At 48.2% G+C, this 51027-nt stretch carries 37 protein-coding genes and 1 pseudogene; 31 read left to right on the top strand and 7 right to left on the bottom strand.

What is annotated here, in order from left to right:
* Window positions 1-691: 691 nt before the first annotated feature.
* The 25 genes from AACX68_RS07020 (at window position 692) to AACX68_RS06900 (ending at window position 22293) form a co-directional block, all read left to right on the top strand.
* Window positions 692-838, top strand: a complete 147-nt coding sequence (locus AACX68_RS07020; protein WP_228858629.1) for a hypothetical protein — start codon at window positions 692-694, stop codon at window positions 836-838.
* A gap of 125 nt (window positions 839-963) precedes the next feature.
* Window positions 964-1350: a hypothetical protein gene (locus tag AACX68_RS07015; protein WP_228858628.1), complete on the top strand. Its 387-nt coding sequence runs from the start codon at window positions 964-966 to the stop codon at window positions 1348-1350.
* Window positions 1351-1774: 424 nt separating this feature from the next.
* The gene (locus tag AACX68_RS07010; RefSeq protein ID WP_228858627.1) at window positions 1775-2143 is read left to right on the top strand and encodes an HNH endonuclease; all 369 of its coding nucleotides are present in this window, start codon (window positions 1775-1777) and stop codon (window positions 2141-2143) included.
* 249 nt (window positions 2144-2392) lie between these two features.
* Window positions 2393-2887: a phage terminase small subunit P27 family gene (locus AACX68_RS07005; RefSeq protein ID WP_228858626.1), complete on the top strand. Its 495-nt coding sequence runs from the start codon at window positions 2393-2395 to the stop codon at window positions 2885-2887.
* Entirely contained in the window at window positions 2884-4614 is a 1731-nt protein-coding gene (locus AACX68_RS07000) for a terminase large subunit (RefSeq protein ID WP_228858625.1), read from the top strand. The genes AACX68_RS07005 and AACX68_RS07000 overlap by 4 nt, the downstream gene beginning before the upstream one ends.
* Window positions 4611-4772 (top strand): hypothetical protein, encoded by a 162-nt coding sequence (locus AACX68_RS06995; RefSeq protein WP_228858624.1) that lies wholly within the window; start codon window positions 4611-4613, stop codon window positions 4770-4772. The genes AACX68_RS07000 and AACX68_RS06995 overlap by 4 nt, the downstream gene beginning before the upstream one ends.
* A complete protein-coding gene (locus tag AACX68_RS06990; RefSeq protein ID WP_228858623.1) occupies window positions 4762-5985 on the top strand; it encodes a phage portal protein in 1224 nt (407 codons plus the stop codon). The genes AACX68_RS06995 and AACX68_RS06990 overlap by 11 nt, the downstream gene beginning before the upstream one ends.
* Window positions 5978-6577, top strand: coding sequence for an HK97 family phage prohead protease (locus tag AACX68_RS06985; protein WP_228858631.1), 600 nt, complete (start codon window positions 5978-5980; stop codon window positions 6575-6577). Before AACX68_RS06990 ends, AACX68_RS06985 begins: the two co-directional genes overlap by 8 nt.
* Before the next feature lie 9 nt (window positions 6578-6586).
* Window positions 6587-7801 carry a phage major capsid protein gene (locus AACX68_RS06980; protein ID WP_228858622.1) on the top strand — a complete coding sequence of 405 codons (1215 nt, stop codon included), beginning with the start codon at window positions 6587-6589 and terminating at the stop codon, window positions 7799-7801.
* Between the two features lie 83 nt (window positions 7802-7884).
* Complete coding sequence (locus AACX68_RS06975) at window positions 7885-8187, top strand: head-tail connector protein (RefSeq protein WP_228858621.1); 303 nt, start codon at window positions 7885-7887, stop codon at window positions 8185-8187.
* A 9-nt stretch (window positions 8188-8196) separates the two neighbouring features.
* Window positions 8197-8523 (top strand): phage head closure protein, encoded by a 327-nt coding sequence (locus tag AACX68_RS06970; RefSeq protein ID WP_099126262.1) that lies wholly within the window; start codon window positions 8197-8199, stop codon window positions 8521-8523.
* 76 nt (window positions 8524-8599) lie between these two features.
* Window positions 8600-8896 (top strand): hypothetical protein, encoded by a 297-nt coding sequence (locus tag AACX68_RS06965; protein WP_228858620.1) that lies wholly within the window; start codon window positions 8600-8602, stop codon window positions 8894-8896.
* Window positions 8893-9297 (top strand): HK97-gp10 family putative phage morphogenesis protein, encoded by a 405-nt coding sequence (locus AACX68_RS06960; RefSeq protein ID WP_228858619.1) that lies wholly within the window; start codon window positions 8893-8895, stop codon window positions 9295-9297. Before AACX68_RS06965 ends, AACX68_RS06960 begins: the two co-directional genes overlap by 4 nt.
* An 18-nt stretch (window positions 9298-9315) precedes the next feature.
* Complete coding sequence (locus tag AACX68_RS06955) at window positions 9316-9780, top strand: phage tail protein (protein WP_228858618.1); 465 nt, start codon at window positions 9316-9318, stop codon at window positions 9778-9780.
* On the top strand, window positions 9777-10124 hold the full coding sequence (locus tag AACX68_RS06950) for a phage tail protein (RefSeq protein ID WP_099126220.1): 348 nt from the start codon (window positions 9777-9779) through the stop codon (window positions 10122-10124). Before AACX68_RS06955 ends, AACX68_RS06950 begins: the two co-directional genes overlap by 4 nt.
* A 227-nt stretch (window positions 10125-10351) precedes the next feature.
* Entirely contained in the window at window positions 10352-13684 is a 3333-nt protein-coding gene (locus AACX68_RS06945) for a phage tail tape measure protein (RefSeq protein ID WP_228858617.1), read from the top strand.
* Window positions 13681-14013, top strand: a complete 333-nt coding sequence (locus AACX68_RS06940) for a phage tail protein (RefSeq protein ID WP_099126213.1) — start codon at window positions 13681-13683, stop codon at window positions 14011-14013. The genes AACX68_RS06945 and AACX68_RS06940 overlap by 4 nt, the downstream gene beginning before the upstream one ends.
* A gap of 11 nt (window positions 14014-14024) precedes the next feature.
* The gene (locus AACX68_RS06935) at window positions 14025-14765 is read left to right on the top strand and encodes a phage minor tail protein L (RefSeq protein ID WP_228858616.1); all 741 of its coding nucleotides are present in this window, start codon (window positions 14025-14027) and stop codon (window positions 14763-14765) included.
* Window positions 14766-14859: 94 nt separating this feature from the next.
* Window positions 14860-15318, top strand: coding sequence for a hypothetical protein (locus AACX68_RS06930; protein ID WP_228858615.1), 459 nt, complete (start codon window positions 14860-14862; stop codon window positions 15316-15318).
* Between the two features lie 55 nt (window positions 15319-15373).
* Entirely contained in the window at window positions 15374-16078 is a 705-nt protein-coding gene (locus tag AACX68_RS06925) for a C40 family peptidase (RefSeq protein ID WP_228858614.1), read from the top strand.
* Complete coding sequence (locus AACX68_RS06920) at window positions 16078-16653, top strand: tail assembly protein (RefSeq protein WP_228858613.1); 576 nt, start codon at window positions 16078-16080, stop codon at window positions 16651-16653. The genes AACX68_RS06925 and AACX68_RS06920 overlap by 1 nt, the downstream gene beginning before the upstream one ends.
* A gap of 53 nt (window positions 16654-16706) precedes the next feature.
* Complete coding sequence (locus tag AACX68_RS06915; protein WP_228858612.1) at window positions 16707-19976, top strand: host specificity protein J; 3270 nt, start codon at window positions 16707-16709, stop codon at window positions 19974-19976.
* Between the two features lie 5 nt (window positions 19977-19981).
* A complete protein-coding gene (locus AACX68_RS06910) occupies window positions 19982-20341 on the top strand; it encodes a hypothetical protein (RefSeq protein ID WP_228858611.1) in 360 nt (119 codons plus the stop codon).
* A gap of 1 nt (window position 20342) precedes the next feature.
* Entirely contained in the window at window positions 20343-20963 is a 621-nt protein-coding gene (locus tag AACX68_RS06905; RefSeq protein WP_228858610.1) for a hypothetical protein, read from the top strand.
* Window positions 20964-20997: 34 nt separating this feature from the next.
* On the top strand, window positions 20998-22293 hold the full coding sequence (locus AACX68_RS06900) for a phage tail fiber protein (RefSeq protein WP_228858609.1): 1296 nt from the start codon (window positions 20998-21000) through the stop codon (window positions 22291-22293).
* Between the two features lie 55 nt (window positions 22294-22348).
* Here AACX68_RS06900 and AACX68_RS06895 read toward each other — a convergent pair whose 3' ends face one another.
* The 5 genes from AACX68_RS06895 to AACX68_RS06875 all read right to left on the bottom strand — a co-directional run bounded on the left by AACX68_RS06895 (window position 22349) and on the right by AACX68_RS06875 (window position 29924).
* On the bottom strand, window positions 22349-22792 hold the full coding sequence (locus AACX68_RS06895) for a hypothetical protein (RefSeq protein WP_228858608.1): 444 nt from the start codon (window positions 22790-22792) through the stop codon (window positions 22349-22351).
* A 32-nt stretch (window positions 22793-22824) separates the two neighbouring features.
* Complete coding sequence (locus AACX68_RS06890) at window positions 22825-23349, bottom strand: phage tail protein (protein ID WP_228858607.1); 525 nt, start codon at window positions 23347-23349, stop codon at window positions 22825-22827.
* Between the two features lie 938 nt (window positions 23350-24287).
* Window positions 24288-26432, bottom strand: coding sequence for a type I secretion system permease/ATPase (locus tag AACX68_RS06885; protein ID WP_228858606.1), 2145 nt, complete (start codon window positions 26430-26432; stop codon window positions 24288-24290).
* A 2-nt stretch (window positions 26433-26434) separates the two neighbouring features.
* The gene (locus AACX68_RS06880) at window positions 26435-27790 is read right to left on the bottom strand and encodes an HlyD family type I secretion periplasmic adaptor subunit (protein ID WP_228858605.1); all 1356 of its coding nucleotides are present in this window, start codon (window positions 27788-27790) and stop codon (window positions 26435-26437) included.
* Complete coding sequence (locus AACX68_RS06875) at window positions 27783-29924, bottom strand: peptidase domain-containing ABC transporter (RefSeq protein WP_304957235.1); 2142 nt, start codon at window positions 29922-29924, stop codon at window positions 27783-27785. Before AACX68_RS06875 ends, AACX68_RS06880 begins: the two co-directional genes overlap by 8 nt.
* 509 nt (window positions 29925-30433) lie before the next feature.
* Here AACX68_RS06875 and rtxH (AACX68_RS06870) point away from each other — a divergent pair.
* Genes rtxH (AACX68_RS06870) through rtxA form a run of 3 tightly spaced genes read left to right on the top strand, consistent with a single transcriptional unit; the run spans window position 30434 to window position 44151 of the window.
* Window positions 30434-30799: a protein RtxH gene (rtxH, locus tag AACX68_RS06870; protein WP_228858604.1), complete on the top strand. Its 366-nt coding sequence runs from the start codon at window positions 30434-30436 to the stop codon at window positions 30797-30799.
* A 24-nt stretch (window positions 30800-30823) separates the two neighbouring features.
* On the top strand, window positions 30824-31285 hold the full coding sequence (rtxC, locus tag AACX68_RS06865) for an RTX toxin-activating lysine-acyltransferase RtxC (protein ID WP_099109068.1): 462 nt from the start codon (window positions 30824-30826) through the stop codon (window positions 31283-31285).
* Window positions 31286-31311: 26 nt separating this feature from the next.
* A complete protein-coding gene (rtxA, locus tag AACX68_RS06860; protein WP_228858603.1) occupies window positions 31312-44151 on the top strand; it encodes an MARTX multifunctional-autoprocessing repeats-in-toxin holotoxin RtxA in 12840 nt (4279 codons plus the stop codon).
* 186 nt (window positions 44152-44337) lie between these two features.
* On the opposite strand, the gene AACX68_RS06855 is transcribed toward rtxA, so the two are convergent.
* Window positions 44338-45228, bottom strand: coding sequence for a hypothetical protein (locus AACX68_RS06855; RefSeq protein ID WP_228858602.1), 891 nt, complete (start codon window positions 45226-45228; stop codon window positions 44338-44340).
* Window positions 45229-45506: 278 nt separating this feature from the next.
* Window positions 45507-46937 (bottom strand): porin family protein, encoded by a 1431-nt coding sequence (locus AACX68_RS06850; RefSeq protein WP_228858601.1) that lies wholly within the window; start codon window positions 46935-46937, stop codon window positions 45507-45509.
* A 431-nt stretch (window positions 46938-47368) separates the two neighbouring features.
* Between AACX68_RS06850 and AACX68_RS06845 the strand changes: the two genes are divergently transcribed.
* The 3 genes and pseudogenes from AACX68_RS06845 to AACX68_RS06835 form a co-directional block, all read left to right on the top strand.
* Window positions 47369-47533 carry a hypothetical protein gene (locus AACX68_RS06845; RefSeq protein WP_228858600.1) on the top strand — a complete coding sequence of 55 codons (165 nt, stop codon included), beginning with the start codon at window positions 47369-47371 and terminating at the stop codon, window positions 47531-47533.
* A gap of 593 nt (window positions 47534-48126) precedes the next feature.
* Window positions 48127-48447 (top strand): protein RtxH, encoded by a 321-nt coding sequence (gene rtxH / locus AACX68_RS06840; RefSeq protein WP_099121728.1) that lies wholly within the window; start codon window positions 48127-48129, stop codon window positions 48445-48447.
* A 135-nt stretch (window positions 48448-48582) separates the two neighbouring features.
* Window positions 48583-51027 (top strand): annotated as a pseudogene (locus AACX68_RS06835) (MARTX multifunctional-autoprocessing repeats-in-toxin holotoxin RtxA); the annotation flags it as partial.

Below are 51027 nucleotides of genomic sequence, written 5' to 3'. Positions count from 1 at the left end.
GGGATTATGTGCTGGGTTCGTGCCGTGGCTCAACCAACTACATTCTGAATAGCTGCCTGAGAACAGATGATTCTGGGATTGCAAGAGTATGTTAGGACGCAGTGTGGGTGAGAGGACGGTGGGGATACTACCGTCCTATCGGAAGTTATTATAAAGATAGGCAAGTATTGTAATCATGGTAAAGTGCTATGCATGAAGTCATACAGTTAACCCAATCCTTACCATTCATATACTCGCAAATCGAAGCGTAGGTCTGCATTGATGCTAAAAGCGCAGTGCCTGCCACTAGGCAAAGAAGAAGATATTTTTTCATAGTTATTCTCCGCATCGTTTACAACGTTATCATCACAAAAACTGGTAAATCTAATAAACCCATCACACCGTAACAACAAGCGAATAATTCTTAACAATTGATTACCACTTGAAACTAAAGTCAATATTTCTTTACCCATTCCCTGAGTGGTTAAAGGAATACAGATAACTCATGCTGCCACTTCGTTCTCACCGCGTACCCTACGCATACGGACTGGCGGCATTTTTATTTTCACTGCGCACCGAAAGCGCATCTCAATTGCACCGAACCTAACCCTATCGAAATGAGCCTTCGAGGTTACCAGTTATGGCTGGCGAGCCTTCGGTGGGCTGGTGTCCTATTTCGGCGAAGGTTCATTTCATAGAGCAGGTAATACGCATGCGTAACATCATTCCATTTGAGTATGACGGTCATGAGGCATTAGTTTTACTCGCGCCGGGTTATCGCCGTCTGTCGGTATTAGCTATGACATGTCTCCTTTTCATCGAGCGTACTGACCGAATCAAAAATAACCCATGCCCCTGAGAATAACAGGTCATTATCAGCAACATCCGCTGTAGGCAGACAAAGTGATGTGACAGCCGGAGAGACGGCAAATTCTGAACAGGTAGTTAAATAGACTGAAAACGAATCACATAGCGGAGAACGCAATGAGCGCAGAACCTTACATCAATACAGGTAATTTATCAGAAGATGAAGTAGCGGCATGGTTAAGCAGATTAGCAAAAGGCCGTGGACATATCGATTTTATATGGGGGCATAAACTGGAGCAGAAAATGCTTCCTGCTATTGGTCATGCACAAGAAGCATTAAACATGATTGAAGCTAAATTATCTGCCCTGCAATCCGGTGAATTTCGTCAATCGGAAACTCTGACCAGTAATATTCAGAAAGATATCGATGTTTTGAAGCCACTTGCGGCCACGTTGCTATTGTATTTGACTCATGCAACTGAGTATCTTGATCAAGTTCAGCAATTATCTCAGCAGCGCGTCCAGAAAACTGATACTGATGAATCAGGTCATGAAAAAGAATAATGATGTGCTTTAGTTCATATTGCTCAACGTGAATAAGAGGAATATTGAATAGTTTATTCATCGCATGATAAAGCGCTTTCTTTTGAGTAAGAGGCTCATCAAGGGTGGCGTTATCTCTGCGATACATTTCAAGATAGACAGCTAAGCGATATAGCTGATTGAGTCTTCTTATCATTTTGAGCCGAGCGAACTCAGTCAGGTCATCCTTATCAGCGTAATGGGTTAAATGGATTTTTTCTTCAATAAGCAGTTTTAGCTTTTTCCAGCAACAATGACTCATATGAATTATCTCTTTGTTATTTGATGTGAAAATAATCAAGATACAATTTCCATTAATACTGTTTAAGTAATGATTTTATTTAAATGACTATTTATAGAGCGGAATCACAGGTTATCTGAATACTGATAATTTGGAGGATACATCATGCCACCCCGCATCCCCCGAGCTTGCCGTAAGCAGGGTTGTCCCAAGACGACAACAGATCGCAGCGGCTACTGTCCTGACCATCTGCATACCGGCTGGCAGGCTCACCAACGAGGCAAGAGCCGACATGCTCGCGGTTATGGCAGTTCATGGGACAAACTCAGAGCCACTATCAAGCAACGGGATAAGCACCTGTGTCAGTCCTGCCTACGACAGGGACGAGCGACGACAGGCACCACAGTAGACCACATTAAACCCAAGGCGCAGGGTGGGACGGATGCGTTATCAAATTTGCAATTGTTATGTGAAGCCTGCCATAGCCGTAAGACAGCAACCGAACGCCTGAGAGAGTCACTCGAAGACAGGTAACTCATCCTCACGTGTGAATATATCGGATGGCATTATCTCAATGGAACAATGGTCGGATAATTTAATTTTCAACTGAAACCATTACCGCTGTCATGGTCACATAGGGGAGGGGGAGGTGAAATCGCTACCCCTCTCGTGCCTTGAGGACCGCCGCCTAAGGGCTTTTTTTATACCCGCGAAAAATGAAATTTAAATCGGTGGTTTATAAGGACTATTTTCTCTGTTTTTTCACTTCAGGAGGTTCTGAGTATGGCTGGAACGGCGGGCAGATCAGGTCGTCGCCCGAAGCCGACGGCACGAAAAGAACTGGCCGGCAATCCGGGTAAGCGCAAATTGAACCGGGATGAACCGGCGTTTACCCCGTTGACAGGCGTATCACCGCCTGATTGGTTTGTTGAGCACGAGATGCCGTTGGCGGTGGTGATGTGGGAGTTGACCAGCAAAGAGCTGTGCGCACAAGGATTGCTGTGCGTCACCGATTTGACGGTACTGGAACGTTGGTGTGTCGCCTACCAGTTCTGGCGTCGGGCGGTGATCAATATTGCCCGGCAGGGGAACACGGTCATAGGGGCAACAGGTGGCCCCATCAAAAACCCCGAGCTGACCGCCAAAAGGGAGCAGCAGTCTGAAATGGATACGACCGGTTCCATGCTGGGATTAGACCCGAGCAGTCGTCAGCGTCTGATTGGGGCCGCCGGACAGGCTAAAACGGACAATCCGTTTATGAGGATAATTTCATCATGAGCCGCAAATCTTACCTGAATGTCAATGCCGCGAACCAGTACGCCCGGGATGTAGTCCGGGGCAAGATTGAGGCGGGTCGTTATGTTAAAGAGGCCTGTCAGCGCCATCTGGATGATTTAAGTCAGGAAAAGGTTAAGGCCTTTAAGTACCGGTTCGATAAGGATTTAGCGGAGCAGGCGGCGAAGTTTATTCAGTTATTGCCCCACACAAAAGGGGAATGGGCATTTAAACGGATGCCCATCACGCTGGAGTCGTGGCAGTTATTTATTGTCTGCTCGGCGTTTGGTTGGGTGCATAAGGGCAGTCGGTTACGCCGCTTTCGGGAAGTGTATACCGAAATCCCCCGTAAAAATGGTAAATCCGCCATTTCAGCCGGCGTCGCCCTCTATTGCTTTACCTGCGATGACGAGTTCGGCGCGGAAGTCTATTCCGGTGCGACGACGGAGAAACAGGCATGGGAAGTATTCCGGCCTGCCCGACTCATGTGTAAACGCACACCGATGCTGACGGAAGCATTCGGTATTGAAGTGAATGCCTCCAACCTGAACCGTCCGGCAGACGGAGCACGACTGGAGCCCCTGATTGGCAATCCCGGTGACGGGCAGTCTCCCAGTTGTGCGATTGTGGATGAATACCATGAACATGATACCGACGACCTCTACACCACTATGCTTACCGGGATGGGGGCACGGCGACAGCCGCTGATGTGGGCGATCACCACCGCAGGTTACAACATTGAAGGTCCTTGTTATGACAAGCGGCGCGAGGTGATTGAAATGCTGTCCGGCAATGTGCCTAATGATGAGCTGTTCGGCGTGATCTACACCGTGGATGAAGGGGATGACTGGACCTCCCCGGATGTGTTACGTAAGGCCAACCCCAATATGGGCGTGTCAGTCTATGCGGATTTCCTGCTGAGCCAGCAACAGCGCGCGATGAATAATCCCCGGCTTGCCAGTGTCTTTAAGACGAAGCACCTCAATATCTGGGTTTCTGCCCGTGAAGCGTATTTCAATATGGTGAGCTGGAAACAGTGCGAAGATACCACGTTGACATTGGAACAATTTGAGGGTCAACCCTGTTTTCTGGCCTTTGACCTCGCCCGCAAGCTGGATATGAACAGCATGGCGCGATTGTTTGTCCGTGACATCGACGGCAAGCGGCATTTTTACAGTATTGCCCCGCGTTTCTGGGTGCCGTATGACACGGTGTACAGCGTAGAGCAGAATGAGAACCGCCGCACTGCTGAGCGTTTTCAGAAGTGGGTGGGCATGGATCTGCTGACCGTCACAGAAGGGGCGGAAGTGGATTACCGCTATATTCTGGAAGAAGCGAAAACCGCCTGTCACCTGAACCCCGTCAGTGAAGCGCCGATTGACCCCTTCGGTGCGACGGGGCTGTCCCATGCACTGGCCGATGAAGGGATTAACCCGATCATTATTACCCAGAACTTCACCCAAATGAGTGACCCGATGAAGGAGCTGGAAGCCGCTATCCAGTCCGGGCGTTTTCACCACGATGGTAACCCGATTATGTCGTGGTGTATCGGTAATGTGGTGGGAAAAACGATGGGCGGGAACGATGACATTGTGCGTCCCATTAAGGAACAAAAGGACGGCAAAATCGATGGGGCGGTCGCGCTGATTATGGCGATGGGGCGGGCTATTTTACATGATGAACCTGATTTTCTGTCTAACCTCGACCCGGACGATCTCTTAATGCTATGAAAAATTTACTGATAGATATCACTGCCCTGACGGGGGTCGGGGCGGTGCTGACCGGCTGTTACCTGAAATACGGATTAGCGAATACCCTGATTATCGGCGGTAGCCTGTTGATCGGTTACGCGCTGGCGGTTGTCCGCAGGAGGCCCCATGTTACTTGATGCGCTGTTTCGCAGTGAACCGCTGGAAAATCCGCAAATACCGCTGACGGTGGAGTCGGCAGAGCATGATGGCCTGTTCCGTGCCGATGTCTATGTCAGCCCGGAAACCTCCATGAAACTGGCGGCGGTGTATGCCTGTATTTATGTGTTGTCCTCCTCGGTGGCGCAGATGCCGGTGCATGTGATGCGCAAGACCGGTAAATCGGTTGAGATGGCGCGGGAGCACCCGGTGTTTTATCTCCTGCATGACGAACCGAACGACTGGCAGACCAGTTACAAATGGCGTGAGCTGAAACAGCGCCACATCCTCGGCTGGGGCAATGGCTATACGTGGGTCAAACGTAACCGGAAGGGCGAAGTGACTACGATGGAAGCCTGTATGCCGTGGCAAACCACGCTGTTAAAGACCGGCGGACGCTACACCTACGGGGTCTATAACGAAGAGGGTAATTTTGCCATCAGTCCCGACGACATGATCCATATCCGGGCACTGGGGAATAACCAGAAAATGGGCTTAAGCCCCATCCTGCAACATGCGGAAACCATCGGCATGGGCATGAGCGGGCAGAAATACACCAGTGCTTTTTTTGGCGGTAATGCCCGTCCTGCCGGGATTGTCTCTGTGAAAGGGGAAATCAATGATAAGGGCTGGGAACGACTTAAACTGATGTGGCGTAAAGCGGCGGCGGCCCTGCGCAGTGAAGAAAACAAGACCATGCTGCTGCCGGCAGAGCTGGATTACAAAGCCCTGACCGTCTCGCCGGTGGATGCGCAGCTGATTGACATGATGAAGCTCAACCGCTCCATGATTGCCGGGCTGTTCAACGTACCTGCCCATATGATTAACGACCTTGAAAAAGCCACGTTTTCCAATATCAGCAATCAGGCCATTCAGTTTGTCCGGCATACCGTGATGCCGTGGGTGGTGAACTGGGAGCAGGAGCTGAACCGCCGGTTATTTACCCGGCAGGAGCGGATGGCCGGTTTTTATGTCCGCTTTAATCTGGCGGGATTACTGCGCGGCACCCCACAGGAGCGTGCCCAGTTCTACCATTTTGCCATCACTGATGGCTGGATGAGCCGCAACGAGGCGCGGGCCTTTGAAGATATGAACCCGGTTGACGGGCTGGATGACATGCTGGTCAGTGTCAATGCCGCCAATCCCATTGTTAACTCTCAACCGCCTGAACAGGAGGATCAAACCGATGTGTGAGCGAGAAATGCGCTGTTACCCCGGTGAAGTGCGCACGGAAACCCCGGAGAACCAGCCGACCCGCATTGTCGGTTACGGCTCGGTGTTTAACAGTCGCTCAGAACCCCTTTGGGGCTTTCGCGAAATCATCAAGCCCGGCGCCTTTGATGAAGTGCTCAACGATGATGTGCGTGGGTTATTTAATCATGACCCCAATTTTATTCTGGGGCGCAGTACGGCGGGCACTCTCACGTTGACCGTGGATGAACGTGGCCTGCAATACAGCATTCAGGCCCCCGATAATCAGACCATCCGGGATCTGGTGCTGGCTCCCTTGCAGCGGGGCGATATTACCCAGTCGTCCTTTGCTTTCCGGGTCGCCCGGGACGGTGAACATTGGTACGAAGACGACGAAGGGATTGTTATCCGGGAAATTCACCGTTTCTCCCGGCTCTACGATGTCAGTCCCGTGACTTACCCGGCGTATCAGGAGGCGGATTCCGCCGTACGCTCTTTGAATCAGTGGAAAGAGGCCCGGGACAGTGGCGCTTTCCGGCAGGCTATCAACCAAAAACAGGCGCGTGAGCGCATGCTGACTTTACTGAATATTTAGGACGGGATCATGAAATTGCATGAACTGAAACAACGCCGTAACACGATTGCGGCTGAAATGCGTACCCTGCATGACACCATCGGGGATAAAGCTTGGACTGACGAGCAGCGCACCGAATGGAACAAGGCAAAAACCGAACTGGACGGCATTGATGCGCACATTCAGCGCGAGGAATCCCTGCGCAGTCTGGATCAACAACTGGTGGACAACACCGAACCCGAGCAGCGTCAACAGCCCGAAGCCGAGCAACAGGCGCGTCGGGCGGCGGCCTTTGATAAGTTCCTGCGTCACGGGCTGGGGGAAATGACGACGGAAGAGCGTCAGGCGCTGCGTGAGTTGCGGGCACAGGGGACGACCCCGGACGAGAAAGGCGGCTACACCGTGCCAACGCAGATGTTAAACAAAGTGGTGGAGTCCATGAAAGCCTATGGCGGGATTGCCAGTGTGGCGCAAATTCTCAGCACCTCCACCGGGCAGACCATTGAGTGGTCAACGGCGGATGGCACGGCAGAAGAAGGCGAACTGCTGGGTGAAAACACCGCCGCCAAAGAAGAAGACACTGAGTTCGGTACCGCGTCTCTCGGGGCGAAAAAGCTGTCGTCCAAAATCATCCGTGTTTCCAACGAGCTGTTGCAGGACTCCGGTATCGATATGGAAGCCTATCTGGCAAAACGGATTGCGGAGCGTATCGGTCGGGGTGAGGCCAAGTATCTGGTGAGGGGCACCGGCACGGGCAGTCCCCAGCAACCCAAAGGACTGGCAGCCTCGGTCACCGGCATGGTGGAAGCGGCGGCTAAATTCAGCTGGAAAGACATGAACGCCCTGAAACACGCGATTGACCCGGCCTACCGTAATGCGGGTACCTTCCGCTGGGCCTTCAATGACAGCACGCTGAAAATCATCACCGAGATGGAAGACGGTCAGAACCGCCCGCTGTGGTTGCCGGAAATTGCCGGTGTCGTCCCTTCGACAATATTAGGTGTGCCGTATGTTATCGATCAGGCGATTGCCGATATGGGACCGGGCAGCAAGTTTATCTACTGCGGTGACTTCAATCGCTTTATTGTGCGCCGTGTGGCCTACATGACCCTGAAACGGCTGGTAGAACGCTATGCCGATTATGATCAGACGGCGTTCCTCGCCTTCCACCGCTTTGACTGCATTCTGGAAGACACCGCCGCGATTAAGGCACTGGTGAGCAAAGGCAGCGCGCCGGCGGCTTAACCGGTCAGGCAAACCATCCCGCCGCCTTGTGCGGTTTTTTTATGCCTGCGATCCGGTGCGGTCGCGGGCTGACAGGAGGTGCTGTGTCTTTTCCCACACTGGAAATTCTTCGGCAGCAATGCCGTCTTGATGAGGAGAACACCGCCGAAGATGATCTACTGAAAACCTATTCCCGTGCTGCTATTAACCGAGTGGAAAGCTACCTGAACCGCCGACTGTATGAAGAAAACGTACCTGCTGACGACCCAGACGGGCTGCTGGTCACCGAAGACGTGACGCTGGCGATCATGCTGACCGTCGGCTACTGGTACGAAAACCGCGAGGCGCAAGCCTTACCCACCGGCTTTAAGGCTTTATTGGAGCCGTACCGTTTTATTCCGCTGTAGGAGCACACCATGAGAGCAGGCGCACTGCGACACCGTATCAAGCTGTTCCGCCCGGTCATTGAGCGGGATGCACTGGGGGCCGAAACCCTGATCCCCCACTATGTGACCACGGTCTGGGCGAAAGCCAAAGCGTTATCGAACCGCAAAACCCGCACCGCTGACCAGCAGCAGGTAATTGAAATACAGGAATTTACCGTCAGACCGCGCAAGGATATTGATATCGACTGGCTGATTGAGCATCAGGGACGGCGGTTTACCGTACGTGCGGTCGATAACAACCGGCCTGACCGCACGATTATCAGCACCGAAGCCGAGGTTCGCCATGATCGAGCTTGATATTCACGCCGATTTAGAACGCCTCACTCAATTACCGGCTTATCCGCTGCTCTTGCCGTCCTCGGTTTCAGAGGGGGTGACCTACCAGCGCATCAGCGATCCGGCCTTTGATACCGGGTTAGCGCCAGCGCCATTGATTGAGGGGCGTTTTCAAATCAGCATCATCACCCAAAATTACACGCAGGCGCTGCAATTGGAGGTTACGCTACGTACGGCATGGGAAGCGATACAACATGGCGTTATCGGTCGTACTCCGGTGCAGTCAGTCACCCGCGGAGCGCTGTTGCAGGAGATGGCGGAAGAAACCAACAACCGCAAGCGCTACCGTATTACCCGTGACTTTATCATTGCTTATACGGAGGCTGACCGATGATTAAGGCTAACGTATCCGGTCTGGCGGAATTAGGGCGTAAATTACAGGAACTGGAGGTCGCGCTCCAGACAAAGATTCTGCGTCAGGCGGGTAAAGCCGCAATGGAAATTGTGCAGGAAGATATGCAGGCTCACGCTGGGTATGACCCGAAGAGTCAAGGGCCGCACCTGCGGGACAATATCAAAATTCGTTCCACTCAATCCACGAAATACCCGGGCGGGGTGATGATCACCGTTGGCCCGACGAAAGCACACCGGATGAAAGCCTTAGCGCAGGAAATGGGCACGATTAAGCAGGTCCCCAATCCCTTTATTCGTCCGGCCTTAGATTACAACAAAACCGCCGTGATGAAGGTGCTGGCGCAGGAAATCCGCGCGGCCTTATCCGGTTACAGTAAATAACCCTGATTGGAGTGAATCATGGCAGAGAGAAAATCCTCACCCGAGTATGCCGTGCTGCCTAAAGGCGCAATAGTGAAGTTTGGCAAGCCCGGTGACAGCGTCGCCCAGATGAAGCCGCTGGAAAACTGTAAGGCACTGGGCGCCACCGGGTTAACCGGCAGCTTTATTGACTGTACGACCCTGATGGATACCAATAAGCAGTTTATTTCCGATATGCCGGAAGGCCCGGAGAAATCACTGGGCTTTATTGATAATCCCGAAGATGCGGATTTTGCCGCTTTTCTGAATGCGGCCCAGAATCATGAGACCGTGCAGCTTTACATTGCCCTGCCGAACAAGCGCACCGCGACGATGGTATTAGCCCTGTCCGGCTGGGAGATGAACGACATTAACGCCCCGGCCAGTGAAGTCATTCAAATCACCGTCAAGGGCAAACAGAATAACCTCGTCTGGGGTACCACCAAAACAGGAGTCACACCATGAAAGCCCTGAAAGCCGCATTACTGACCCCGCGCCCGCATATCAAAGCGGTCGAACTCTTTGGTACCCAAGTGAATCTGCGCCGGATGACGTCGGCTGAGTTACTGACGCTGGAAGAACAGGCGGAAAAACTGAGTCAGGCCGGGGACGGGCGCGAGGCTTCCCGCCTCAATATTCAGATGTTGCTCGATTGTCTGGTTGACGATAAAGGACAGGCGATTGCCGCCAGTGAGTTACCCAGTGCTGAGGCGCTGATGGCGGTGCACGATAACGCCACGATCATTGAAGCCATCCAGATTGTGAAGCGTCATGCTATCGGCACACTGGAGGAGGCCGAAAAAAACTAATCCATTCGCCGACGCTGCACTTTGCCTTTACCCTGGCAGAACAGCTCGGCGAAATAGACCCCTATCGCATCCTGTCGCTACCGGCCTCGACACTTAATGAGTGGCAGGCTTATTACCGACTGAAAAACCGTAAACATTCCGACACGCCGCCGCCTGCCCCTGTTTCCGCCGCTTCTGATACGGTGCAGGCGCAGTGCGAGGATGTCATGAGATTATTAGGTTAACGTATGGCGAATTTATCTAACCTGACGGTCGGCTTACTGGTGAATGCCACCTCATTTAAATCCCAAATTGCCGATGCGTACCGGTATGCCGGGCGGGAATCAGAGCGCTTTGCTGATAAAGCCGCCAGTGACGGGAAAAAGGTCACCAAGACGTACAGTTCGTTAGCGAACCAGATCAAGTCCGTCTCCGGGCAGCTGGCGTTACTGGCGGGCACCGGATTCTCACTGGGCACCATTATTTCCCACACGCGCAAATACGGGCAGGCATTGTCTGATCTGTCTGCCATTACCGGCGCGACCGGCGCACAGCTCAAGAAACTGGACGAAGACGCTCAGCGACTGGGAAGAACAACAGAATTCGGGGCCACCGGTGTTGCGCAGGCCCTGAAACTGATGGCTTCGGCAAAACCGGAGTTACTGAAAAATACCCAGGCACTGACGCAGGCGACAGAGAAAGCCATCACGCTAGCGCAAGCCTCCGGCATTGAGTTACCGGAAGCGACCAAAGCCTTAGCGCTGTCCCTGAATCAGTTCGGTGCGTCAGCGGCGCAGGCTGATCGCTATATCAACGTACTGGCGGCCGGTGCCAAATACGGCGCATCCGAAATCAATGAAACCGCCTTAGCCATCAAGAACGGCGGTACGATGGCCTCACAAGCCGGGATGTCGTTTGAAGAGCTGAATGCCGCGATTCAGGTGTTAGCCAAAGGCGGGATTAAGGGGGCGGAAGCCGGAGTCGCTATCCGTAACGTGGTGCTGGCGCTGGAGAAATCCACCGATAAGAACCTGAAACCGTCGGTCGTGGGCCTGAGTGCCGCGCTGGAGTACCTGAAAAACAAACAGCTATCGACGGCGCAGGCGGCGAAATTGTTCGGGCGGGCTAACCTCAGTGCTGCCTCACAGTTGGTCACCGGACGCCGTGAGCTGGACGAACTCAAACAGTCGCTGACCGGCACGCAGGTGGCCTATGATCAGGCGGCTACCCGGGCGAATAATTTGAGTGCGGATCTGGATGTATTGGGGCGTGCTTTTGAGGGGCTGGCGATTAAAGTCGGCAGCAGTGCTGACGGGCCGTTGCGCTCCGGGGTGCAGAATGTGACCGGCGTCGTGAACAGTCTGTCTGAGAACTTCAATACTGTTGCTATGGTTGCATTACATACACTTATTCCTGTGATGGCGACCAAACTGACTGCTGGATTACGTGAGAACGTCAGTGCATGGCGAGCGACCGAAAAAGCCATGCGGGATACCACCAAGCAGAAGGCTGAAACCGCCCGGCGCACTATTGAGCAGGCGAACGCAACCATTCAACTGACTCAGCGTCAGGGTGAACATATTGAAAGAATGCGAGTAGTGAATGCCCAGCATGGTCTGCTCGTTAACTACTCCAAAGAAGCTAACGCCCTGTACCGGAAGGAAACGGAAGCATTCCGACAAAAAGAACGGGCTACTCGACAACTGGAGGCCGCCAACCGCCGATTGTCTCTCTCATACCGCTCCCTTGCTGTATCAGCAGGCTTGGCGCATGGTGCTTTTTCGTTATTAGGTGGCCCATTCGGCGTGGCAATGCTTGCAGGTTCAGCTATCTATTATTTTCACCAAAGAGCGCAGGAAGCCAGAGAAAGCGCCACCAATCTAACGGACGCGGTACTCGAAACAAAAAATGCCCTGATGCAGCTCTCAAAGGTTGAATTGTCTTCTAAAATTCTGAACTACAGGGATGCACTGGATAAACAAAAGGAAGAAACCGACAAGATATGGCTTGATTTGCAAGGCAAGAAAAACCTTGTCTCTGGGGTTGGATTGGGCGGCTTATGGGCAGATAAAAAGAAAGCACAAGAAGGTGTTGTACACGCAGAGGCGGAATACGAAAAAGCGCGCAAAAAAACGGAATTTCATAAGAAACAACTTGAAGAATCTCAGGCTGCCTTAAAAGCACTTGAGGCGGGCGAAAAGCCCATTCTATCTAAACCCAAACCCGAAGGGGGGAATAACAATCCGTGGACAGGCGGGGACGGCGGTGAAGGTGGCGGCAAAAAGAAGAAAGGCAGCACACAGATCCTGAATCAGTATCAACAATTACGCTTTGATATTGAACGGGCACATACCACCAGTTTAGGCCGCATCCTGCTTAGCGAGCAGGAGACACAAAGAAAACTGGATGAAGTCGCTAAATCCGGTTTAGTCTCGCAAAATGAAATTGAGCGCCTGAAAGCCCTCAATGCAGCAAACCACCAGAAACAGCGACAGGAACTGGCAGAACGCTACGCTCCGGCAAAAGCCCTTATCCGGCAGGAAAGGGACGCGAGCAAAGAGCTGAAAGCCCTGTATGCTGAACGGTTGTTGACTGAACAGGAATATTTTTTAGCCAGAAAAACCCTCCAACAAACCTCAGTGAAAGAGCAGCTGGCAGAACAGGCCAGACAACTTGCTGCGCCCCGACTTGATATGGCCGGTGAGGTTGATCCCGTGACCCAGCTGAAAAATCAACTGACAGAACAAACCGCCCTTTATGAAGCGTATTATCGTAATAATCGCATCAGTAAAGAGCGTTATGAGCAATTGACTACGGCAGCAGGCACGCGTTCGAGAGATGCCCAGCTTGCCGCCGCCAAAGAGCTGTACGGTGCGCAGGGGAATTTTCAGCGGATGCAGATCAATCTGTTAGATGTGGTTGAACAACGGACAAGTAACGCCCTGACCGGGATGCTGACCGGCAGTAAGTCGTTCTCTGAATCAATGCGGGAGCTGTCAGCCTCATTAGCCCAATCGATTATTCAGGACTTGGTACGTATTGCGATGCAGGCACTGATCACCAAAGCCATCTCAGGCTTCTTCGGCGGGGGCGGTATGGCGAATATGGGGACTAATGCCTTAGCTTCCGCCGGGGGCAATATGGGTTCGATTGGTTCCGGTACTACAATCACCCCCGATATCTGGAAAAGCCCCATCATGAATGCGAAAGGCGGGATTTACCAGTCAACCAATCTGAGTCAGTACAGTGGGCAGATTGTCAGTAGTCCGACTTTGTTTGCGTTTGCGAAAGGTGGCGGCGTGATGGGGGAAGCCGGTCCCGAAGCGATCTTACCGTTAAAGCGCGGCTCCGATGGTCGGTTGGGTGTGGAAGCCAGCGGTGGTACCAGTAACCAGACTACCAACCATGTCAACATTGTTATCAATTCCGATGGCAATCACGAAGTGAAAACAACCAGCGGCTTTGAATCCGCCGGGCAGGATATTGCGAAGTTTATCGACCAGCGATTTAAGACACTGCTGCATAAGAGTCTCGGTCAGGGCGGTGAACTCAGTGTGGCGATTAAAGGGGGTAGGCGATGATAAAGACGTTTGATTTTCCCGCCCGGGTCGGTGCGGCAGGGGAATTTGAACCGGTGGTGCGATCTGTTCAGTTCGGTGATGGATACAAACAAACCACCGGTGACGGCATCAATGCGCAGCGGGAAAGCTGGCCGCTGTCGTTTGTGGGTCCCTTGTCGGATATCCAGCCGATTATGGCTTTCTTACGTGAGCATCAGGGTTGGCGCGCCTTTAAGTGGCGTAACCCATTATCTGAGTTAGGGCTGTATCAGGCGGGGAAATTCAATATACAGGCACATGGGGCTTACTTCACGCTGTCCGTGATCTTCACCCGTACTTACCATCCGTAGAGAACACCATTATGACGATAAACACGACACTCCAGCAGCTTGAACCGGGGAGTAAAGTCTTATTGTTTGCCCTTGATGGGTCCGCGTTTGGTGGGCCTGAGCTGTACTTTCATAACCACCCGATAGCGTACACAGAGGCGGAGCTGGACAGTTCAGACAATTTACCTGCTAAATCTATCTGGTGGCAGGGCGTAGAATATAAGCCGTGGCCGGTTGAGGTTAAGGGGCTGGAAATTCAGAGTGATGGCAGTACCGCTTCTCCCGCGTTAAGGGTCGCCAATCTGGATGGCACCATCAGCGCCCTGTGTCTGGCTTACCATAATATGGCGCAGGCACGTATGACTATTCGCATGACCTTCACTCATTATCTGGATGCGCGCAACTTCCCCGAGGGTAACCCGGAGGCTGACCCGACACAGGAAAAAGTAGACGTTTTCTACATTGACAGTAAAACCCATGAAGATAATACCGAGGTGCATTTTGCTCTGTCTTCTCCGGCAGATCTACAAGGGATTCAGATCCCCACCCGTCAAATCCATAGCCTGTGTACATGGTGTATGCGTGGGTTGTATCGCAAATCCCCCTGTAACTACACAGGTAATCGTTATTTTGATGAAGAGGGCAACCCAACGGACGATCCGTCAAAGGATGTGTGCTCAGGGTTATTATCAACGGGATGCGAGCCGCGCCATGGAATAGGTAATCAACTTCCCTTTGGTGGTTTCCCCGGTTCAGCCTTACTGAGAAGGTGAAAATTTTTATTCGTTAAATAAAATCTGATTAATTTCTCATTGCTCTGTATTATCTATTGGTATTATGACTCAAATTAACAGCAGAGGATGAAATATGAAAAAGATATTTTTGTGCTTTATTTTGTGTCTTTCAGGATTTTTATTGACAGGCTGTATATCTGGGCCGGTTGGTGGTAATTCATATGCGCTTCCTGAAAAGCATCAAGAGCGGCCTTTAATATCGACAATCGATTTTAGCAAAGCTGATTACGGCTCTGTACCTAGTAATTATAAGAAATTAGTCAAAGACCAGTTTGAGGCAGCATTAAAAGATCCTGACTCAGCAAAATATTCTAATTGGACACAACCAAGACAAGAAGTAATATTCGAAAATAAATCTCCTGTATTTGGCTATTCATTATGTGTAAATGTGAATGCTAAAAATTCATACGGAGGATATACGGGTAGCCAATTACATTGGATATTTATAAAAAATAACCAAGTAAAAAGAATCCAAAATACAACTCGATTTCCATATAGGATGATTTTTATTGGTCATGAAATTACATGTTAAATTTATAAAATGAAAACTTAGCCCCTTTTGGGGCTTTTTTCGTTATGGAGCCGCTATGCGCCCTCATATTATCCAATCCATCCTAGCACACGCGCAGGCCGACTACCCGAATGAATGTTGCGGACTGGTCATTCAGAACAGCCGCAAGCAACAGTACATTCCCTGCCGTAATACTGCCTCAGTCCCAACAGAACAATTCAGCCTTCACCCGGAGGATTACGCCGCCGCCGAAGATGCCGGAACCATAGTGGCGATTGTGCACAGTCACCCGGATGCGACCACCCAGCCCAGTCAGTTAGACATTGCCCAGTGTGATCTGTCACAACTTCCGTGGGTGATCGTCTCATGGCCGGAAGGGGATATCCGTACGCTGATGCCCATGGAGGGGGTTAAGCCTTTGCTGGAGCGTCCGTTTGTCCACGGCATCTGGGACTGTTACGCCATTGTGCGTGACTGGTATCGACTGGAGCGCAACATTGAATTACCCGATTTTCCCCGGACGGATGGGTGGTGGAACCGGGGCGAAAATCTCTATATGCAGCACTACGCCTCGGCGGGGTTTGTTGAGTGCAACGGTGAACTCCAGACCGGTGATGTGATCATCATGCAGGTGCAGGCTCGTGAACCCAATCATGCCGGGGTGTATCTCGGTGATGGCCTGATGCTGCACCATATGTATGGGCAACTCAGCAACCGCGTCTCTTACAGTGGCTACTGGCAGGAACGCACGGTGAAAATCGTCAGATATCAGGGGGAGTGATGGAAACGATACGCACAATACGCTTATACGGCGCACTCGGGACGCAGTTCGGACGAGAATATCAACTGGCAGTCTCTTCACCGCAGGAAGCGATCCGGGCACTCTCTGTGCTGATTGAGGGTTTTGAAAAATACCTGTTAACCGCCAGAGAGCGCGGATTCACCTTTGCGGTGTTTATCGGCAAGCGCAATATCAGCCAGGATGAACTGGCCTTTTCCGGGGAAGGGGACATTCGGATTGTGCCGGTGATTATTGGCAGTAAAAAAGCCGGGGTATTCCAGACGATACTCGGCGCAGTTATGGTCGTGGCGGGGGCGTTCTTGTGGTACACGCCCTATGGTGTGCCGATGGTGATGTCCGGTGTCGGTATGATGCTGGGCGGGGTGGTGCAGATGCTCTCCCCGATGCCGGGCGGACTGGCGCGACGGGAAGACCCCGACAATAAACCCTCGTATGCGTTTGGTGGGCCGGTCAACTCCATCGCGCAGGGTAACCCCGTGCCGATCGGGTACGGCAAGCGTCGCATCGGGGGTGCCATTATCTCCGCCGGAATTTACGCCGAAGATCAGCAATAAATCTTCACAATGTTCAGTCAGGTCGCTCAGGCGGCTTTTTTTACGGGTGAAATATGGCACAGCATCAGATTCAGGGCAGCAAAGGCGGCAGTGACAGCCCCCGCACCCCGGTCGAATCGCCGGATTCGTTACAGTCGACTTCGTATGCCAAAATCTTACTGGCGCTGGGGGAAGGCGAGTTCGCCGGCGGATTGGATGGCACCCATATCTTTCTGGATAACACGCCCATTATCGGGCCGGACGGCAAGCCCAACTTTGAGGGGGTGAAGTGGGAATTTCGCCACGGGACCCCGCATCAGGACTATATCAAAGGGGTGCCAGCGGTTGAAAATGAGTTAACAGTGGGCACGGAGTTAGCTGAATCATGGGTGAGATCGGTCACCAATACCCAGTTATCAGCTGTGCGCATCCGCTTGTCATGGCCCCAGTTGCAGACGCAGAAAGAAAACGGGGATACCGTCGGTTACCGCATTGATTATGTGATTGAAGTCGCGACAGATGGCGGTGCTTATCAGGAGATATTGAAAACAGCGGCTGACGGCAAGACGACCACCAAATATGAACGTTCACACCGGGTGGATTTACCCAAAGCGCACTCCGGCTGGCAGGTGCGTGTTCGTCGTCTTACACCCAAGCAGAACAGTAACCGAATTGCCGATGCGATGATGGTTGAAGCCATTACCGAGGTGATTGACGCCAAGCTGAGTTACCCCGAAACGGCTTTATTGTTTGTTCAGTTTGATGCCAAACAGTTTCGTAATATTCCGCAGGTTTCCTGTGAGCCGAAAATGCGCGTGATCCGTGTGCCGGATAATTATAACCCGGAAGCCCGTAGTTACTCCGGTGTCTGGTCAGGGCAGTTTAAATGGGCATGGACGGATAACCCGGCATGGGTGCTGTACGATCTGATGATCAATGACCGGTTCAGTATTGGTATGCGGGTGAAAACCGAAAACTTAAGTCTCGCCAAATGGGATTTATACCGGATTGCCCAGTATTGTGATCAGTCCGTGCCGGACGGTAAAGGCGGTACTGAGCCGCGTCATACCTGCAATGTGTATATCCAGTCACAGGAAGAGGCATGGACGGTATTACGGGATATCGCCGGTATCTTCCGGGGGATGACCTACTGGGCCAACAATAACATGAACGTACTGGCGGATATGCCACGGGATGTGGATTATCTCTACACTCGGGCCAACGTGCGTGACGGTAAGTTTGTCTACAGCAGTGCCAGTGAGAAGACCCATTATTCTACCGCGATGGTCAGCTGGTCAGATCCGCAGAACGGTTATCAGGATGCCGTAGAGCCGGTCTTCGACCACCGGCTAATTCGCCGTTTTCAGGTCAGGCAGGCCGATGTGACCGCGATTGGCTGTACCCGTCAGAGTGAGGCGATTCGGCGCGGTAAATGGATATTGCATACCAACGAGTATGACCGGATGGTCAGTTTTACCGTGGGGCTGGATGGCAAAATTCCGTTGCCCGGTTATGTTATCGGGGTGGCGGATGAGATGCTGGCAGGCCGTGTTTTGGGCGGTCGCCTCCACAATGCAGACGGACGTAATATCACCTTAGATAGAGTATCGTCGGCGAAAGTGGGGGAACGGCTGATCCTGAACCTCCCTTCGGGCAAGGCAGAAGGCCGCACCATTCAGGCGGTCAACGGCACCGTGATCACCGTCACGACGGCTTACTCTGAAACGCCGATTGCCGAATCCGTCTGGGCCATTGATGCCACCGATTTAGCCATTCAGTTGTTTCGGGTCACCGGCATTAAAGAAGGGGATGACAGTGTTTCCTTTGAAATTACCGCCATTGAGCATAACCCGGATAAATACGCCCACATTGATACCGGCATTCGCATTGACGAACGTCCCATTTCCCTTATTCCGCCGGGGGTACAGTCGCCGCCGAAAAATGTCGTTATCAGCAGTGATTCGGTGGTCCATCAGGGCATCGCCATTACCACATTACGGGTGACGTGGGACGCTGCCGAAAGTGCCATTGCCTATGAAGCCGAATGGCGACGGGATAATGGTAACTGGATAGCCGCACCAAGAACCTCAACACAGGGTTTTGAGGTGCCGAACATCTATGCCGGGCGCTATCAGGCACGGGTACGAGCCATTAATGCCGCGGAAATCTCCAGTCTGTGGGCCAATGCACCGGAAACTCACCTGAAAGGCAAAGCCGGGGAGCCGCCTACGCCGCTGGGTTTTAAAGCCACGCCGATTGTATTCGGTATCCAGTTAGACTGGGGCTTTGCACCTCATACCGAAGATACGCTGAAAACCGAAATCCAGTACAGCCCGACGAGTGACGGCGAAGGGTTAATGTTACTGGCGGATATTCCCTACCCGCAAAAGACCTATGTGATGCAGGGATTAGCTGCCGGGGTCGCGTTCTATTTCCGTGCCCGATTGGTGGACAAATCCGGTAATCAGTCCCCGTGGACCGACTTCTTGCGCGGGGAATCCTCCACAGATGCGAGCTGGATTACTGACGCCGTCGGTGATCAGCTTATGACGGCGGAGGCCGGAAAGCGGTTACAGGCACAACTGGATTATCAGGCTGAAGCGGACCTGATTAATGGGGTCGCTATTCAACAGAATAGTTTTGAGCTGATGGCAAGGGATGGAGAAAACAAGGCCGAAATCCGGCGACTGGACCGGGTGTTTGCTGATCGTGAAGTTGCCTGGGCGCAATCCATTAAAGAAGTGAAATCCAGCGTCGGAGAGAATCGCTCTTCCATTCAGGAAAACCAGAAATCCATCAATAAATTAGACTTGTCATTTGCAGAGAGCGAACAGCGTGTTCAGGCGCAGCTAAAAGATCAGCAGGCGATCATCAGCACCAAAATGCAAGCCGAGTTTAATCAGCCCGGCAATGGTTACGCTATTCATAGCGTGAATATCACTCTTAAGCACAATGGGGTGAAATATAACGCCGGGGGTATGGTGATTAGTGGCGAGATTAAAAACGGTCAACTGGAATCCTATATTGGGTTTTCTGCGAATAACTTTGCGTTTTATAACCCCGCTAACGGGAAAATGGAGCCGTTTATGGTCGCCAAAAATGGTCAGTTATTTGTACAGGATGCCTTTATCGATATGGCGAATATTCGCAAGCTGGTTGTCGGGGATGAAATTAAATCCGCTAACTTCGATCCCCGCAACAGAACCGGATTCAGGCTGGATATGCGCACGGGAGAAATGACCAGTTACGGTCAGGGTTCGGGCGGTTACTGGGTCGAAACTAACAACCTGAAGCAATTGTTTGACAGTCGCGGACGGTTACGTATCCGAATGGGGTTTTGGTAATGGGCATGGGATTAGAGATTTATGACGAGCAGGGGCGGGTGATTATCACCACGAATAACATTATTCCGCGTTTTCTGGGGACGCATATGATCCCGCTGAACAAAACCGGTAGCCTGTATTTACCGGGCCTGAGCGAGGGCGGCAATGTCACTGCCCGGTTCTTTCTGCGTATGCGCAGCTCCGGAGGCTCCGGGATTCAGATTGCCCAGCTCAGCAATGAGTTCACCACGTTCAGCGTCTCTGGCAGCACTTTTAGCTATCACGTTGACTATGACACCTATCGCTGGGAAAACATGGGGCGCGGGGGCGGACAATCCAGTCCGTGGGCGGAAATGCAAAACGTTGTCACGATTTGGGCGATTTAAGATGCTGGGATTAGAGTTTTATACCGATAACGGTCTGGTGCAACTGTCCGATAAAACACCGTCACTGGGCTTTCTCAGAAAGGCCGGAGCGGATGAAAGCAATATCGGCTGGGATGAGCGCTACTATAACTATGCGGAAGTGTACGGGGCGGGTGGGAAGTATTTCTTTGCGCCTATCTCACAACTGTCTGTCTGGGGTAACAGCGGGCTGGAGGTCTACAGTGAACGCGGCGAGCTGATGTTCTCGTCGGCCATGAAATTGCTGTCCTTTGTGCGGTCTTTTTATGTCGATGTCTCCAGTAACCAACACCGACCGTTTGTGCATGCGGGGGAGGCCGGGCGGCGTTATGGATATATGCTGATAAAATCCCAGTCTCGTCAGCATTATAAAAATGTCCGTTTCTCGCCGGGGGCTGATAATCCGCCTTTTTATGATGATGAATGGGATTATGATGTGTATGTCGAGTCATTCAAGCCCCGGTATGGCAATGGCCGGATTGAACTCGCTTATACCTATGACTATCTGCGTCATGAGGCCAGCCTGAGTAACCCCGGCACATGGCGCGGCCCACCGCCCTTAATGGACGGCTTTATCGTCGATTTAACCATGATAGAAGGTTAACCCTCTCCGTTTTATTCATGTCAGGAACCCAACCATGATGTACACACAAGGCACACTATCCACGGTGTCCGGCTCGGCGATTGTCCGTGGCACGGGCACCAAATTTAAAGACAACCTGAACGGCATTGCGCCGGGGCAGGTGATACTCATCCAGTCCGGCAGCAGTAATTTACTGCATATGATACAGGCGGTGAATTCGGATACTGAGCTGGTGCTGGCCGATAAAGCTAAAACCACGCTGAATAACGTCACTTACCAGATCCAGACCACCGTGCCCAATTCCATCTCCGATGGTGTCCGGCATATGTGCGCCATTAATAGCAATATCATCCAGTTTCTCCAGAATATGGATCAGTGGATGACCAAGAACGGGACGGTTAATGTGACACTGCCGAATGGGCAGACGGTTTCACTGCAATCGATAAAGGCAATGAATGAAGCGATTGCCGGGAAGCTGGATAAAAGTCAGAACGGGGCGGATATTCCGGATAAAGCGGCGTTTGTGGGCAATTTAGGTTTAGCAGGAGCTGTTGACCGAGCGATAAATTCGTTGGATACACGGACTGGCGGAGGAATTAATGGTGATGTAACGGTAAGACATTTGATCGCATCAGCCTTGATATTAGGGGGTGGCAGCCTTAACCCTGGTACAATGGATAATGCAGGATTTGAGGGTAACAATATAGAAATCCGCTCATGGTATGGCATTGGTTTTAGAACGACAGCAGGAGATCAGAGCACTAACATTTTTTTCAATACCCGCACAGGAGATATCGCCGCCAGAGGAACAATTCGAGCCGGTAATGGTATTGTGCTCTCTCTGGGGCAAAATTGCCATCAAGATGGTAGCGGCTATATCAGACCCAGTTCCCCCATCATCGAAATCTTCCCGTCTGGCAAATTCACCACCAACGACGAATCCGAAGGCGCAACCGTCTCCAAACCCGGCCTTGGCCATTATCAGGTGACTGGCGTGCTCGGCTATAACGCGGATGGAGCATGGGGTGTGCACGGAGGTATTTCCTCGCCGAAGAACAACAACGGGCTGGAGCTTATCTACATTGATGATAAGGTGAACAAGGACGGCAGCATCACAATTGAAACCTTCCACCGTCAGCATAGCCACTTACCGGAACGCTTTCAGAATAAGCGGATAAAAGCCATTGTTAACGGAGAAAAGGTGTACTATCAGGACGGTGAACCGTGCGATATCCCCGAAGGTTGTCGCTTGGATATCCGTGTCCAGATGCCGGAGAATTCGGTGTGGAATGTGAAGCAGAAGGCGGCAGAGGTTGCGACTGATAGTGAGCAGGCTGAACCGGTGGAGTAAAGAAGTGATTAACCCGCAGAAAATTGCGGGTTAGGTGTTAATCACAATTCAATGACTAAGGTGAATATTCAATTTCTAAAACTTTCCATTCTTTAGTGGTTCTGTGTTGGCAAAAAGCGAAAAGTTTCCCATGACGCATATAAAGAGTGAGAGTTTCAAAATCATCTTGTAGATAACTCTCTTCAAATAACGGTTTTGTTTTCCCATCATATGTTAATTCTACCAGCTTAATGACGTTATCCTGAGAACTGGTACAGCAGAGAACTTTCTTACCATCATCATCCAGCACAGTAATAAAGTCATAATAATGTGACCAGCTACTATGTTCAGTTTGTTCGCCTAGTCTCCCATCTGGCAATACTTCTTGAATATAATGCCAATTATCTTGGGTTTTAGTTTGCCCGAACATATAGTGTTTATCGTAAACTGTATAGGCCACGACACCAATGTAAAAATTATTTTCTGTGCCGTTCTGGATTTCATTAACCGAGATACTCATATTATACCTCTATTGTTTTTGTTAACTCAGAATTAAGCGGCTCTGACGATGTAATTGAAGGCTACATTACGGGGACGACTAACACCAATGTGGGCGCTATCTGTGATCCATTTCCAAGTTTTCCCTGTATCCACGGCCTGTGCACGCACTTCTACGTCGTTACTATTAGGGGGATCCCATTTTAGCGCAGAACGTTCATCGAGTGAGAAATTAACTACAGTGTCAGTCTTATCATTAACATCTTGCACCAAATAAGAGCCTTCCTGCCACGACAAAACCTGCCGGGGAGTATCCACTCCTCGTTCATCATCCCAGCCCCGAATAAATTCACCTCTTAAGTCAGGTAATTTGCCAGATGGGTAGGCAAGGGCAAGTTTTGGATATTTTACTGTATCAAATGAATCACCATTGCATTTAAGCCAACCATCCGGCGGAATTTCTGACGGCCAAGGAATAGGAACACCAATAGGTATTACGGTATAACCAAAATCTTCATAAGATTGCTGCGCTAATGCAGTATCTTTTAATTCTGATACATCTGGCTTTTTATCTTGCATATTCATTCCCTCATCTAATCAACAATACACATTGCTAAATAACATGAAGGCGGTGGGAGACTTCTCCGCCGGTGAACATCAATAAAAGGGTTCATCAATACGGGAGAGTACGGCTTGACTAATATTTGATAGGGAGCATGTTTTGTTGGCAGGATGACATAAAATGACAGGCGGGGAATTAATAGAATTTGTCAGAGATCTGATAAGACTTGGTAGGCTGAACGCGGGATTTTTATAATTTGTAACCTATTGATTTATTTAATTTCTGTCACCATGCAGGAAATAAGCAAAATCAATCACTTATCTAAATAGGATAATTCTTCTCTTTTAACCCATTGATTTAATTAAATTCCGTCCCTGAGCCGGAAATAAGTAAAATCAACAAGTTACATAAAGGTGAGAAATCTCACCTTTAACTCTTCTGCGTGAAATTTAGGAGGCTCCGATTTGGGAGGCTCCTCTTGTCAATCAAGGGGAGTATACGAAAATTTTCGGACACCTACGGCAACTCATTGATTCCTCCATTCATCCTCACTTTGGCTCAATCCTTCCGTTTCAAAAGGAGGTGTGAAATTCCTATATAAAATTCACACCTTGATGATGACCAATTGATATCATGAAATATAATTACCATTAGTGGAAGCTGAGTATATAATGGAAATTATCCCTCGCGTAAGATGATAGATGCCTACCCTTTGTTATTACATCCCTTTCCTCACTTTGAAATCACCCTCATCAGTGTAAAAACAATTTTTATGTACAACATCATGTACTGCTTTTGTTTGTACATGGCTGTGTACATGCATTGATTTTTTAAGTTTAAATAAAGGTTAATTTGTTGTTTTTAATTAACTAATTTAAAAATGAGTTTATTTCGTTATGAAATTAATTTTAAGATGAAACAATCCACATCTTCAATGAATTTCCTGCCGTAATAATCACTCAGTTTGTTGATACCAGAGTTGAGCATAAAGCCCATTTTGTTGTAACAGGTCGGCATGTGAACCGGATTCAATAATTTTGCCCTGATCTAAGACGAATATTTTATCTGCATGACGAAGCGTATTCAGCCGGTGGGCAATACTGATAATAGTCCTGTTCTGGCGGATCTCATCCATATTACTCATAATGGCGGCTTCGGATTCATAATCCAGCGCAGAGGTTGCTTCATCCAGGATCAGGATCTTGGGATCATTCAGTAATGCCCTTGCCAGAGCGATACGTTGCCGCTGGCCGCCGGACAGATTACCGCCTTTTTCCCCGACCGGATGCGCGAATTTATGGGGAAACTGATTGATGAAATCGATGGCTCCAGCCAGAGCCGCAGCGCGATACAGTTCTTCATCGGTGGCATTGGGTTTACACAGGCGGATATTGTCGGCAATGCTGCCGGAAAACAGGATGCTTTCCTGTAAAACTACGCTCATGTTACGTCGCAGCGATACCGGATCTGCAATAGCCAAATCCATACCATCCACCAGAACCTGACCATGTTGTGGTATATAGAGGCGCTGTAATAAACGGGTCAGAGTACTTTTCCCTGAACCTGATGGCCCGGTAATACCGATAAATTCCCCCGCACTGATTGATAGCGACAGGTTCGCCAGTACTTCAGGGGTATCCTCATGATAGCGGAAACGAATATTTTTAAATTCAATTTGTCCGGCCAGTTCAGGGGAAGAAACCAATCCTTGTTTACTGTTTTCCATCGGTTCATCAAGAATATCGCCGACACGTCTCAGGGCAATCAGTGTATGCTGAAAATCCTGCCATACCTGTGCCAGACGCAGGATTGGCTGAGTGACATGCCCGGCCAGCATATTAAAGGCAATGAGCTCTCCGGGAGAGAGTTCTCCTGCCAGCACGCTTTTGACACCCCACCATAGTAGTAATGCAGCGACAATTTTCTGGATAAGTGCGATCCCTTGCCCGGCCGCAAGCCCGCTTTTCTGGGCGGAAAAACGCTGAATTAACTGTCGGCTGAGTACGGCCTGCCACTGGTGCAGAAAGCGCTTTTCTGTTGCTGTGGTTTTGATGGTTTCGATACCGGTAACCGCTTCAGTCAGGAAACTGGTTGCCTGAGCATCTGCTTCATATTCGGCTTCCACTTTATGCCGGATAATCGGGCCGACAGTTACCCAGAGCAGGAAATAGAGAACCAGTGATCCGGTGACAATCCATGTCAGCAGGCTGGAGTAATGAAACATGACGCCAAGAAACAGCACAATGAAGATCAGGTCGAGCAATAACATTAGGGTAGAACCGGTCAGAAACTGGCGGATCTGAGCCATTTCTCTGACGCGGGCGATAATTTGCCCTGTCTGACGCTGTTTGAAATAGGGCAGGGGCAGCCCTACCAGATGACGGTAAAGCCGACCGGAAAGCTCCGCATTGATCTGGCTTGCCATATGCCCGAATACGGTATTACGCATAAACCCGTACAAAGGCTCCGCAATGGCGAGTGCCAGCATCGCCAGACCGAGAACATGCAGGCTGGAAAGGCTGCGTCCGACTAATACCTTATCAATGATATTTTCAAACAGTAAAGGTGCTGCCAGTGCAAAAAGCTGCAATACAATAGCCAGCAGGAAAATATCTTTTAACTGTTTTTTCTGCCTGAAAATGGAAGGATAAAACCAGCTTAGGCCAAATTTGACGTGTTTTTTAGTCAGGCTTTTTTCGGCAACCAGCAGGATTTTATATTGATCGCGCAGAGCATGTACTTTTTGTTCTCCTGTAATGGGATTGAGTACGGTGAAGTGGTCTGCATTAATACTCAACAATACCCACCAGCACTGCTCCAGCTCAATCAATGCAGGCAGTGGCAGAGTCGATGCAGTTTCTGCTGACAGAGAATCAAACTTACTGTGCAGCCCGATGGCATCCACCGCTTCCCGTAGCTGCCAGTCCGTCAGTTCCAGCGAATCCAGCCCCAGCGCATGATGCAATTGCCCGGCATCGGCAACTTTATGAAATTGTTTTCCCAGCCAGACGGCACACTCAATAGCATGATTATTGACGTGATTTTCCGCATCGATGCCGTCTGTACCTGAAAAACGTTTATCGGAAAAAATATTGACCATGATTATTTTTCCCTCAGCGCTTCAGACTGATATTCGCGAATCGGGCTGAGCAGATAATCAATCACTCGTCGCTGGTCGGTTTTGATATCCGCAACAATTGACATCCCTGCTGTAAGTTCAACCGGTTTGCCGTCAACCATAATATTGTTCTGATTGAGACTGATTTGCGCCGGAAATACCAGCCCCAGCCGTTCATCTACCGTGGAATCGCGGGAAACACTTAACAATCTGCCTTCGATGGTGCCATAGCGGGTATAAGGGAAAGCATCGACTTTTACGGTTACCTGCTGCCCCGGACGGATGAAACCAACGTCTTTATTCAGGATCTGGACTTCTGCCAGCTGTATATGGTCGTCAGGAACAATCACCATCAGATTTTGTGCCGGTTGCAGCACTGCCCCCAGCGTATGGACGCTCAACTGCTGGACGGTGCCTGTTACCGGAGAGCGAACGACTGAAAGCTCTTCCCGTTCTTTCATTTTTGACAGCTCCTGTTTCAGTACAGATAGCTGCATATCCGCCTGCTTGATTTTTTCAAACCATTCGCGATCTTTTTGCGTTTTCAGACTCTTCAGTCGTTCTTCCAGACTTTTGTTCTGCGTCATCAGGACGCCGAGTTCTGCCCTTTGCTGCGTCAGCAGGCGTTCCGTCTCCAGAAACTCTTTTTCTTGCTCCAGATATTCCACCCGGCTGATAACCTGCTGCTGGCTTAATGTTTTTCTGGCTTGTAAGCGTTGGGTGATATTCTGGCGCAGGTTGCTCAGCGCCTGAATATCATTCTCTTTGGCTTTCTGTGAAGAGAGATTGACATTCATTTCAGCATAAATATTGGTTACAACCGCATCGAATTCCTGCTTTTCATGCTGGTAATGTGTCAGAATTTTTTTCTGGCTGATGGCGGATTGTTGCTGAAAAAGTTCGGATGATTCAGGGTCGTGATTATCTAACAATGCCTGATAACGGATCTTTTCTTCGGTTAAATACTCACGCTGTTCAAGCATACGGGTAATGTCCTGATTGACACCAAGTGTATTCAGTGTCAGCAGTTCTGCCCCTTTTTCAACGTGTTGCCCGTTGGTGACATGAATAATCGCCAGACGGCTCTGCTCATAGGCCTGAATCACCTGTGAACGACCAGAGACGATCAGGCGTCCGGTTGCTGTGGCTTGTACATCCAGTTTTCCCATATAAGCCCACAGCAGAAGTACCAGTACACTGATACTGAGCGCGATTGCGGTATAGCGGGCAAACGGCGAAGGCGGACGTTGAGACAATGCCAGATGCGTGGGTAAAAAATCGTAATGTTGAGAAGGAGAACGCAGGCGTTTCAGCCCTTTACGCAAAATGGCCTTAAACATGGGAAGAACCCTCCTGTTCCTGTTTTAATTCCTGTTGCAACTGCCAGAGTTTTTGGTAATGCCCGCCATGCTGTAAAAGCTGTTCATGGCTGCCCTGTTCGATGATCTGGCCGTGATGCAGCACAATAATCCGGTCGCACTGACGTACAGTGGAGAGTCGGTGTGCGATAGTAATGACGGTTCTTCCCTGAGCAATACCCGCCATATTGGTCTGAATAATGGCCTGTGATTCATCATCCAGCGCGCTGGTGGCTTCATCGAGGATCAAAATTCGCGGATCGGAGAGCAGGGTTCTGGCAATCGCTAGACGTTGCCGCTGCCCGCCTGACAGTGACTGACCACCTTCTGCGATAACCGTGTCATACCCTAACGGCAGTTTAAGAATAAAATCGTGTGCGCCTGCCAGCCTTGCAGATTCAATAACGTCAGACAGCGGTGCGTCAGGCCGTGATTGGGCAATATTTTCCTTGACGGTTTTATTGAACAGGAAATTTTCCTGTAACACGATCCCGGCCTGTTGCCTTAATGATTCCGTATCCAGTTGTTGTAACGGAATACCGTCCAGCCTGATTGTTCCATGCTCCGGGGTATACAGGCGCAGTAACAGACGGGCAAGGGTACTTTTCCCGGAGCCGGATGTGCCAACAACGCCAAGAGTTTCTCCTGCCCTGATATCCAGTGTGAAATGGTTAATGGTCGGAGGAATATCAGGCTGATAACGGAAAACGACATCAGAGAAGGAAATCGCACCGGTTAGTGCCACCTGTTTCTTCTCTGCCTGTTTTTCTACAGATTGCTTTGCGACAGATTGTTGCTCTGTTGGTAAATTCAGCATATCTGCCAGCTTATCGACGGCAATCCGGGTACGGATAAATTGCCCCCAGAGCTGAACCAGTTTGGCTAACGGCTGTTGGGTATGATTAACCATCATATTAAAGGCAATCAACTGACCAATAGTCATATGCAGGGAGAGTACTTCGGATGCGCCAAGCCAGATAATAACGGCACTGGTGACTTTCTGTAACAGCATGACCAGATGACTGGAACGGTTATCCCATTGCTGAACCTCATAACTGGTACTGACCATATTTTCAGTCTGGCTGTCCCAGCGGCGGGTGAAACGTGGCTCTGCTGCGAGGCTTTTCAGCGTTTCAGCCCCTGCGACAGTTTCCGTCAGAAATGACGTATTGAGCGCCGCATGAGTGAACTGTTTTTCTACCGATTTTTCGAGTTTCGGTGTAACCCACCATGCCAGCAGGGCATAGAAGGGGATGGTAATCAGAAAAATCATGGTTAATGTGCCGGAAATCAGGCTCATAACATAGATGAAAACAAACATAAACAGGACATCAATGCATAATGTAAACATCGATCCTGTTAAAAACTCCCGGATGGTTTCCAGTTCCCGTACCCGCGTGACAATCGCGCCCACCTGACGGGTTTTGAAAAACAGCAAAGGCAGGCCAAACAGATGTTGAACCAGTTTCAGCCCCAGTTTGATATCAATCCGGTTGGCAGTATGGGAATACTGATATTCCCGCAGCCCTCTCAGGACAACTTCCGTTATTCCGGCGAATACCAGACCAAATACCAGTACGTCCAGTGTGGATAGTGCCTGATGTACCAGCACTTTATCCATCACAACCTGAATGAATAAGGGGGAGATCAGGGCTAAGATCTGCAAAACGAAAGAAAATAGCAGTATTTCAGCCAGATTTTTCTTCTGCCTGACAAATTCAGGAATGAACCAGTGGATATTAAATTGGCTACTGTTTTGTTTTATTTTAAGCCAATGACCGTTCCATAAATTGATAAAATCTTCCTTATCCAATATTTCCGGTTTTTCCTGATGGGGCTTTTGTATTAGCACCCGATGTTCATCGCATTTTGCTAAAATAAAAGGATTTCCATTATTGTCAAACAGAATTGTCGGCAAAGATAATGTGTTAATTTTCTTCTTTATCGAGCGTTTATTTTTAATGGATACGTTGTGTTCTTTCTTTAATTTATTTAAAGCAGCAAGGTAATCATCATTATTATTTATGTTTTTATCAGATATAACCGAGGGCTTGCCATTAGATATCATTATTATTAATTTAATTAATGATAATGTTGTTTTTTCTATTTCATTCATGCATGGAAGTCTATTTGTAACGAAAGTCAAAACTCAAATTAAAGAAACAACCAGAAAAAGAGTGTGGTATTTCTCGATGAAATATTTTTAATAAATCTAATAACAATTATTATCTGCTATGATTGGGGATATTAGTGTGGGTTATTGGGACAAAATGCGGTGTCTAAACAGACATTTTAATATTTATATGTTGATTTTAAAGGGCAAATAGATATATTTTCGCTCAAAGTGGTCGGTAATTTATTTGTTTTTTCTCTCTTATTTTGTCTGCCATTACTGATTATGTTGAATTTTATGCATGTTTTAAATCTTCATTCTGATTATTCACTCATGTTGTAATGGTGTTTTTGATACGCTTTAACCAACTGATTTTTTGTAATCAATTTACGGCAAAAACGGAATTTAATAATAAATGAAATTCTGCGGAGTATAGCATTCATTTATCATTTAATTATTTCAATTTAATATACCTTTAACATTGGGTTAATATTTATTTAATGGATAGTGATATGTCTGAAAAATTTGTTCAAACAATTTCAAGCGTTAATTACAATAAAGGCGTGTTCTCTCTTTATTTTGTTGGTCAGGATCCTAAGCGAATGGCAAATGGTGTACTGGCTGAAAACGATCAGGAACTGGAGTTAAAACAAGTTATCCATATGCCGGCATCCGGTTTTATGTATATGGTTTCTATGGTGAAAGGTATGCTCGAAGATCCGCGTATGGAAGCCGAAATCAATAAGCTGATTGCAGCCGGTTTTTTGCCGATGCCGGAAATAAATGAAATCCCCGCGACGGCTGACGCTGACAATACAGTTGCAGACGCCGAACAACCGGAAAAACGTGCGGCACGGAACACTAAAAAATCAAAATAAAATCAGCCGGATAGTTGCTTTATTATGATGATCACACATCAACCGGCAACCCTGAATCAGACTGAAATACAGGCCATCATTGGCGGGGTAATGTTACTTTGCCAACATTCCCCCCTGCATCGCCGTTATTTAGTTGCCGAATGGCAACAACGTATCTTACCGTCATTTCAGCTCAATCAGTTTTGCTATTACGAAGATGAACACCAGCGCCCAGTTGCTTTTTGTAATTGGGCTTTTTTGTCTGACAGCAGCCGCGCTGCAATTCTTTCCGGTGAAAGGGAGATATTGCATGAAGACTGGCGCTCTGGTCAGCATATCTTTTTTCCAGAAATGATTGCCCCATTCGGGCATGCACATGATATCGCCCGGGATTTGCGCCGCCGTGTATTTGCGGCCTGGAAAGGCCAGAGAGCCTGTACTGTCCGGGGTATTCTGGATGTTAAAAATGACCGCTGTATCCGCCGGATACAGTGGTTTACTGTTTAATTTTTTGCCCAACACCAGGAATATTTATGGGGAAATCATCTAACCGAAGTACGGAATACTTCTTTACCGGTAGATATGAGGATGATAATGACGGTAACACAATACACGCGATAGGCGTTGGTGGCGTCATTAATGCTTATGGTGGTAATGACTATATTGTCGTTGGGTCAATCGGCGCCACAGTCAATACAACATGGGGGCATGATACGGTTGTCGGTGGTGCCGGTTATCTGAACATCAATGATACCAGTGGCTCTCTGACGGTCAAAGGTGGCTCAGGGTATACCTCCATCAATAAAACACATAACGGCACGATAGAATTTGCCGGTGCTGCTGGTGGGCTGAACATCAATCACACCGGTAATGACGGTGCTATCAATTACGCGGGAGTTTCCGGTTATAACGGGATCACCCGTAAAGGCGTAAAAGGTGATATCAGCTTTAAGGGAGCCGGTGGTTATAACAGTCTGTATTCCGATGTAGAACAGGGGAATATCCACTTTGCCGGAGCGGGCGCATATAACCGGATTATCCGTAAAGGCGCTGACAGTGACTTGAGCGGCGAAGGCATAGAGTACGCTGATGCCAAAGAGATTATCCTGAAAAGTGCGACCATGAATGGGTCATGGATTGGCAGCGATAATCAGGTGTCAGGCATTAAGTCAGCACGGGAGCCGAACACTTACCTGTTTGCCTTTGCTGACAGTACTTACACTAAAATTCATAAAATCCAGCTTCGCAATGATCCTGCAACCGGAAAACTGACCTACCACTCTACCGCCTGGTATAAAGAGGGTCATCACCTTCAGGGGCTTGAAAAACAGGATATCTCTGCGCAGAACGGTTTTGTGGATGTGGGGATTGACGGAGCCTATACCCTGTCAAATCTGGTTGTTGAACACCAGCAATCCACCACGATTCAGGCAGTAGAACAAAAACTGACAGAAAACGAATGGGTGAAGTATGGCAGTGGCGTGCGTATTAAGGCTGCCGATGTCATTTTATCCGATGCCAGAATGGGCGGCTATGCGGTATATCAGGATGGCACCAAAGTTGATGTCAGAGCGGTTAAATCCCATCGCCAGCCAAACACCTATGTGTATGCCAAAAAGCTGGGTGTTTACACCAAAATTGTTGTAGTCGAGTTAAGAAACGATCCTGAAACCGGAATACTGCAATACATTGCCCGCCCCTGGTATAAGGAAGGCGATCATACGGTTAATCTGGCAGATAAAATCATCTCAGAAAGTTACGGTTATACCCCGATGGGAACCGGTGGTTACTCACTGAGTGATCTCCATTACAGCGCCAGAATAGTAAAGACAACGACTGAACGCGTTGCCAGCACACACGAATACAGTGACCAGTCACTGTTTCCGGTGACTGAACGTCGTGAAACTTCAGGTGATGTCCGTTTTGAAGGCGCTGGTGGCGGTAACGTTATCAAATCCAATGTTACAAAGGGTAACGTCTATTTCAAGGGTGCAGGTATTGCCAATGTTATTGAACATACATCTGCATTCGGTGATACGGAATTTAACGGTGCCGGTGGTGCAAACGTCATCATCAAAAAAGGCAAGGAAGGCAACCTGAAATTCAACGGTGCCGGAATTGCCAACGTGCTTCTTCATCAAGGGAAGCGCGGGGATATGGAAGTCAATGCCGGCGGTGCAGCTAACGTACTGGTTCGTGTCGGTGACGGGCGTTATCTTGCCCATCTTCTGGCTGTCGGTAACATCTCCATCCACAAAGGAAATGGTAACAGCCGCGTCTCAATGGGCGGTGGTTTCAATACTCACACTCAGATTGGTCATGGTGATGCGGTCTGGTCGGGTGTTGGCGGTGCCAACGTTCTGACTCAGATGGGGCAGGGAAAAGTATCTGCCATTCTGGCCGGAGGCGCCAATATTCTGACCAAGATTGGCGAAGGCTCTCTTGAATCCGGCATGCTGGGTGGCGCTAATATTATTACCCATATCAGCAATCGCTCAGAGGCGACAAAATCTAATAATACGAAAGTCATTGCACTGGGCGGGGCGAACGTTCTGACCAAAAAAGGCAAGGGTGATCTGCTGTCTGTGATGGGCGGCGGGGCTAACGTCCTGACTCATATCGGAGATGGAAACACTTCCGGCATTCTGTTGGGTGGGGCGAATATCCTGACCAAAGTGGGTAACGGAGATACCACCGGCATCATGCTGGGGCTGGGCAATGTCCTGACTCATGTCGGTGACGGGCAAACTCTGGGCGTGATGGCGGGGGCAGGAAATATCTTCACCAAAGTTGGTGATGGCGAAACTATCGCCGCTATGCTTGCTTTCGGCAATATTTTTACCCATGTCGGTGAGGGCAATGCGTATGCACTGATGGCGGGCGGCGGCAACATCTTCACTAAAGTGGGGAATGGTAATGCGCTGGCGCTGATGCTGTCATTCGGCAACGTATTCACCCATATCGGTGATGGTATGAGTGTTGCCCTGATGATCGCCAAAGGTAACATTGCGACTAAAGCCGGTAACGGTGATGCACTTGCTGCCATGATCGGCAAAGGGAATATCTTTACGCAAATCGGTCATGGTTCCACTTTTGCAGCCATGATTGGCGGAGCCAACATTCTGACAAAAGTCGGTAATGATTTGACTGCGGCATTAATGATAGGCAAGGCGAACATTTATACCCATGTCGGAGAAGGCACCAGCATCGGCTTGTTTGCCGGTACGGCCAACATTATGACCAAAGTCGGTGATGGTACAACACTGGCAGCGATGTTTGGCAAGGCCAATATCATGACTCACGTCGGCGATGGTATGACGGGTGTACTGGCGCTGGGTAAAGCCAATATCGTGACCAAAGTCGGTAATGACTTTATGGGCGTTGTAGCGTCCTCAGAGGCCAACGTAGTAACCCATATCGGGGAAGGCACAACCGCCGCCCTGCTGAACGGTAAAGGAAATATTCTGACCAAAGTCGGTGACGGAACCGCTGTTGGTCTGCTGGTTTCCAGAATCGGTAACATCATGACTCACATTGGTGATGGCGACACGATCGGGTTTGCCAAAGGCGAAGCCAACATCATCACGAAAGTGGGAGATGGCACAGGCGTGAATGCGGTCTGGGGTAAAGCCAATATTCTGACGCATTATGGTGACGGAGATCGCTACAACTTCGCCAAAGGGGAAGCGAACGTCATCACTAAAGTGGGTGATGGTCAGGAAATTACCGTTGTTCAGGGGCAGGCCAATATTATTACCCATATCGGCAATGGTGACGATTACACCGGTTCGTGGGGCAAAGCGAATGTCATTACTAAAGTCGGTGATGGACGCAATGTTGTGCTGGCTAAAGGTGATGCCAATATCGTGACTCAGGTCGGTGAAGGGGACAGCTTCAACGCATTATGGAGTCAGGGTAACGTTGTCACCAAAGTGGGTGATGGTATTCAGGCAACCGTCGCCAAAGGTAAAGGCAATATCACCACGACCGTGGGTGATGGTTTGAGTGTCACCGCTGTTCATGGTGATCTGAATGTTAATACCAAAGTGGGTGATGGTGTCTCTGTCAACGTGGCATGGGGCAAATATAACGTTAACACCCGCGTGGGTGATGGCCTGAATATCTCTGTCATGAAAGGCACAGGTAATGCCAATATCCGTGTGGGTGACGGTCTGAACATCAACGCTTCTTACGCACGGAATAACGTCGCTGTTCAGGTTGGTAATGGTGACTTTTATAGTCTGGCTGTGGCAACCAGTAATACCCAGAGTAACAAACTGGGCGCACTGTTTGATAACGTTAAACAGACATTGCTTGGCTCAGCAGGCAGTCAGGGCATCAGCTATCTGGTTAACGGTGATGAGGCCAACACATCAGGAACCCACAAAGGGCGCGGAGCTATTGATCTGCCGGAAGTTTCCTCACTGGATGGCTTTAAACTGACAGAAGTGAATGAAGTTACTTCTGACCTGCACAACAGTCTGCAAGGCGCGGTGTCGGAGGTGAATACACCGGATACTGAGGCAATGCAGCGTAGTCTCAGCCGTGAAAAACGTCAGTCTGATAATCTGATCGTGAATGGTGATTTTGAGCAAGGTTCTGCGGGCTGGCATTCCACGAACGGAATTGAAGCTCACACTTCCGCTGCATCTTATGGTTTAAGCAAAGAGGGGCATGGTGAGCGGGTCAGTGAACTTGATGTAGATATCAACACCCGTATTTATCAGGATATCGACGGACTGGCTGAAGGAGAACCTATCAGCGTCAGTTTTGATTACGCCATGCGTGCCGGTCTGTCTGACGATAATGGAATAGATGTACTCTGGAACGGGGAACTGGTTTTTTCCACTTGGGCAGATGATACCGGTAAAGCGGAATGGAAAAATAAAACGTTAACTCTCACTGCACAGGCAGGCAGTAACCGGCTCGAATTTGTCGGTACTGGTGTGAGTGATGGCCTAGGCTTTGTGCTGGATAATGTCGTTGCCCGCTCTGAATGGTCAGACAAAGATATTGCTGATTATGTGGAACAGGATCAGGCAGCCACAAATGCCTTGCAGGACAAGGAGAAAGCAGAAGCTGATCGCCAGCGGCTGGCACAGGAAAAAGAGAAGCAACTGGCAGCTATTTCGGGCACTCAGGCACAACTGGAAAATACCGATCTGACAGCGCTGAATGCCAATGGTCAGTCGCAGCGTGAAGCCATCAGGAATGAAGCCCAGTCGATCACACAAGAGTTGATAGCAAAAACCAAAGGGCTGGAAGCGCTGAATGATTACTCTACGCATCATGGGCAATCCGGGCAGCAGTGGCGTGATCAGTATGCAGACGGTTTATTAGGCAACATCCAGACTCAGCTCGATAGTGCAAAAGAGACGGCACAACAGCAGCTTGAACATTCTCAGCAGACCTCAGCGGAGCGTCTGGGAGAAGTGAAAGACGCCGTTGCCAAATCTGAATCAGGTGCTAACCAGGGAGAGCAGGATCGTCAGCACTCCATGCAGAAGATTGAAGATGCCCGTGCTGATATTGAATTTAGGGAGCAGGAGGCTATTGCTCATCAGCAGCAGGCTGAGAAGGCAGGCCGTGAAGGAAAATCCGCTGTCCAGAAGGCGGAACAACGTGGTCAGCATGCCGTATCTGCGGCAGAGATAAAAACGGCGCAGGTGCAGTCAGATGCCAAAGCGGCAAAACTTGATAGCAACAAACTACCGAACCGTGAGAAAGCGGCGGGAAGCGGGTTGTCAGGACAGATTCCCGTCGATGCCGATACCAAAAAGCAGGCCGGGAAAACGCATTCCCCTATCGATGCTGAATCTGCTGTTCAGACAGAAAACGAATTTGCTCCGGAACTGCAATTTCTGGAAGAAGATCTGGACGAGCTGGATAATGCAAAAGCAGCATTGGATCGTTTGCAGATTAATGCGGGTATACGAGCCAGAAAGCAGCATATAACCCCGGATTCCGATAAGACAAAAATAGCGCAGCCGTCTGTCGGTAATACGTCTGTCGGTAAGCCATCATCCACTGTCAGTACGGATGAAACACCAGCCGCGCCTGTCAGAAGAGAGCTATCTGTTTCCGGTCTGGATCTCAGTGGGCTGAATGCACTGGGCGCAGGCAAAAGCCAGCCAGAACATACTGATACGCCAGAAAATTCCGGTGCAGCACTCAGGGCACAGAAAGTCGCTAATATTTATCAGTGGCTGGATAGCGATAATAACCTCGCAACTGAAAATTATATTCCGGTGCCGGGTTTCGAGCGTGTGGATGCGGATATTCCCGATGCGCTCAGACAAAAAATGGTGACTTTTGTTGAAGGCTACCTGAATGGCACGGAGAACAGCATTCCAAAAGAACAGAGAACCTCGCTGGCAAAACTGTTCGTTGATGCCACCATTGATTATAACTGGGATAAGCGGGTCGAATTTGTCTCAAGGCTGGAACATTATGGTTATAGTTTTGAGCCTGTGCATGGCGATAAAAGCATAGTCTCATTCTGGTCAGGCAGAAATTTCAAACAGTACCGTAATATTCTCGATGCTGCCCAGACGGATGGCAAAAAGATTGTTTACGATATTGATATAAAAGGCAATTCATTTGCCATCGAACTCAACAAAACGCTGATGCGCTGGGGAGGAATATTCCTTGACCCGGATGTTGCTGAGCAGAATGCGCTGAAATCAGTCATTGACGCCTCGGCACGGAGTAATACCGGTTTCTGGAGTTCCCTGTACGCAACCGGCTCACGTGATGATGTTTATGTCATCGCAGAAGGCGGCCTGCGTCTGGGTAACTATTTCTGGAATGTTGAACTGCCGGTATTGCGCCAGTTGCAGCGTGAAGGGCTGGTAGGAGAAATTCGTCTGCTGGACAAAGCAGCCAAAGAATATCAGGGCGTATTACCGGAAAATATCGGACGCAGGCTGACGGACGTCGGTGTTTCTGTCAAAGCACGTTTTGATTCACTCAGCTTTGAAGAACAGGAAAGGCTGCTGGCTCAGAATCCTACGGGTTATAAGCCGGATACTCTGATTGATCTGGATATCAAAACCAGTGCCATCGACACATTGCTGAATCAGGCACTGCCATTCTACGGGTTGCGTACTGAGCGTAATCTGCTGGTGCGTGAATCTGATGATTACGATGGTTTTGAAATCCGCCCGTGGCCGGGCAGGAACAGTGATGGCTCTGAAATCACCAGCTTCAAAAATATTATTGTGGAAGATACAGATAATACCGAACAGATCAAAGCGATCGAACGTTTTATTCTTGCCAACTATGACAACTACCAACAACTGCCTGATACGCTGTATCTGGTAGAAGACCGCATTGTCTCCCATGATAACGGTCGTACCCGTATTCTGGCTGAAAAAACAGACGGTAGCTGGAGCTATAAACCAAAAACTGAGCTGATGTCTGCTGATGAGTTGCAGGCAGCGGCATACGTTAAAGGTAAGATCCGGGGAGACAGTTATCAGCACGTGCTGGATGCACTCGCAGATTATGAGAACGAGCTGAAAAACAGCAGGGATTATGATCTGGAATCCATTGAAAAACTTTCTGGTCTGCGCCAGCAGGTGGAAGGCTATCTTCTGGGGCACCCTGATTCAGAACGTACTCCGGCACTGAAAAACCTGCTATCACAAATTCAGGTGCGCCTGAATGAAACACTGGCGATTGCCGAATCCGCTGTAGAAAGCACCGCGAAAGGCAGTTTCAGTGCTCTGTACAACAAACTGAGCAATGCCAGCCTGAAAGAATCCAAGCATCTTTATATTGATGAGCAGGGGAATTTCGTTACCCGTGGAAAATCCAATATTCAGACTGTGGTGAAAACGGAATGGGCAGAAAAAGCAGTTGAACAGGTTAAAACCTCGGTTGCTAAAGAGTATGGTCAGTCAGTCGCGGAAGCGGTTTTCTCCAGCCTGCATCCCCGTGATTTAGCGAAAGATGGTAAAGGGCTTGATGTCTCCGGCCTGAAAAAAATCCACAAGGCAATTGAACAGCAATTGTCTCCGGTCAGTGCCACACTGTTTATCTGGAAACCCAGCGATCACAGCCGATTGGGGCATGCAGCCCTGCAAATCGGGCACGGGCGTATGGAAATCACGGCTGAAAATGCCGCCGAGTTCAATGAAAAACACTATGTCAGCTGGTGGCCGAAAGGCGGAAAATCAACCAGTGTCCGCCGTATTTTTGATGTTTCCACCGCAGAGCACCCGGATGTAAAACTGCGCTGGCGTGATCTCAGCCAACCGGCAGGACAAAATGACGCGCTGGAGCTGGATGTTGCTTCCGAAGAGAAAGACAATTTCGGCCTGCACGATGGCTCACGTAAGCTGGAGCGGTTTATTGAAAAATTACAGGCCGCAAAAGGCGTTGATGCAAGATTTGAAGAGGTCAGTGAAGGTTTTGCGATGGCTGCCCTTGCTAATCCTAACCTGCTGAAATCTGCCGGTATACCGGAAGATTTCTCCCGCCCGTTCATGCAGCAATGGGAAGACAGCAGCATAGATATGCTGGAAGTGGGTAAAAACTTTGCTGAGGCATTGCGGACAGCGGCAAAACAGCAGACTCCAGAACTGATTGAAGAAGGCGTGGCTAATGTGATCCACCAGTTTGCCGAACGTGAACTGAGCAATATTCAGGATTTCAAGGCCAGTGAACCGGATCAGGGGCGTGTTTTCCGCATTAATCTGGCGGGGCTGGATGTGGCCGCAATGCAGGCTGAATGGCATAAAATCAGCCAGAACCCTGACGCCCGTTACCAACTGTTGACGGGTAACTGTTCAAGCATTGTTGCCAAAGTGCTTAAAGCGGGCGGTGCGGATCAGGTTATCGGGCATAAATGGCAGCCTCATTTTGGCGTCTGGACACCAACCGAGCTGTTCAATTATGCGCAGGCTCTACAGGAATCACAGGCAGCACAGGCGGAAAATACGGTCAGGAAGCAAAACCGTCTCATTGGCGAGGATCTGACGGGTCAGGATCAGGCCGAAGGTAACAACAAGAGCCAGATGCCGGAAATCGTGGAAACGAAAAGAGTGGAAAAGGTGGCTATTGAGAATGATGGTACACCACCACAGGATCAGGAATCCTTTAATCCGGTGAAACGTTTCCTGAATCATGAACTTTTCGGTGCCAAAGATGCCCGTCGCAATATCAATGAAGATACACAAATCCTGCTGGATTATGCAGTAGAACGCGGCACGGCGGAAAAAGTCACGCTAGGTGGAGATGCCGGACGCCTGACAGGTTATTATCACGTATCTGATCAAGGGCATGTTGAGCAGGAGAATGATGCAGCCACTAGCCAGAATCCATCCAGAAAAGTGGTTCTTTTCATTCATGGTTCAGGTTCATCAGCGGAAGAACAGTCTGGGGCTATTCAGAATCATTACCAGAAGCAAGGTATTGATTTACTGGCAGTGAACATGCGTGGCTATGGTTCCAGTGATGGCAGCCCGAGTGAAAAGGGGTTATATCAGGATGCCCGTACGATGTTCCATTATCTGGTTAATGATCGTGGTATCAAACCAGAAAATATCATCATACATGGCTACTCAATGGGGGGCGCGGTTGCGGCTGATCTTGCCCGTTATGCAGAATATCATAGCCAGTCGGTATCCGGTTTATTGCTGGACAGACCGATGCCAAGCATGACCAAAGCGATAACCGCCCATGAAGTACCAAACCCGGCAGGCATCACTGGTGTGCTGGCAAAAGCGGTGAATGGTCAGTTCTCAGTTGAGAAAAACCTACAGGGTATTTCGAAACAGACGCCAATCATGTTGCTGACTGATAACGAAGGACTGGGTGAAGCGGGTGAAAAACTCCGTACTAAACTGGTCGCAGAGGGTTATCAGGTATCCGGTGAACAGACTATCTATGATCATACCGCCAGCAACCGGTTAATGAACCAGTATGCTGAACAGATTGTATCAGGTCTGCTTCCGGCAAAAGGTCATAACGATACAGCTAGCAATGAGGTGAAAAAACCGCTTAAAGATAATACGCCAGAAACTGTTGAACGTGTGGTTAACAATCAGAATGTTGAAACATGGGAAAAAGTTGCGGTTAAACCCCATGCTGAAGGCGGAGAAAGTCGCTTTAACAGCCAGATTATTATTCAGACAGAAAACGATCCTGTTGCTTTGCAAGCCGCTGCGAGTCTGGCAGGGAAACACCCTGATACCAGTGTTATTGTCCAGCTTGATGCCGATGGTCAGTATCGTGTGGTTTACGGCGATCCGGCTCAACTGTCCGGTAAATTACGCTGGCAGATAGTCGGGCACGGGCGTGATGAATCAGCCCGGAACCTGACCCGTATGGGAGGATACAGTGCCGATGAGCTGGCGTTGAAACTGAAACAGTTCAGCGCAGACTTCAGACAGGCCGGAACGCCTGAACATATCAGTCTTGTTGGTTGCTCATTGATTGGTGATGACAAGCGTGATGGTTTTGCCCGTCGCTTTATTTCAGCACTTGACGATCAGGGACTGCGCACCACGGTATCAGCCCGTAGCAGCGAAGTTGCGGTAGACAGCACCGGCCGCAAACATACACGGGATGCTCAGGAGCAGTGGGTTCACAAGCTGGTGGACAACAAAATTGTGTTGGGCTGGAATGATAAGGGTGAACTGGAGTCATATTCTGAACATATCCGCCGCGGTATCTCCGAAAATGATATTGCGCTGTCTCTTGTGGGTCACTCCGGTGCTCAAACCGAAGTGAAAGGAGCAATTGCTGAAAATACCGAGACATTCCATGCACCCGAACAGCGTGAAAAAGAGAATGACAGTGCTCCGAATAGCAATTCCCCGAATGATACGGCTTCTGACCGTCATCTGAGTTATTCCGGCAATATTCAGGTACAGGTTGGTGAAGGTGAATTTACCGCCATTAACTGGGGAACCACCAATGTGGGGATCAAGGTGGGTACAGGTGGTTTCAAATCGCTGGCTTTCGGTGATAACAATGTGATGGTTCACATCGGGAACGGAGACAGCAAACACAGTGTTGATATCGCTGGTTATCAGGCACTTGAAGGCGCACAACTGTTTGTGGGTAACCGTAACATCAGTTTCAATATGGGGCGCAGCAATGATCTGATTGTGATGCTGGAAAAATCCATTCCGACCCCGCCATTAATTAATCCATTTGATGGCGCAGCACGTATTTCCGGGGTATTGCAGAGTATTTCATCACAAAACTCGACTGGTTTGTTTAGTTCAGCAGACTGGCTGACGGCGCAGGATCAACAGTGGACACTGGAGGGCGCGAAGAAATACGTCAGTGATTTATCCGGTCTTGATCTGACCAGTAGTGTCAAATATGAAACTCTGACGGAACTTAACACAGAGAATGAGCGCAGCAGCCGTGGGCTGAAAAATGATCTCGAAAACACGCTGAATAAGAAATACAACCAGTGGCTGGGAGGAGAAGGTAATAAACCTGAACTGAGCCAACTTAGTCGGGCGGATAAATTCCGTCAGGCGAATGAGAAACTGGCCTTTAACTTTGCCGTTGGCGGGCAGGGTGCGGATATTCAGGTGACAACCGGTAACTGGAATTTCATGTTCGGTGACAACATTCAGTCGATACTGGATACCAATCTGGGTTCAGTGTTTGGCCTGATGACGCAGGAATACACCGCCACAGGCATGGCAAAAACCACGTTTACATTCAGCCCGACCGATTTGCCGCGTCAGATTAAAAATAAACTGTTGGGAAATCTGGCCGGTGTCAGTGCGGATACCACGCTGGCGGATATTTTTGGCGTTGATTACACACCGGACGGACGTATTGTTTCCCGCAGTGGCCAGCCAGTGGATGGTGTTGCCATCATGCAGGAAATGCTGGAACTCATTGGCGAATTCAGCGGTGATCAGCTGAAGTCATTTACTGATCCGCAAAAGTTACTTGATGGACTGAAAGCGGGGCTGAACACGGGTATTGATGGCATTAACTCCTTTGCCGAAAGTCACGGGCTGAAAGCGAAAGCCCCTGATGAAACTTCAGAAGATAAAATATCCCTGAATGAAGGAGATAAACCTACAGAACAAACTGAAAGTGAACAGCCGGAACGCGCATTCGGATTTAGTTCCCTGAACCTGCCAAACCTGTTTGCGACGTTGTTCAGTCAGGATAAACAGGCAGAAATGCAATCACTGGTGAGTAACCTGAAAGAAAACCTGACGGCAGACCTGCTGAATATGCAGGATAAAACGTTTGATTTTCTGCGTAACAGTGGGCATCTGCAAGGTGATGGTGATATTCACGTCTCCCTCGGTAACTACAATTTTAACTGGGGTGGTGATGGTAAGGATCTGGGCGCGTATCTGGGAGATAACAATAACTTCTGGGGTGGCCGTGGTGGTGATGTCTTTTACTCGGTAGGAACCTCCAATATCTTCGCTGGCGGCGAAGGTAATGACCTCGGTGTTCTGATGGGACGTGAAAATATGATGTTTGGTGGGGCAGGCAATGATGTTGCTGTGCTGGCCGGACACATTAATTACGCCTATATGGGAGATGGTGATGATCAGGTCTTTGCCTTTGGTGAAGGTGGCGTGATTGAAGGTGGTAAAGGGCGTGACTACATCGTGGCTTCCGGTAATTTCAACCGTATTGATGCAGGTGAAGATCAGGATTATGTTGTCACCATCGGTAATCACAATCAGGTCTTACTGGGTGCGGGTGATGATTTTGCAACTGTATTCGGCAACTATAACCGGATAGATGGCAACGCGGGCAATAATGCTATTAAGCTGATGGGCTATCACGCAGTGATTAACGGTGGGGCGGGTAATGATCACCTGATTGCCGATGTGGTTTCTAAATTCAGCCGGTTTAATGGTGGTGAAGGTAATAATCTGCTGGTATTGGGCGGCTATCAGAACCACTTCAAAGGCGGTTCTGGCGTCAATAGTTTTGTCGTCAGTGGTGATGTGATTGATAACGTCGTTGAAGATATCAAACTGGGTGACAGGATTATTTTCAACAATATCAACTGGCAGAACCTGTGGCTCCAGCGCAGCGGCTATGATCTGGTATTGCTGACTAATCGCAATATTCGCGATACATCGGGACAAGGGCAGTTTGAAGGGTTGGGGTCTGTGACTTTCACTGATTACTTTAATGGCAACCGTGCGGATATCATTACCCGGATGGGGAATAAAGATACTCAGGGTGAGTGCGAGTATACTGCCCTCTCAGCCAGTGCGGTGGATACATTAGTACAGGCTATGAGTGGGTTTGCACCTGATATTGGTGACAGTGGTTTTATTGATTTGCTGGATAGCCAGACAAAATCAACTATTATCGCCGCCTGGGCAGACACAACAAGCGGGAAATCTAAGTTAACCTGATGATTGACAGTATTTTATTGTTTCGGTGTTTATAGTATCGCAATTAATCACGCTTTACTGGTTAGAAAAATAAAGCCCTATGTGAAATAGGGCAGATATAAACCGGTATTTAGGTGGATATATGGTTATTTAATTAAATGGCTCACATTAGTGAGCCATTTTTATTAACCTTACTCAATTATACCCTTACTTACTAAGAACGAAAGCACCGAACTCACCATCGCTATCTGGAGAACCAATTATTCCACTTATACCGCTAGCGTCCTTATCAGTATATCCCCATACCATAGTTTTACCTGACAAAAAATCGAATCCAGAAATGCCAGTAAATTTCGCTGCAGCATTAGTATAAATTGTACTACCGCCTGAGTACTCTCCATTTTGAAGTGTAGCTACCGGTTGATTATTTAAAAGAATTTGGCTATTAACTGAAGCTACTGGAATAACACCAGTGGTGGGTATTGTGTACTTAGCATTTAGGGTCATGGTTAAATCATTGCGAATCTTGCCCATTTTTTCCTGGAATACTACAGGGCCAGAATAAGAATCATGCTTACCAGCATTAGCATATTGACGCCAGGTAGTATTCGACACATATTCCCAGGGGGTCGCTAGGAATATTTTATCACCTGCCTGACCTACACTTGCGTTCCCATCTTTGTTTCTAAATAACGAGTGATTGGGTGTATCGGGATCTTTTATTATACTGGCAGTGTCACCACCTGGACCAAATTGAATAAACTTATACTGGCTTTGATTGTATTTTTTGTTTTGATCCCATCCCGTATATTCATTTCCCATACGAGAAATATAATCGCCAGAAGCGGCAAACCACACCTTATTATTCCCCAGGAAACGAGTTATCCGATCATCAGACTGCCCCTGAGGCGCACCAGGCGCAGCCCCCGCCTGATAAGATATGTAGGTGTTTGTAATTCCGGGTTTTTCCGTAACCTCAACCGGAATCGTCTTAGTAATATCCGTCGAAAAATTATGATGGGATCCCCCTCCTTTAGAGCAGGCTGTAACAGAAAGAACCAGAGCGAGAGCTAAAAATATTTTAGACTTTGCGTTCATATAATGACTCCAATCTGTTTTTTAGAAAAACTAAGGAGATACTGTTGAGATTAAGTTTAAGTTAAATATTTTTTTTTTCAAATTTTAGCAGGATTTAATTTTTCAAATTAAAACAATCAGATATTAACGATGGGAAACTTTGTTCCATATTTACTGTTGGGATTTTCACCCCGTTCACACGATGATAACGTATGACAGGAGTATATGTTGATGACAATGGTTGTGCATTTTATTAAGCCGGCGTGTTTCTATCTAAACCTCTCTGTTCAGTTAAACCATTAAAAATTACTCCTGAAATCAACAAAAATATCTTTTTCATTATAGGAATAAAGAGAATGGGTACTTTTATTTTTTATATAAGAAAAAGTGAGGGTTGGGTAAATGCCAAATAAATTAATATTTTCATTTGAGAGTGAAAGAGAAATGGAATCAGTAACATCTTTTCTTTTGAATTTATATATATACCCAGGCAGCCAAGTATTAGGATCATCTGGATTTATACCTGGCATTATCCTAATTGAAGTATTACCCTGGTAATTCGTTTTCATCCTTCGATAGCTTAACTCTACTAAATAATCATCTAAAAACAGTTTCCTGATTAGAAGACCAGCCCCCTTGTCATGATGACTATCTTCTTTAGATTTTCTGTCTGTTATGCCATAGCTCCCGGATAATGACATATATAAATCATTAAAAGGTATAAAGATTAATGAGCTGCTAACGAAATTAACGTCTCCGTTAAGTTCTTTTCTCTTGTTATAATAATCATTTCTGTTTTCATAAAAGATAGTATATTTGAAGTTATCATTTAAACTCGATAACTTAAACAGATTAAACCCAATTGCATCATAATAAGGTTTTAAACTTGCATCTTTAGATGAACCACTACCACCACCATAAAATGCTTTCATATAAAAAGGTTTGAAGTATAAATAATTTGAATAATCTTCAAAGCCGAATTTATTGCCTATTCTAGTGCTGAATTGATTAAATCTTTCTTCTTTCCGATAATTAATCCCATAAACATCAATGTCAAATTCAGAGAATAAGCCAGAATCAAAAAAATATTTTTTTCTCATACTTGGGCTGTAGGAAAGTCCCACATCTTTTTTCCTTATATTGTCGTAGCGACCCTCATATGTTCTTTTGTCAGTGATTTTTGTGATATTTGAATCTCTTTTGAAGGAGAAACCCATATCAAATTTAACTTCTTTTCCCTTTTCGATATGTTTTATGTAATCATTTAAAATTTTCTTTTCTTGTTCATTATGGGTTAATAGTAATAAGTCATTGAAAACTTTTTCGGATTCATTGTATCGTTTATTGAGTAAGTAAAGTATGGCCAAATCAAATTTGGCGGTTGGGTTATCATACTTTTTGATAAATTTCTCTAGCTTATTGATAGCCTCCTGATATTCTCTTTTTTTCATGAGAATTTTAGCCTCAGCCCAAAGGATCAGGTAGGGGTCTTGACTGTGCGATCTTTTATAAAGATTAAGTAATTCTTCAAGGTTATCATTTTGTTCATAAATAAAAGAGACAATTGCATTTTCAAGTAATCTGGGTTGCCTTAATATTTCATCTTCCGTATATACATTTGGGTTTTTTATTACTTCTTGAGGTTTTATTTCTTCGGCTATTACGACATGGCTTATAGGCATAAACAGGGTGGTAACAGCAGTTATAAGGATGGATTTTATTTTTTTCATAGGGTTTTCATTGGCAATGATAGCATGTTAAAGGGTAACCAAATGACCTTTGCCTTAATTGTAGTTATGTACAGCATCTACAATGCCGCTAATACTGTCATTTTCCGGTTAATCTAATCCAGAAAAAAAGATTGACCTTCAGAGAAATAACTGCTGAATTACGGTCTTATCCTCCCTTCTTTTAAAATAAGCTACTACAGAGAGAATTAAAGAAATGGATACGATGACTTTAGATTTCATATAATGATCCTAGCCTGCTTAATTAAAATTAACGGGATAGTTTTAAGCTTAATTTAAAATTAATTTTTTTCAAACAAAGAGTAAATCTGAACAAAAGTATATGGATTTTTTCAATAAGAGCAGGGACATCATAGTTCTGATGTATTCCCGGAAGGAAGAACAGCGTACATTTTAGTTGCCAGCAGAATTCGGTGATGGAGGTAATCCGTGCAGATGGATTAATTGATCTGGATAGCTATCCTTTTAAAGAAGCGAGTCTTCACAGGCCAAACTACGTTGTGGCACTTGTTACTACACCTGATGCGCCAGACGGAAACTGCTTGCTCAGTTTATGGGGCTATCATTGGTATCGGTGAATTATGAGTGACAATAAAGATGGCAGAACTCCCTTACCGCCGTGATGCATCCTGAAATCCATTGTGGATACTAACTGATCCATTGTTGTCTGTCTGAAAACAGCGTTAAAAATAATAGAATGTTTTTTATTCTTATTGGGTGAGGTTATTCGGACTCACTATAGTGGTTAAACGGACTTTGTCTCTACTGTATGTTGATTTTAAATCTAAATTTAAGATATTTTCATTTGAAGTGATAAGTTCACCATTCTTTATTCTGGTTGTTATCAATTATTGAATTATACACTTCGTCTTTCAGGTTGCCTCTTTGTTGGCTGCGTTCGTTCACCCCGGTCACCGTTTTTATAGACATACGGTTATCTATGCTCTTGGGGATTACTGAGAGGCTCCTGCCTCTCACCGGAGGCCAGCCTTTGGCTGGGCAAATTCGTTCCCGACGAATTTGTTACTCCCTTGCCGCCGCGACGCATCTTGAAATCCATTGTGTATAGAGCTTATCCGGTTAGGCTCTGCGTAAATTGATACAACTAAATGTGGTTAATTATTAACTGATATTGAAACATTTTAAAACCTATTTAACGGTATTTAGTTGTATGTCTGAAAAATTTGTTCAAACCATTTCCAGCGTCAATTATAACAAAGGCGTGTTCTCCCTCTACTTTGTCGGGCAAGAGCCTAATAAAATGGCAAATGGTGTATTAGCTGAAAACGATCAGGAACTGGAGTTAAAGCAGGTTATTCATATGCCTGCGTCTGGTTTTATGTATATGGTTTCTATGGTGAAGAATATGCTGGAAGATCCTCGCATGGAAGCTGAAATCAATAAATTAATGACTGCTGGCTTTCTCGCTGTTCCTGCTGAGGTTGCAGGGCCTTCTGATACGACGACTCCTTCCAATACCGAAAGCAAATAAATGGCTGTCGAGTATTTTTTCATCATTTTAATTTAACCTGTTTTATTAACACTGAGATAAACATCAACGCCCAGTTGCTTTTTGTGATTGGGCGTTTTTGTCTTTAATTCTGGCATTTAATTTAGAGATTGAACTATGGGAAAACCGTTCTGGCGAAGTGTTGAATACTTTTTTACAGGAAACTACACCGCTGATGATGGTGATAATAATATTGTTGCTATCGGATTTGGCGGCCAAATTCATGCGTATGGTGGTAATGATCATATCGCGTTAGGTTCAATTGCGGCCTCGGTTTATACCGGTTCAGGCAATGATACTGTAGTCGGGGGTTCAGCCTACCTGAAAATCAGCGATACCAGCGGTAACCTGAATGTAACAGGGGCATCCGGGTATGCGGAAATTGAAAAAGAAGGTGAAGGTAATATTGTTTTTTCCGGGGCAGCCGGTGGTGCGGTTATCCAGCATAATGGCCGCTCTGGTCATCTGAACTATTCAGGCGCGGGCGCTTACAATAGCCTTAATCGTCATGGTGAAAAAGGCAATATCACATTTTCCGGCGCTGGCGGTTATAACCATTTCTATTCAGATGTTACCCACGGCAATATCCATTTTATGGGGGCGGGTGGCTATAACCAGATCACGCGGAAAGGCACGGATGATAATTTCGGCGGAGAAGGGATGGCCTATGCAAAAGCAGAAGATATGGTTCTGATGTCGGCAACGCTGGCAGGCAACTGGATCCAGAACCATCAGAAAGTCACCGCCGTTAAATCAGCACGTGAAACCAATACCCACCTCTTTGCACTTATTGATGGAAACGTTACCAAAGTCAATAAGATCCATCTGAGCAATGACCCGCAAACCGGCAGACTGAAATATTTCACGACATCGTGGTTCAAGGAGGGTAATCACCTTAATAATCTGGCATCACATGATATCTCCGAACGTAACGGTTTCCAGATTATCAACCTTGATAACGCCTATACCCTGTCTGACCTGAAGGCTGAATATCATCAGGCATTTACGATACATGCGATGGAGAAAGAACTGCCGGAAAATGAGTGGGTAACTTATGCTGACGGTGTTCAGATTGCGGCAGAAAATATTACGCTGTCAGATGCCCGAATGGGGGGATATGCCATTTCCACTGATGGCTCAACGGTTGATGTAAAACCGGTAAAATCCAATCGGATGGAAAATACTTATCTGTATGCCCGTGTATTGGGGGAATATACCAAGGTTGTGGTCGTTCAACTGAAAAACGACCCTGAAACCGGAAAGCTGAAATACATCGCCACACCGTGGTACAAAGCCGGTGATCAAACGGCAGTTATGGCTGATCAGTTTATCGGCCCTAATTACGGTTATTCCTCTTTGGGTAAAGGCAGTTATACACTGAGTCATGTGCATTACAGCGTCAATACCGTCAGGGTAACATCCGGAACTATTGCTGATGTGAGTAGTGTCCGTGAACAGGCATTATTCACGTCTGATATAAAAAAAAATGACAGCAGCGGTGATGTCCGGTTCGAAGGCGCAGGGGGCGGCAATGTTATTAAATCCAATGTGGCTCGTGGCAATGTTTACTTTAAAGGGGCCGGTCTTGCAAATGTTATTCTGCACAACTCGGAAATTGGTGATACCGAATTCAGGGGAGCTGGTGCGGCAAATGTTATTTTCAAGAAAGGCAAAAAAGGCCATCTGAATTTCAACGGTGGCGGTATCGCCAATGTTATTACCCATATCAGCACGTCTCATCTTACCTCCGATTCATCCCCGTCTGATTTACCGCAAACCGATGACAGCCATAGTCGGGTTATCGCTTTGGGGGGCGCTAATGTCCTGACCCGCAAAGGTCATGGCCGGGTCTTTTCTGTGATGGGAGGGGGTGCCAATGTACTGACTCATCTCGGGAATGGCGAAACAACCGGTGTCATGATGGGCGGTGCCAATGTTCTGACCAAAGTGGGTGACGGTGATACCACCGGCATCATGCTGGGACTGGGTAATGTCCTGACCCATGTGGGTAACGGTAGAACACTGGGCGCGATGGGGGCTGTCGGTAACGTCTTTACCAAAGTGGGTGACGGGGAAACCATTGCCGCGATGCTCGCTGTCGGGAATATTTTTACCCATATCGGCGATGGTGAAGTCTGCGCAATGATGGCCGGCGGCGGCAATGTCTTTACCAAAGTGGGTAACGGCAATGCGCTGGCACTGATGGTGGCACTGGGTAATGTGTTCACTCATGTGGGAGATGGCCTGAGTGTTGCCCTGATGGTAGCGAAAGGCAACCTTGCCACTAAGGTGGGGAATGGCGAGAGCCTTGCTGCCATGATTGGTGTGGGTAATGTAATGACCCATATTGGCAACGGGAGTACTTTTGCCGTGATGGTAGGGGAAGCCAATATTTTCACCAAATCGGGTGATGACCTGACAGCGGCTGTGATGATTGGCAAGGCTAACATCTATACCCATGTGGGTCAGGGCACCAGCATCGGGTTGTTTGCCGGTAATGCCAATATCATGACCAAAGTCGGCGATGGCACGACGCTGGCAGCAATGTTTGGTCAGGCTAAC

The organism is Xenorhabdus sp. PB61.4 (genome assembly GCF_963894935.1).
GTDB classification, from domain to species: domain Bacteria; phylum Pseudomonadota; class Gammaproteobacteria; order Enterobacterales; family Enterobacteriaceae; genus Xenorhabdus; species Xenorhabdus stockiae.
This window is presented reverse-complemented; position numbering and strand designations above follow the sequence as displayed.

Excerpts from the sequence above, each read along its gene's own strand:
- AACX68_RS07020 (WP_228858629.1), top strand. The coding sequence starts at position 692 with ATGCGTAACATCATTCCATTTGAGTATGACGGTCATGAGGCATTAGTT.
- AACX68_RS07015 (WP_228858628.1), top strand. The coding sequence starts at position 964 with ATGAGCGCAGAACCTTACATCAATACAGGTAATTTATCAGAAGATGAA.
- AACX68_RS07010 (WP_228858627.1), top strand. The coding sequence starts at position 1,775 with ATGCCACCCCGCATCCCCCGAGCTTGCCGTAAGCAGGGTTGTCCCAAG.
- AACX68_RS07005 (WP_228858626.1), top strand. The coding sequence starts at position 2,393 with ATGGCTGGAACGGCGGGCAGATCAGGTCGTCGCCCGAAGCCGACGGCA.
- AACX68_RS07000 (WP_228858625.1), top strand. The coding sequence starts at position 2,884 with ATGAGCCGCAAATCTTACCTGAATGTCAATGCCGCGAACCAGTACGCC.
- AACX68_RS06995 (WP_228858624.1), top strand. The coding sequence starts at position 4,611 with ATGAAAAATTTACTGATAGATATCACTGCCCTGACGGGGGTCGGGGCG.
- AACX68_RS06990 (WP_228858623.1), top strand. The coding sequence starts at position 4,762 with ATGTTACTTGATGCGCTGTTTCGCAGTGAACCGCTGGAAAATCCGCAA.
- AACX68_RS06985 (WP_228858631.1), top strand. The coding sequence starts at position 5,978 with ATGTGTGAGCGAGAAATGCGCTGTTACCCCGGTGAAGTGCGCACGGAA.
- AACX68_RS06980 (WP_228858622.1), top strand. The coding sequence starts at position 6,587 with ATGAAATTGCATGAACTGAAACAACGCCGTAACACGATTGCGGCTGAA.
- AACX68_RS06970 (WP_099126262.1), top strand. The coding sequence starts at position 8,197 with ATGAGAGCAGGCGCACTGCGACACCGTATCAAGCTGTTCCGCCCGGTC.
- AACX68_RS06960 (WP_228858619.1), top strand. The coding sequence starts at position 8,893 with ATGATTAAGGCTAACGTATCCGGTCTGGCGGAATTAGGGCGTAAATTA.
- AACX68_RS06955 (WP_228858618.1), top strand. The coding sequence starts at position 9,316 with ATGGCAGAGAGAAAATCCTCACCCGAGTATGCCGTGCTGCCTAAAGGC.
- AACX68_RS06950 (WP_099126220.1), top strand. The coding sequence starts at position 9,777 with ATGAAAGCCCTGAAAGCCGCATTACTGACCCCGCGCCCGCATATCAAA.
- AACX68_RS06945 (WP_228858617.1), top strand. The coding sequence starts at position 10,352 with ATGGCGAATTTATCTAACCTGACGGTCGGCTTACTGGTGAATGCCACC.
- AACX68_RS06940 (WP_099126213.1), top strand. The coding sequence starts at position 13,681 with ATGATAAAGACGTTTGATTTTCCCGCCCGGGTCGGTGCGGCAGGGGAA.
- AACX68_RS06935 (WP_228858616.1), top strand. The coding sequence starts at position 14,025 with ATGACGATAAACACGACACTCCAGCAGCTTGAACCGGGGAGTAAAGTC.
- AACX68_RS06930 (WP_228858615.1), top strand. The coding sequence starts at position 14,860 with ATGAAAAAGATATTTTTGTGCTTTATTTTGTGTCTTTCAGGATTTTTA.
- AACX68_RS06925 (WP_228858614.1), top strand. The coding sequence starts at position 15,374 with ATGCGCCCTCATATTATCCAATCCATCCTAGCACACGCGCAGGCCGAC.
- AACX68_RS06920 (WP_228858613.1), top strand. The coding sequence starts at position 16,078 with ATGGAAACGATACGCACAATACGCTTATACGGCGCACTCGGGACGCAG.
- AACX68_RS06915 (WP_228858612.1), top strand. The coding sequence starts at position 16,707 with ATGGCACAGCATCAGATTCAGGGCAGCAAAGGCGGCAGTGACAGCCCC.
- AACX68_RS06910 (WP_228858611.1), top strand. The coding sequence starts at position 19,982 with ATGGGATTAGAGATTTATGACGAGCAGGGGCGGGTGATTATCACCACG.
- AACX68_RS06905 (WP_228858610.1), top strand. The coding sequence starts at position 20,343 with ATGCTGGGATTAGAGTTTTATACCGATAACGGTCTGGTGCAACTGTCC.
- AACX68_RS06900 (WP_228858609.1), top strand. The coding sequence starts at position 20,998 with ATGATGTACACACAAGGCACACTATCCACGGTGTCCGGCTCGGCGATT.
- AACX68_RS06895 (WP_228858608.1), bottom strand. The coding sequence starts at position 22,792 with ATGAGTATCTCGGTTAATGAAATCCAGAACGGCACAGAAAATAATTTT.
- AACX68_RS06890 (WP_228858607.1), bottom strand. The coding sequence starts at position 23,349 with ATGCAAGATAAAAAGCCAGATGTATCAGAATTAAAAGATACTGCATTA.
- AACX68_RS06885 (WP_228858606.1), bottom strand. The coding sequence starts at position 26,432 with ATGGTCAATATTTTTTCCGATAAACGTTTTTCAGGTACAGACGGCATC.
- AACX68_RS06880 (WP_228858605.1), bottom strand. The coding sequence starts at position 27,790 with ATGTTTAAGGCCATTTTGCGTAAAGGGCTGAAACGCCTGCGTTCTCCT.
- AACX68_RS06875 (WP_304957235.1), bottom strand. The coding sequence starts at position 29,924 with ATGAATGAAATAGAAAAAACAACATTATCATTAATTAAATTAATAATA.
- rtxH (WP_228858604.1), top strand. The coding sequence starts at position 30,434 with ATGTCTGAAAAATTTGTTCAAACAATTTCAAGCGTTAATTACAATAAA.
- rtxC (WP_099109068.1), top strand. The coding sequence starts at position 30,824 with ATGATGATCACACATCAACCGGCAACCCTGAATCAGACTGAAATACAG.
- rtxA (WP_228858603.1), top strand. The coding sequence starts at position 31,312 with ATGGGGAAATCATCTAACCGAAGTACGGAATACTTCTTTACCGGTAGA.
- AACX68_RS06855 (WP_228858602.1), bottom strand. The coding sequence starts at position 45,228 with ATGAACGCAAAGTCTAAAATATTTTTAGCTCTCGCTCTGGTTCTTTCT.
- AACX68_RS06850 (WP_228858601.1), bottom strand. The coding sequence starts at position 46,937 with ATGAAAAAAATAAAATCCATCCTTATAACTGCTGTTACCACCCTGTTT.
- rtxH (WP_099121728.1), top strand. The coding sequence starts at position 48,127 with ATGTCTGAAAAATTTGTTCAAACCATTTCCAGCGTCAATTATAACAAA.